53 protein-coding genes (2 of these 53 running past the window's edge) are annotated in these 56,923 nt (G+C 69.7%); 36 read left to right on the top strand and 17 right to left on the bottom strand.

All coding sequences use genetic code 11. From position 1 onward, the window contains the following. A protein-coding gene (locus ACLKM7_RS09975) for an RNA polymerase sigma factor (RefSeq protein ID WP_436447039.1) crosses the window boundary here: on the bottom strand, positions 1–448 show its 5' portion. 110 nt of this gene lie to the left of the window's left edge; the window shows 448 of its 558 coding nt (coding positions 1–448); its start codon is at positions 446–448; the stop codon falls past the left edge of the window. A 289-nt stretch (positions 449–737) separates the two neighbouring features. Between ACLKM7_RS09975 and ACLKM7_RS09980 the strand changes: the two genes are divergently transcribed. From ACLKM7_RS09980 to ACLKM7_RS10010, 7 genes are all read left to right on the top strand, one after another. Beyond that, a complete protein-coding gene (locus tag ACLKM7_RS09980; RefSeq protein ID WP_436447040.1) occupies positions 738–1,811 on the top strand; it encodes a TerC family protein in 1,074 nt (357 codons plus the stop codon). Positions 1,812–1,971: 160 nt separating this feature from the next. Continuing rightward, a complete protein-coding gene (gene leuC / locus ACLKM7_RS09985; RefSeq protein WP_436447041.1) occupies positions 1,972–3,468 on the top strand; it encodes a 3-isopropylmalate dehydratase large subunit in 1,497 nt (498 codons plus the stop codon). 1 nt (position 3,469) lies between these two features. Beyond that, positions 3,470–4,066: a 3-isopropylmalate dehydratase small subunit gene (gene leuD / locus ACLKM7_RS09990; protein ID WP_436447042.1), complete on the top strand. Its 597-nt coding sequence runs from the start codon at positions 3,470–3,472 to the stop codon at positions 4,064–4,066. 74 nt (positions 4,067–4,140) lie between these two features. Beyond that, positions 4,141–5,511 (top strand): UDP-N-acetylglucosamine 1-carboxyvinyltransferase, encoded by a 1,371-nt coding sequence (gene murA, locus ACLKM7_RS09995; protein ID WP_436447043.1) that lies wholly within the window; start codon positions 4,141–4,143, stop codon positions 5,509–5,511. Between the two features lie 9 nt (positions 5,512–5,520). After that, positions 5,521–6,282: a lysophospholipid acyltransferase family protein gene (locus ACLKM7_RS10000; protein ID WP_436447044.1), complete on the top strand. Its 762-nt coding sequence runs from the start codon at positions 5,521–5,523 to the stop codon at positions 6,280–6,282. Then, positions 6,272–7,408, top strand: coding sequence for an NAD(P)H-dependent glycerol-3-phosphate dehydrogenase (locus ACLKM7_RS10005; RefSeq protein ID WP_436447045.1), 1,137 nt, complete (start codon positions 6,272–6,274; stop codon positions 7,406–7,408). Before ACLKM7_RS10000 ends, ACLKM7_RS10005 begins: the two co-directional genes overlap by 11 nt. Next, the gene (locus ACLKM7_RS10010) at positions 7,308–8,402 is read left to right on the top strand and encodes a D-alanine--D-alanine ligase family protein (protein ID WP_436447046.1); all 1,095 of its coding nucleotides are present in this window, start codon (positions 7,308–7,310) and stop codon (positions 8,400–8,402) included. Before ACLKM7_RS10005 ends, ACLKM7_RS10010 begins: the two co-directional genes overlap by 101 nt. A gap of 15 nt (positions 8,403–8,417) precedes the next feature. Here the strand turns inward: ACLKM7_RS10010 and ACLKM7_RS10015 are convergent, their stop codons facing one another. Further along, positions 8,418–8,897, bottom strand: a complete 480-nt coding sequence (locus ACLKM7_RS10015) for a DUF3515 family protein (RefSeq protein ID WP_436447047.1) — start codon at positions 8,895–8,897, stop codon at positions 8,418–8,420. Positions 8,898–8,937: 40 nt separating this feature from the next. Between ACLKM7_RS10015 and thiL the strand changes: the two genes are divergently transcribed. Continuing rightward, positions 8,938–9,933: a thiamine-phosphate kinase gene (thiL, locus tag ACLKM7_RS10020; protein ID WP_436447048.1), complete on the top strand. Its 996-nt coding sequence runs from the start codon at positions 8,938–8,940 to the stop codon at positions 9,931–9,933. A gap of 38 nt (positions 9,934–9,971) precedes the next feature. Then, positions 9,972–11,345: a serine hydrolase domain-containing protein gene (locus ACLKM7_RS10025; protein WP_436447049.1), complete on the top strand. Its 1,374-nt coding sequence runs from the start codon at positions 9,972–9,974 to the stop codon at positions 11,343–11,345. On the opposite strand, the gene rsmD is transcribed toward ACLKM7_RS10025, so the two are convergent. Beyond that, positions 11,303–11,866 (bottom strand): 16S rRNA (guanine(966)-N(2))-methyltransferase RsmD, encoded by a 564-nt coding sequence (gene rsmD / locus ACLKM7_RS10030; RefSeq protein ID WP_436447050.1) that lies wholly within the window; start codon positions 11,864–11,866, stop codon positions 11,303–11,305. The genes ACLKM7_RS10025 and rsmD overlap by 43 nt on opposite strands. 106 nt (positions 11,867–11,972) lie before the next feature. On the opposite strand from rsmD, the gene ACLKM7_RS10035 reads away from it, so the two are divergent. From ACLKM7_RS10035 to mutM, 7 genes are all read left to right on the top strand, one after another. Continuing rightward, on the top strand, positions 11,973–12,563 hold the full coding sequence (locus ACLKM7_RS10035; RefSeq protein ID WP_436447051.1) for a hypothetical protein: 591 nt from the start codon (positions 11,973–11,975) through the stop codon (positions 12,561–12,563). Positions 12,564–12,599: 36 nt separating this feature from the next. After that, positions 12,600–14,762 carry an ATP-dependent DNA helicase RecG gene (locus ACLKM7_RS10040; RefSeq protein WP_436447052.1) on the top strand — a complete coding sequence of 721 codons (2,163 nt, stop codon included), beginning with the start codon at positions 12,600–12,602 and terminating at the stop codon, positions 14,760–14,762. A 42-nt stretch (positions 14,763–14,804) separates the two neighbouring features. Further along, positions 14,805–15,302, top strand: a complete 498-nt coding sequence (coaD, locus tag ACLKM7_RS10045; protein ID WP_436447053.1) for a pantetheine-phosphate adenylyltransferase — start codon at positions 14,805–14,807, stop codon at positions 15,300–15,302. A gap of 126 nt (positions 15,303–15,428) precedes the next feature. Next, positions 15,429–15,911 (top strand): YceD family protein, encoded by a 483-nt coding sequence (locus tag ACLKM7_RS10050; protein ID WP_436447054.1) that lies wholly within the window; start codon positions 15,429–15,431, stop codon positions 15,909–15,911. A gap of 32 nt (positions 15,912–15,943) precedes the next feature. After that, complete coding sequence (gene rpmF / locus ACLKM7_RS10055; RefSeq protein WP_127818873.1) at positions 15,944–16,153, top strand: 50S ribosomal protein L32; 210 nt, start codon at positions 15,944–15,946, stop codon at positions 16,151–16,153. Positions 16,154–16,172: 19 nt separating this feature from the next. Then, a complete protein-coding gene (gene rnc / locus ACLKM7_RS10060) occupies positions 16,173–16,874 on the top strand; it encodes a ribonuclease III (protein ID WP_436447055.1) in 702 nt (233 codons plus the stop codon). Continuing rightward, positions 16,867–17,775 (top strand): bifunctional DNA-formamidopyrimidine glycosylase/DNA-(apurinic or apyrimidinic site) lyase, encoded by a 909-nt coding sequence (gene mutM, locus ACLKM7_RS10065; protein WP_436447056.1) that lies wholly within the window; start codon positions 16,867–16,869, stop codon positions 17,773–17,775. The genes rnc and mutM overlap by 8 nt, the downstream gene beginning before the upstream one ends. Before the next feature lies 1 nt (position 17,776). Here the strand turns inward: mutM and ACLKM7_RS10070 are convergent, their stop codons facing one another. The 3 genes from ACLKM7_RS10070 to ACLKM7_RS10080 all read right to left on the bottom strand — a co-directional run bounded on the left by ACLKM7_RS10070 (position 17,777) and on the right by ACLKM7_RS10080 (position 20,309). After that, complete coding sequence (locus tag ACLKM7_RS10070; RefSeq protein ID WP_436447057.1) at positions 17,777–18,895, bottom strand: N-acetyltransferase family protein; 1,119 nt, start codon at positions 18,893–18,895, stop codon at positions 17,777–17,779. Further along, entirely contained in the window at positions 18,888–19,970 is a 1,083-nt protein-coding gene (locus ACLKM7_RS10075) for a GNAT family N-acetyltransferase (protein ID WP_436447058.1), read from the bottom strand. Before ACLKM7_RS10075 ends, ACLKM7_RS10070 begins: the two co-directional genes overlap by 8 nt. A gap of 81 nt (positions 19,971–20,051) precedes the next feature. After that, entirely contained in the window at positions 20,052–20,309 is a 258-nt protein-coding gene (locus ACLKM7_RS10080; protein ID WP_436447059.1) for a hypothetical protein, read from the bottom strand. A gap of 482 nt (positions 20,310–20,791) precedes the next feature. Between ACLKM7_RS10080 and smc the strand changes: the two genes are divergently transcribed. After that, positions 20,792–24,358: a chromosome segregation protein SMC gene (smc, locus tag ACLKM7_RS10085; RefSeq protein WP_436447060.1), complete on the top strand. Its 3,567-nt coding sequence runs from the start codon at positions 20,792–20,794 to the stop codon at positions 24,356–24,358. 7 nt (positions 24,359–24,365) lie between these two features. On the opposite strand, the gene ACLKM7_RS10090 is transcribed toward smc, so the two are convergent. Then, complete coding sequence (locus tag ACLKM7_RS10090) at positions 24,366–25,580, bottom strand: hypothetical protein (protein WP_436447061.1); 1,215 nt, start codon at positions 25,578–25,580, stop codon at positions 24,366–24,368. Between the two features lie 109 nt (positions 25,581–25,689). Here ACLKM7_RS10090 and ftsY point away from each other — a divergent pair, with 109 nt between their 5' ends. Both ftsY and ACLKM7_RS10100 read left to right on the top strand, forming a co-directional pair. Next, complete coding sequence (ftsY, locus tag ACLKM7_RS10095) at positions 25,690–26,562, top strand: signal recognition particle-docking protein FtsY (RefSeq protein WP_436447062.1); 873 nt, start codon at positions 25,690–25,692, stop codon at positions 26,560–26,562. Positions 26,563–26,640: 78 nt separating this feature from the next. Continuing rightward, positions 26,641–27,141 (top strand): DUF2004 domain-containing protein, encoded by a 501-nt coding sequence (locus ACLKM7_RS10100; RefSeq protein ID WP_436447063.1) that lies wholly within the window; start codon positions 26,641–26,643, stop codon positions 27,139–27,141. 27 nt (positions 27,142–27,168) lie between these two features. Here ACLKM7_RS10100 and lipA read toward each other — a convergent pair whose 3' ends face one another. Then, entirely contained in the window at positions 27,169–28,197 is a 1,029-nt protein-coding gene (gene lipA / locus ACLKM7_RS10105; RefSeq protein WP_436447064.1) for a lipoyl synthase, read from the bottom strand. Next, positions 28,194–28,832 (bottom strand): lipoyl(octanoyl) transferase LipB, encoded by a 639-nt coding sequence (lipB, locus tag ACLKM7_RS10110; RefSeq protein ID WP_436447226.1) that lies wholly within the window; start codon positions 28,830–28,832, stop codon positions 28,194–28,196. The genes lipA and lipB overlap by 4 nt, the downstream gene beginning before the upstream one ends. Positions 28,833–28,932: 100 nt before the next feature. On the opposite strand from lipB, the gene ACLKM7_RS10115 reads away from it, so the two are divergent. Together ACLKM7_RS10115 and ffh are read left to right on the top strand one after the other, a co-directional pair. After that, complete coding sequence (locus ACLKM7_RS10115) at positions 28,933–29,928, top strand: TetR family transcriptional regulator (RefSeq protein ID WP_436447065.1); 996 nt, start codon at positions 28,933–28,935, stop codon at positions 29,926–29,928. A gap of 29 nt (positions 29,929–29,957) precedes the next feature. Further along, entirely contained in the window at positions 29,958–31,517 is a 1,560-nt protein-coding gene (gene ffh, locus ACLKM7_RS10120) for a signal recognition particle protein (RefSeq protein ID WP_436447066.1), read from the top strand. A 108-nt stretch (positions 31,518–31,625) separates the two neighbouring features. On the opposite strand, the gene ACLKM7_RS10125 is transcribed toward ffh, so the two are convergent. Together ACLKM7_RS10125 and ACLKM7_RS10130 are read right to left on the bottom strand one after the other, a co-directional pair. Beyond that, positions 31,626–32,492: a DUF559 domain-containing protein gene (locus tag ACLKM7_RS10125; protein ID WP_436447067.1), complete on the bottom strand. Its 867-nt coding sequence runs from the start codon at positions 32,490–32,492 to the stop codon at positions 31,626–31,628. A 222-nt stretch (positions 32,493–32,714) separates the two neighbouring features. Beyond that, positions 32,715–33,878, bottom strand: coding sequence for a glutamate--cysteine ligase (locus tag ACLKM7_RS10130; RefSeq protein WP_436447068.1), 1,164 nt, complete (start codon positions 33,876–33,878; stop codon positions 32,715–32,717). A 194-nt stretch (positions 33,879–34,072) separates the two neighbouring features. Between ACLKM7_RS10130 and rpsP the strand changes: the two genes are divergently transcribed. From rpsP to ACLKM7_RS10150, 4 genes are all read left to right on the top strand, one after another. Next, on the top strand, positions 34,073–34,495 hold the full coding sequence (gene rpsP / locus ACLKM7_RS10135; RefSeq protein ID WP_168914143.1) for a 30S ribosomal protein S16: 423 nt from the start codon (positions 34,073–34,075) through the stop codon (positions 34,493–34,495). Between the two features lie 4 nt (positions 34,496–34,499). Continuing rightward, a complete protein-coding gene (locus ACLKM7_RS10140; RefSeq protein WP_168914142.1) occupies positions 34,500–34,730 on the top strand; it encodes an RNA-binding protein in 231 nt (76 codons plus the stop codon). Position 34,731: 1 nt separating this feature from the next. Next, positions 34,732–35,367 carry a ribosome maturation factor RimM gene (gene rimM / locus ACLKM7_RS10145; RefSeq protein WP_436447069.1) on the top strand — a complete coding sequence of 212 codons (636 nt, stop codon included), beginning with the start codon at positions 34,732–34,734 and terminating at the stop codon, positions 35,365–35,367. Positions 35,368–35,506: 139 nt separating this feature from the next. Next, entirely contained in the window at positions 35,507–39,640 is a 4,134-nt protein-coding gene (locus ACLKM7_RS10150; protein ID WP_436447070.1) for a molybdopterin-dependent oxidoreductase, read from the top strand. A 64-nt stretch (positions 39,641–39,704) separates the two neighbouring features. Here the strand turns inward: ACLKM7_RS10150 and ACLKM7_RS10155 are convergent, their stop codons facing one another. Beyond that, positions 39,705–41,132, bottom strand: a complete 1,428-nt coding sequence (locus tag ACLKM7_RS10155) for an MFS transporter (RefSeq protein ID WP_436447071.1) — start codon at positions 41,130–41,132, stop codon at positions 39,705–39,707. 183 nt (positions 41,133–41,315) lie between these two features. On the opposite strand from ACLKM7_RS10155, the gene trmD reads away from it, so the two are divergent. Then, complete coding sequence (gene trmD, locus ACLKM7_RS10160) at positions 41,316–41,999, top strand: tRNA (guanosine(37)-N1)-methyltransferase TrmD (protein WP_436447072.1); 684 nt, start codon at positions 41,316–41,318, stop codon at positions 41,997–41,999. A 3-nt stretch (positions 42,000–42,002) separates the two neighbouring features. Here the strand turns inward: trmD and ACLKM7_RS10165 are convergent, their stop codons facing one another. The 4 genes from ACLKM7_RS10165 to nirB are packed head-to-tail and all read right to left on the bottom strand — an operon-like array spanning position 42,003 to position 46,904. Continuing rightward, the gene (locus tag ACLKM7_RS10165; protein ID WP_436447073.1) at positions 42,003–43,175 is read right to left on the bottom strand and encodes a uroporphyrinogen-III synthase; all 1,173 of its coding nucleotides are present in this window, start codon (positions 43,173–43,175) and stop codon (positions 42,003–42,005) included. Next, complete coding sequence (cobA, locus tag ACLKM7_RS10170; protein WP_436447074.1) at positions 43,172–43,948, bottom strand: uroporphyrinogen-III C-methyltransferase; 777 nt, start codon at positions 43,946–43,948, stop codon at positions 43,172–43,174. Before cobA ends, ACLKM7_RS10165 begins: the two co-directional genes overlap by 4 nt. Beyond that, positions 43,945–44,328, bottom strand: a complete 384-nt coding sequence (nirD, locus tag ACLKM7_RS10175) for a nitrite reductase small subunit NirD (RefSeq protein WP_436447075.1) — start codon at positions 44,326–44,328, stop codon at positions 43,945–43,947. Before nirD ends, cobA begins: the two co-directional genes overlap by 4 nt. Continuing rightward, on the bottom strand, positions 44,325–46,904 hold the full coding sequence (nirB, locus tag ACLKM7_RS10180; RefSeq protein WP_436447076.1) for a nitrite reductase large subunit NirB: 2,580 nt from the start codon (positions 46,902–46,904) through the stop codon (positions 44,325–44,327). The genes nirD and nirB overlap by 4 nt, the downstream gene beginning before the upstream one ends. A gap of 284 nt (positions 46,905–47,188) precedes the next feature. Between nirB and glgX the strand changes: the two genes are divergently transcribed. Then, entirely contained in the window at positions 47,189–49,390 is a 2,202-nt protein-coding gene (glgX, locus tag ACLKM7_RS10185; protein WP_436447227.1) for a glycogen debranching protein GlgX, read from the top strand. 45 nt (positions 49,391–49,435) lie between these two features. Here the strand turns inward: glgX and map are convergent, their stop codons facing one another. Continuing rightward, positions 49,436–50,218 (bottom strand): type I methionyl aminopeptidase, encoded by a 783-nt coding sequence (gene map, locus ACLKM7_RS10190; protein WP_436447077.1) that lies wholly within the window; start codon positions 50,216–50,218, stop codon positions 49,436–49,438. A gap of 119 nt (positions 50,219–50,337) precedes the next feature. Here map and ACLKM7_RS10195 point away from each other — a divergent pair, with 119 nt between their 5' ends. From ACLKM7_RS10195 to ACLKM7_RS10235, 9 genes are all read left to right on the top strand, one after another. Beyond that, the gene (locus tag ACLKM7_RS10195; RefSeq protein ID WP_436447078.1) at positions 50,338–50,832 is read left to right on the top strand and encodes an MFS transporter permease; all 495 of its coding nucleotides are present in this window, start codon (positions 50,338–50,340) and stop codon (positions 50,830–50,832) included. Positions 50,833–51,002: 170 nt separating this feature from the next. Next, positions 51,003–51,350, top strand: a complete 348-nt coding sequence (gene rplS, locus ACLKM7_RS10200; protein WP_168914131.1) for a 50S ribosomal protein L19 — start codon at positions 51,003–51,005, stop codon at positions 51,348–51,350. A gap of 164 nt (positions 51,351–51,514) precedes the next feature. Then, positions 51,515–52,288 carry a signal peptidase I gene (gene lepB / locus ACLKM7_RS10205; protein WP_436447079.1) on the top strand — a complete coding sequence of 258 codons (774 nt, stop codon included), beginning with the start codon at positions 51,515–51,517 and terminating at the stop codon, positions 52,286–52,288. Next, positions 52,285–52,944 carry a ribonuclease HII gene (locus ACLKM7_RS10210; protein ID WP_436447080.1) on the top strand — a complete coding sequence of 220 codons (660 nt, stop codon included), beginning with the start codon at positions 52,285–52,287 and terminating at the stop codon, positions 52,942–52,944. The genes lepB and ACLKM7_RS10210 overlap by 4 nt, the downstream gene beginning before the upstream one ends. 62 nt (positions 52,945–53,006) lie before the next feature. Beyond that, entirely contained in the window at positions 53,007–53,330 is a 324-nt protein-coding gene (locus ACLKM7_RS10215; protein ID WP_168914128.1) for a DUF2469 family protein, read from the top strand. Between the two features lie 125 nt (positions 53,331–53,455). Next, positions 53,456–53,824, top strand: a complete 369-nt coding sequence (locus ACLKM7_RS10220) for a YraN family protein (RefSeq protein WP_436447081.1) — start codon at positions 53,456–53,458, stop codon at positions 53,822–53,824. Then, complete coding sequence (locus ACLKM7_RS10225; protein WP_436447082.1) at positions 53,821–55,347, top strand: YifB family Mg chelatase-like AAA ATPase; 1,527 nt, start codon at positions 53,821–53,823, stop codon at positions 55,345–55,347. Before ACLKM7_RS10220 ends, ACLKM7_RS10225 begins: the two co-directional genes overlap by 4 nt. Further along, complete coding sequence (gene dprA, locus ACLKM7_RS10230; RefSeq protein ID WP_436447083.1) at positions 55,344–56,531, top strand: DNA-processing protein DprA; 1,188 nt, start codon at positions 55,344–55,346, stop codon at positions 56,529–56,531. Before ACLKM7_RS10225 ends, dprA begins: the two co-directional genes overlap by 4 nt. 50 nt (positions 56,532–56,581) lie before the next feature. After that, a protein-coding gene (locus ACLKM7_RS10235; protein ID WP_436447084.1) for a tyrosine recombinase XerC crosses the window boundary here: on the top strand, positions 56,582–56,923 show its start. Its footprint extends 564 nt past the window's final position; the window shows 342 of its 906 coding nt (coding positions 1–342); its start codon is at positions 56,582–56,584; the stop codon falls past the right edge of the window.

Raw genomic sequence — 56,923 nt, forward strand, 5'->3', positions numbered from 1 at the left:
AGCCCTCCGCTGCGCACAGCCGGAAGATGTCGCGGTCCAGCGGGCTGAGCCCGGCCACTTCGCGCAGGATGGCGTCGGCGAGCTCGCCGTCGACGATCTGCTGCTCGACGTCGACGGTCGCAGGCAGGGTCTCGTCTGCGACGCCGGCCTGGTGCTCGCGGTCCCGGCGCTGCCGTCGCACCCGGTTCGCGGCCTGGTAGCGGCATACCGTCGCCAGCCACGGCAGGAGGGAGTCGCCGGCGAGCTTGAGGCCGGGCAGCTTTCGCCACGCGACCAGGAAGGTCTCTTGCGTCACCTCTTCGGCGTCGGCCGGATTGCCGACGAGTCCGTGGGCGAGCCAGTACACCGGCCGGACGTAGGCGCGGTACAGCGTGCGGAAGGCCAGCTCGCTCCCGCCGGCCGCCGCCGCCACGAGCGCACCGTCCCCCTGCGACTCATCGTCCGCCATGCCCGTCCTCCGGCTCCGCGTCCGGCGCCGGGCTGGCGACGTCGCGGAGCTCATTGTCTCTCACCGTGTCAGTGTCCGCATCGAGCGAAACGTCTCAACAGCGACGGATGCCGCATCGCGAGCCTGTATCCTGATGCAAGCGAGAGGGAGTATCCCGACTGCGCGCATCCGTCATCACGGGTCTCGATAGAGAGACCCCGGGTGTGCGACGCGGACCGGATCACGGGGCGCGGGGAGAGACTTTCGGCACCGACCGACCCCTCGTACATCTCCCCGCGAAAGGCCCTCAATGGACCTCGAACTCCCGCTGTGGTTCGAAATCGGATCCCTTGTGATCCTCACTCTCATCCTCCTGGGCGATCTGCTCCTCATCCTCAAGCGCCCGCACATCCCCTCCACCAGGGAGTCGACGCTCTGGGTGGTCTTCTACGTCACGCTCGCGCTCATCTTCGCCGGCCTCATGTGGCTGTTCGCCGGCGGAGAGTTCGCCGGCCAGTTCGTCGCCGGCTGGCTGACCGAGTACAGCCTGTCGATCGACAACCTCTTCGTCTTCGTGCTGATCATGACGCAGTTCGCCGTGCCGCGGCGGTATCAGCAGGAGGTGCTGATGGTGGGCATCATCATCGCCCTCGTGCTGCGCGGACTGTTCATCCTCGCCGGGGCGGCGATCATCGAGCAGTTCAGCTGGGTGTTCTACATCTTCGGCGCGTTCCTGGTGTGGACGGCGATCCGTCAGGCGTTCCCCGGCGGGGACCATGACGACGACGTCAAGCAGGAGAACTTCGTGGTCCGCCTGCTGCGCCGCACGATCGACATCAGCGAGACGTACGACGGCGCGAAGATCCGCACCGTCGTGGGCGGCAAGAAGATGTGGACGCCGATGATCATCGTCTTCGCGGCGATCGGCGTGACCGACCTGCTGTTCGCGATCGACTCGATCCCGGCGATCTTCGGGATCACGACGAGCCCGTTCATCGTGTTCACCGCGAACATCTTCGCTCTGATGGGTCTGCGCCAGCTGTACTTCCTGCTCGGCGACCTGCTCGACCGCCTGCGCTACCTGCACTACGGCATCGCGTTCATCCTGGCCTTCATCGGCGTGAAGCTCGTCTTCCACGCCATGCACGTCAACGAACTGCCCTTCATCAACGGCGGCGAGCACATCGAATGGGCGCCCGAGATCTCCACGTGGATGTCGCTCGGAGTCATCGTCGTGTCCATGGCCGTCGCCACCGTCGCGAGCCTCATCGCGTCGGCGCGTGAGAAGCGGGCGGAGTCCCCGGAGGACGCCGCCGCGGCCGTCGCGGACGAGAAGGGCACCCCGGCGACGGTCGAACCACCGCACGCCGACGACCGGCACTGACGGTCATCCCTCAGGGGAGGGGTGGTAGCCTGGGGCACGTGCGGATCGCTCGCCTTCTCCTTAGCGGCCGCGGCGAGACCTCGTTCTAGGCCTCTCTCGTCGCGGAGTTCGTCGCGGGCCCATCCCTGAGGGCGCAGCCCCCTTCCGAGGAGACAGAGCAATGAGTATTTCCACCGCACCGCGCAGTTCGGATACCCCGAGCATCCCCGATCAGCCGCGCACGCTCGCGGAGAAGGTCTGGGACGACCATGTCGTCGTCAAGGGTGAGAACGGTCAGCCCGACCTGATCTACATCGATCTGCACCTGGTCCACGAGGTGACCAGCCCGCAGGCCTTCGACGGCCTTCGCGCGGAAGGACGTCCGGTGCGACGTCTCGATCTGACGATCGCGACCGAGGACCACAACACCCCCACGCTCGACATCGACAAGCCCATCGCCGACCTCACCAGCCGCACGCAGATCGAGACGCTGCGGCGCAACGCCGAGGAGTTCGGGGTCCGCCTGCACTCCCTGGGCGACAAGGAGCAGGGCATCGTCCACGTCGTCGGCCCGCAGTTGGGGCTGACGATGCCGGGCATCACGGTGGTCTGCGGCGACTCGCACACCTCGACCCACGGCGCGTTCGGCGCGATGGCGTTCGGCATCGGCACGAGCGAGGTCGAGCACGTGCTCGCGACCCAGACGCTGCCGCTCAAGCCCTTCAAGACGATGGCGATCACGGTCGAGGGCGAGCTCAAGCCCGGAGTGACGGCGAAGGACATCATCCTCGCCGTCATCGCCAAGATCGGCACCAACGGCGGCCAGGGCTACGTGCTGGAGTTCCGCGGCAGCGCCATCCGTGCGCTGTCGATGGAGGGCCGCATGACGATGTGCAACATGTCGATCGAGGCGGGCGCCCGTGCCGGCATGGTCGCCCCCGATGAGACGACGTTCGCGTACCTCGAAGGGCGCCCGCACGCCCCCAAGGGCAAGGACTGGGAGGATGCCGTCGCCTACTGGCGCACGCTCCCCAGCGACGAGGGCGCCGTGTACGACGCCGAGGTGTTCCTCGACGCCGATGAGCTCGAGCCCTTCGTCACATGGGGCACCAACCCCGGGCAGGGCGTGTCACTCAGTGACGTGGTGCCGTCGCCCGACGACTTCACCGACCCGAACGACCGCGCCGCCGCGCAGCGCGCTCTGGAGTACATGGCGCTCGAACCCGGCACACCCCTCAAGGATGTGCCGGTCGACGCCGTCTTCATGGGCTCGTGCACCAACAGCCGCATCGAGGACCTGAGGGCGTTCGCCTCGGTCATCCAGGGCCGGAAGAAGGCCGACGGCGTGCGGGTGATGGTCGTCCCCGGCTCGGCGCGCGTTCGCCTCGAGGCCGAGGCCGAGGGTCTGGACAAGGTGTTCGAGGACTTCGGGGCGGAATGGCGCTTCGCCGGGTGCTCGATGTGCCTGGGCATGAACCCCGACCAGCTCGCCCCGGGGGAGCGTTGCGCCTCCACGAGCAACCGCAACTTCGAAGGCCGCCAGGGCAAGGGCGGGCGCACGCACCTGGTGTCGCCGCTGGTGGCAGCGGCGACCGCGGTTCGAGGAACTCTCTCGAGCCCGAGCGACCTGGAGCCGATCGCCACCGCGGTGGGCGCGACGAGCGGGGCGGAGGCCTGACATGGAGAAGTTCACCACGCACACGGGCGTCGCCGCGCCGCTGAAGCGCTCCGCGGTCGACACCGACCAGATCATCCCTGCCGTCTATCTCAAACGCGTCACCAAGACCGGCTTCGAGGACGCGCTGTTCGCGAACTGGCGGCAGGACCCGGATTTCGTGCTGAATCGTCCCGAGTACGCCGGCGCGAGCGTCCTCGTCGCAGGAGCCGACTTCGGCACGGGATCCAGCCGCGAGCACGCCGTCTGGGCATTGCGCGACTTCGGCTTCCGCGTCGTGCTCAGCCCCAAGTTCGCCGACATCTTCCGCGGCAACGCCGGCAAGCAGGGGCTGGTCACCGGAGTGATCTCCGAGGCCGATGCCGAAGCGGTGTGGGCCATCCTCGAAGAGCACCCCGGCACCTCGATGACGGTCGATCTCGAGGCCCGACGCGCGAGCGTCGCGGGCCTCGACCTCGCTTTCGAGATCGACGATTACACTAGGTGGCGGCTTCTCGAAGGGCTCGACGACATCGGGCTGACGCTGCGTGAACAGGACAAGATCACGCAGTTCGAGGCTCGCCGCGAGGCGTGGCGGCCGCGGACGCTTCCCGTTCCGTGAGTCAAGGCCGAGCGCCCCACCCGGGCGCAAGGTCTCCGCAAGCCGCCCCGAGCACACCAAGTGAGGTCCACCGGATGAAGTCGCTTCTCAATGTCGACGCTGATGCCAAGTCGGGAGTGAAAGAAGTGGCCGGTGAGATCCTCGCCATCCGAGGCGGACGCCCCCTGACGGGCCGCGTCGAGGTGAAGGGCGCCAAGAACCTCGTGACGAAGGCGATGGTGGCCGCCCTTCTCGGCGAGACCTCCAGCACTCTGCGCGATGTCCCCGACATCAGCGACGTACAGGTGGTCCGCTCGCTCCTCGAGGTGCATGGTGTGCGCGTCGAGGACGGCGAGGAGGAGGGCACGCTGCACCTCGACCCGTCCGGTGCGGTCGCGGCGCATTTCGAGGAGATCGACGCGCATGCCGGGGCATCCCGCATCCCGATCCTCTTCTGCGGGCCGCTCCTGCACCTCCTCGGCGAGGCACTCATCCCCGATCTCGGCGGCTGCCGCATCGGCGACCGCCCGATCAACTTCCACATGGACGCGCTGCGCGCGTTCGGCGCGGTCGTCGACAAGAGCTACGAGGGCATCCGGATCACCGCCCCCAACGGGCTGCACGGAGCGAACATCGAGCTGCCGTACCCGAGCGTGGGCGCCACCGAGCAGGTGCTGCTGACCGCGGTGCGGGCCAAGGGCACCACCGAGCTGCGGGGCGCCGCCATCGAGCCCGAGATCATGGACCTGATCGCGGTGCTGCAGAAGATGGGCGCGATCATCTCGTACGAGCCCAACCGCGTCATCCTCATCGAGGGCGTCGAGTCGCTGCGCGGCTACGACCACCGGGCGATCTTCGACCGCAACGAGGCCGCGTCGTGGGCGTGCGCGGCCCTGGCCACCGACGGCGACATCTTCGTCGGCGGCGCCAAGCAGCAGGAGATGCTGACCTTCCTCAACGTCTTCCGCAAGGCCGGCGGATGGTTCGACGTCCGCGAGGACGGCATCCAGTTCCGCCGCGACGGCGCGCTGAAGCCGGTGACCGTCGAGACCGACGTTCACCCCGGATTCATGACCGACTGGCAGCAGCCTCTGATCGTCGCCCTCACCCAGGCCGAAGGCCGCTCGGTCGTCCACGAGACGGTGTACGAGAACCGGCTCGGCTTCACGCATGCGCTGAACCAGATGGGCGCCGACATCGTGGTGCACCCGCACGGCATCGACGCCCCTGACCGGCGGGTCGCGCGCCGCGCACTCGAGCAGGCCGCCGTGATCAACGGACCGACCCCGCTCCACGGCGCCGACGTCGTCGTCCCCGACCTGCGCGGCGGTTACAGCTATGTCATCGCGGCGCTGGCCGCCGAGGGCGAGTCGGTGGTACGCAACATCGGGATCATCCGCCGCGGCTACGAGAAGTTCCTGACCAAGCTCGAGACTCTCGGCGCCGACTTCGACGTCGTCGGATAGCCCGCGGTGGTGGCCTCGCAACCCCGCGCCTCGCGCGAGAAGACTCGGCCGAGCGTGTTCTGGCCGCTCGCAGCGATCGTCGTCCCGCTGTTCGGACTGCTCGCCAAGGTCGAGATCGTCGACGGCGACAAGCTGCCCCGAGAAGGGGCATACGTCCTCGCGCCCAATCACATGAGCGAGATCGACCCTCTGGTCGTCGCCGTCGCCGTGTGGCGGCTCGGTCGCGCGCCCCGTTTCATGGCCAAGGAGAGCCTCTTCCGCGTGCCGGTGCTCGGGTGGGCGTTGCGGCGGACGGGAATGGTCCCGGTCTCACGTGCGTCCTCGGGAAGCGGTGCGAAGCAGACGCTCGACAGCGCTCGCGAACTCGTCCGCCTCGGGCGCGGCGTGATCGTCTACCCCGAGGGCTCGCTCACGCGCGACCCCGACCTGTGGCCGATGCGTGGCAAGACGGGCGCGGTGCGACTGGCCCTGGCCGGCAACATCCCGGTGATCCCCGTCGCGCATTGGGGCTCTCAGCAGATCCTGCCGCGCTACGGCAAGCTGCGTCTGTGGCCGCTGCGGCGGCGAGTGCGGGTCATCTTCGGGGATGCGGTCGACGTGCAGGCCATCGAAGGTGCTGCCGGGCAGCCGGTCGCCCTCGCGGCCGCCACCGACGAGATCATGTCCGAGATCGCGACGCTGCTGTCGCAGCTGCGCGGCGAGCCCGCGCCCGCAGAGCGCTGGAATCCGGCGGCGCACGGCCAGGAGGAGACGGGTCGCCTTGAGTCGTAGACAGGATGCCGCGCGTCCTCGCGTCGCCGTCATCGGCGCGGGCAGCTGGGGGACCACGTTCGGCAAGATCCTCGCCGACGGCGGTGCCGATGTGATCATGTGGGCCCGCCGGCCCGAGCACGCCACAGAGATCCAGGAGGCCAAGCGCAACAGCGAGTACCTCCCCGGGATCAACCTGCCGCGTTCGATGCACGCGACGCATCACCTCTCCGAGGCGCTCGACGGCGCGGAGCAGATCTACCTCTCCATCCCGAGCCAGGCGGTGCGGCAGAACCTCAAGGCCGTGCGTCCGCTCGTCGCCCGCACCGACGTTCCCATCGTCTCGCTCATGAAGGGCCTGGAACGGCGGACGGGCCTGCGTATGAGCCAGGTGATCGAGCAGGAACTGCACTGCGATCCCGCGCGCATCGCCGTGGCCTCGGGTCCGAACCTCGCCCTAGAGATCGCCCGCGAGCAGCCGACGGCCGCCGTCATCTCGTCGACCAGCCAGGAGACTGCCGAGGCGGTCGCCCGGCGCGCCCGCAACCGGTACTTCCGGACGTTCGTCAACACCGACGTCATCGGCACCGAGTTCGGCGGGGTCCTCAAGAACGCGATCGCGCTGGCGATCGGGATCGTGGACGGCGTCGGCTACGGCGAGAACACGAAGGCGTCGATCATCACGCGGGGCCTCGTCGAGATGACCGACTTCGCCGTCGCGTTCGGGGCGCAGCCCGAGACCCTCCAGGGTCTGGCGGGCCTGGGCGACCTCATCGCGACCTGCCAGTCTCCGCTCAGCCGCAACAACACCGCCGGGCGCCTGCTCGGCCAGGGATACCGCTACGACGACGTCGTCAAGCAGATGAACCAGACGGCCGAAGGCCTGGCGTCAGTGGCGCCGATCCTTCAGCTGGCGCGCGAGGTCGGCGTCGGGATGCCGATCGTCGAGCAGGTCAAGATGGTGCTCGACGGCACCATGAACCCGCGCGACATCGCGCCCCACCTCACGACAGACGACGACACCCCCCAGGGCGAGAGGACGCAGAATGGACAGGCCGGCGGTGGCGGTGCTCTTTGGCGGTCGCTCCAGCGAGCACTCGATCAGTTCCGCAACGGCGGGCGGGGTGCTGCAGGCGATCGACCGTGACCGCTACCGCGTGATCCCCGTCGGGATCACGCGAGACGGCGTGTTCGTCCTCGAAGACGACGATCCGGCGAAATTCGCCCTCGATGCCGCGCGACTGCCCGAGGTGGTCGACAACGGGACGCGCGTGCTGTGGCCCGAGGGGGGCGCCGATCGCGCGCTGCGGGTCCGCCGGGCGGACGGCACGGTCGACGAGCTCGGTCGCGTGGACGTCGTCCTGCCGATCCTGCATGGCGTGCATGGCGAGGACGGCACGGTGCAGGGGTTCTTCGACACGCTCGGCATCCCGTACGCGGGTGGCGGCGTGCTGGACTCCGCCCTGTGCATGGACAAGCACTTCATGAAGATCGTGCTCGCCGCCGCGGGCGTTCCGGTCTCTCCGTCGGTCACGGTGACCCGTTCCCGTTGGGAATCCGACCTGTCAGGCGTGAGAAGGGATGCCGCGGCGCTGGGCGTGCCGTCGTTCGTCAAGCCGTCCCGAGCCGGATCCAGTGTCGGCGTGTCGAAGGTCCACGACGCCTCCGAGCTGGACGCCGCTCTGGAGGTGGCGTTCGCCGAGGACGACAAGGTGCTCATCGAGACCGCGATCGTCGGTCGTGAGATCGAGGTCGCGATCCTCGAAGGGCGCGCGGGCGCAGCTCCGCGTGCGTCACTACCCGGTGAGATCGTGCTCACGACCCGTGAGTTCTACGATTTCGAGGGCAAGTACCTGGGCGGAGACGGGGCGGATGTCGTGTGCCCGGCGGATCTCACCGCAACCGAAGTCGCGGCGATCCAGGAACTCGGCATCCGGGCGTTCCAGGCCGTCGACGGACGAGGACTCGCACGCGTGGATTTCTTCCTCACCGAGCAGGGGCTCTATGTGAACGAGCTCAACACGATGCCCGGCTTCACGCCCATCTCGATGTTCCCGAAGTGCTGGATCGCGTCGGGCATGACCTACCCCGAGCTGATCACGGAGCTCGTCGACATCGCGCGGGAGCGCTCGGCGGCCTGAACGGTCTGCGCCGGCTCAGCTCTCGGGGACGAGCGTCTCGGTGAGCGTGCACTCGCTCTCGGAAAGAGTGCCCGCAGCCACGGCCCCGCCGAGATCGCCGAGGACGTCGTTGGGCGAGACGGCCTCGTTGTCGATGAAGACCTCGACCGCCGGCACACGCCCGTAGGTCGTGACGAGGTAGCGCGGCGCCTGGCTCTCGTCGACGATCCAGTCGACGCCGCCGATCGTGATGCACTTGGCCTCGGTCGGCCCTGGCGGCGTGACGCCGCATCTGAGCAGCACCGCGGACGGCTCGCCCCACGCTCCGGTCGCCTGCGCGTCGGTCCAGCGTCGCGGCTGCTCCGCGACCGTGCCCGGGAGGCGCACGCTCACTTCGGCGCACGCCGGGTCGTTCGCGCTCTCGGCGGGCTCGAGATTGACGGTCGTCGAGCAGCCGGCGAGGACGCCGGCTGCCAGCGCGAGGCAGGCCGCGGCGGCGAAGGGGGACAGGCGCACCCGTCCAGGCTAACCCGCCGTGCCCGGGTAGCGTGGAGACGTGATCGACGAGCACGCGGACCCCACGGTGGGCGACCTCAGCGAGGGCGAGATCCTGCGTCGCATCCTGGGGCGGGTGGGTCCCTCGGCCGCACTCGTCGGCCCGGGCGACGATGCCGCGGTGATCGCGGCGGCCGACGGCCGGGTGGTCGCCACCGTCGACACGCTCGTGCACGGTCCCGATTTCCGCCTGGCATGGTCGAGCGCGTTCGATCTCGGTTTCAAGGCTGCGGCCGTGAATCTGGCCGACATCGCCGCCATGGGTGCGACGCCGACCGCGCTGCTCGTCGCACTCGCCATGCCGGAGTCGACGCGCCTGTCGTTCGTGACCGGTCTGGCCGACGGGCTTCGTGCGGCGTGCCGCGAGCTCTCTCCGGGATGCGCGGTCGAAGGCGGAGACCTGACCGTCTCGGATACCCTCACCATCGCGGTGACGGCGCTGGGCGCGCTCGCGGGGCGCGATCCCGTGCTGCGATCGGGAGCGCGGCCGGGGGACGTCGTCGCCTTGGCAGGTGAGCTGGGGCGCGCGGCGCGTGGCCTCCGCGTGCTGTTCGAGCACTTCACCGACGCCGCCGGCCTTCCGGTTCCGCTCGACGAGCGCGCGCTCACCCCCGATGAGCGCGCCGACCTCGCGGCGCAGTTGCGTCCGACTCCGCCGGTGGCGCTCGGCCCCGCCGCTGCGGCCGCGGGTGCGACCGCCATGATGGACGTGTCGGACGGGCTCGTGCTCGATGCGACGCGGCTCGCCGAGGCATCCGGGGTCACCGTCGCGATCGAGACCGCGACGCTTGGTCGCGATCCGGTGAGCGCGCTCACCGGCGGTGAGGATCACGCGCTTCTCGCGACGTTCCCCGGCGATGCGGCGCTGCCTCACGGCTTCCACCGGATCGGGAGCGTCGCGGCGCGACGCGAGACGGCGGTGCTGGTCGACGGCAAGCCGCCGGCCGGGCCGGGAGGTTGGGACCCGTACCGGGACTGGGACAGCCGCAGCGGGTGAGAACGTCCTCCGGTGTCGGGGCACGTTAGCCTGACCTGATGACGACGCTGCTGCCGCGTTCGCGCCCCGAGGACCAGGGCGTGCCCTCCGCCGCTCTCGCCCGATTGGTCCACGCGCTCGATGAGATCGACCACGTCCACACCCTGACGGTCGTGCGCCATGGCCATGTGGTGGCCGAGACCACGTGGGCGCCGTACGACCGCGACCTTCCGCACGCGCTGTACTCGGTCAGCAAGAGCTTCACCGCGATCGCCGTGGGGCTGGCGGTCGACGAGGGCCGATTCGGCCTCGACGACCGGGTCATCGATCTCCTTCCCGATGCCGCGCCCGCGGTGATCAGCGACCGGCTCGCGTCCCTGCGGGTGCGCCATCTCCTCACGATGTCGACCGGCCATGCCGAAGAGCCGCGTGACTGGGGCGATGACTGGTCGGCGACACTCCTCGCGTCCGAGCTGGCATACGATCCCGGCACCCACTGGCTGTACAACACACCCGCGACCTACGCGCTGTCCGAGATCGTGCAGCGCCGGACCGGCCTGCGGCTGAGTGATTACCTCGGTCCGCGCCTGTTCGAGCCGCTGGGCTTCGGCGAGCCGTGGTGGGAGCAGAGTCCGACGGGTGCGGATGCGGGCGGCTTCGGGCTGATGCTGCGCGCGGAGGAGCTCGCGGCGTTCGGCCAGTTGCTGCTGCAGCGGGGCCGGTGGCAGGCCCGCACCCTCGTGCCTGCGGAGTGGATCGACCTCGCGACGAGCGCGCAGATCTCCAACGGCACCGGCGAAGGGGACTGGAACCGCGGCTACGGATTCCAGTTCTGGCGGTGCCGGCACGATGCCTACCGCGCCGACGGCGCGTTCGGCCAGTACGTCGTCGTCATGCCCGAGCACGACGCCGTCATCGCGATGACCGGCGGCCTGGCCGAAATGCAGGTGCCGCTCGAGGCGATCTGGCGCGAGCTGATCCCGGCGTGGGACACCGAAGAGGCGCCGACCGCGGTGCCGACGCAGCTGGCGATCTCTACGCCCCGGGGCGAGCTGCGCGAGGACGTGGCCGAGTTCCGCTACGAGGGACCGATCGCCCACGTGCGCATTGCGCGCGACACGCTCACGCTCAACGGTGCCGAGCTGACGGTCGTGCCGGACAGCTGGACGCCGGCGCACCTGGGGGACGGCCCAGGCCGACGTGGCCTCTGGTACGGAGATCGCTTCGTGATCGCGGGCGGCTGGGTCGCCGACGCCTACGTCGCGCACCTGCGCACGCTGCAGGACGCCGTCACGTTTCGGCTGGAGGTGTCATCGACGGGCCGGCTGACGATCACGCGCGACCATGGATTCACCGGCCCCGATGTGTGGGCGGGGGATCCCGTGGGCGTTCAGCCGGACGCCGCCGACCACCACAGCGTCGTGTCGCCGTAGCGCTTGTCGCGAGTCGCGACGAGCCCGGGCGGCAGCTGAGGCTGCGGTGACCGCGAGGCGCGTTCCACGACGACGCGGGCGTCTTCGGTCAGGACGGGAACGAGCAGACCGAGTGTCTCGGTGAGCTCCGCCTCGCCCACGTCGTACGGAGGGTCGAGGAACACGACGTCGTAGCGGCCGTTGGTCGTGCGGAGGAACCCGTCGGCCGAAGCGAGGTGGACCCGGATGACGGCATCCCGCCCGACAGCCTTTCCCACGCGGGCCGCGTTGCGCTCCGCCACGGTCGCCGCGCGCGCCGAGCGCTCCACGAGGTCGGCGGCGAGAGCACCGCGACTGATCGCCTCGAGGGCGAGCGCGCCGGAACCGGCATAGAGGTCGAGCACCGTCGCGCCCCGCACGAGATCCGCCGATTCGAGGGCGCCGAACAGCGACTCGCGGACCCGGTCGCTCGTGGGCCGCGTGCCGGCATCGGGAACGTCGAGGACGATCGATCCGGCTCGTCCGGCGATGATGCGGGTCACCCACTCACGATATCGGCGGATCGCACAAGTCCGCCGGTGCACGTGCGCGGGCCGAATCGACCCCTATGATCGGCGGCGGGGGAACCATCAGTCTTCGGGGGTCGAGATGATCAAGAGCGGTACCAGGTTCGTGTCCTTCGCGGTCGGCGCTGTCATCGCCGTCGCGGCGCTGTCGGGCTGCGCGAGCGAGACGCCGTCGGGTGGCGAGCCATCGGCAAGCGCGTCGACGCCGAAGCCGGAGCAATCCGTCGCCGAGCCGACGGCGACCGGCGACGCGATCCCCCCGGCGAACCTGCCGACAGACTGCCTGGCGCTCGGAACAGCCGAGACGCGCGAAGAGACCGTCGGCGACATGACGCTGCAGAGCAACGGCGAGGGCTTCGTGCGTCCGGCACCGGAAGGCGCGACGCTCGCGCTCGGGTGCGACTGGATCGTCGGCGACGCGACGGGCGTGCTGCTTCTGATCAGCACGGCATCCGCAGATGCGGTGTCGCAAGCCCTCGCCACACTGCCTGCGGAGGGGTACACCTGCCAGCCGGCCGAGGACTTCGGCGTGCAGTTCTGCGATCTTCCCGGTGATGCCGCCGATACGGAGGAGATGATCGTGGCACGCGACGACGTCTGGATCTACATGTCCACGGCCAATCGCAACGGGCGGGCCTTCCTCTCCGACATCGTTCAGGGCATCTTCGGCTGAGCAACGGGGGTCCGCCCCGGAATCTAGACTCGTCGCATGACGTCCTTCACGCTCGACTCGCGCCTGGACGGCGCGGTCGGCGGCAAGACGGCGTCGGCCCTGGAACGCGCCTTCGGCATGAAGGCGGTGGGCGACCTGCTCATGCACTATCCGCGCCGCTATGCACGGCGGGGCGAGCTCACGCCGATCTCGTCGCTGCCCGTCGGCGAGCCGGTGACGATCGTGGCCGAGGTACGCAGAGCCAACGAGCGCCGCATGAAGAACCGGAACGGCTCGCTGCTCGAAGTCGTCATCAGCGACGGCCACGGGGATCTCTCGCTGACCTTCTTCAATCAGGCCTGGCGCGTCAAGGATCTGCAGCCCGGCCGGCGCGGGATCTTCGCGGGCAAAGTGGGGGAGTACCGGGGTTCCAAGCAGCTCGCGCACCCCGACTACCAGCTGTTCGACGATGAGGAGACGGCGCGTCTGACCGCCGAGGCGACGGCGAACCTGCCGATTCCGATCTATCCCGCCACCAGCACCGTCTCGAGCTGGCAGCTGCAGAAGATCGTCGCGATCGTGCTCGACGGGCTGGGCCCCGTGCCCGATCCGCTGCCTGACGAACTGCGCGCCCGGCACGGCCTGCTCGAGGCGCGGACCGCCATCGAGCGGATCCATCGGCCGGACTCCCTCGACCAGATCGAGCCCGCTCGTGACACGCTGCGCATGCAGGAGGCGTTCGTGCTGCAGGTCGCGCTGCTGCAGCAGCGTGCATTCGTGCGCGCCCTCTCGGCGACCCGGCGTGCGCCCGGCTCGCTCCTCGAGCGTTTCGACGCCGCGCTGCCGTTCGCCCGCACTCCCGACCAGATCGATGTCGGTGCCGAGATCGAGCGCGATCTGCAGGGTGATTGGCCCATGAACCGGCTCGTGCAGGGCGAGGTCGGCTCGGGCAAGACCCTCGTTGCCCTGCGCGCGATGCTTCAGGTGGCTCAGGATGGCGGGCAGTCAGCGCTCATCGCGCCGACCGAGGTGCTCGCCGCGCAGCATGTGCGGTCGATCGCACGGATGCTCGGGCCCCAGCTGGCACCCGAACTCATGCCTACTCTGCTGACCGGGCAGCTGACGGCGGCCGAGCGCCGCAAGGCCTCGCTGCGCGCCGCGTCGGGCCAGGCGCGGATCGTGGTGGGCACCCATGCGCTGCTGAGTGAGAGCACGACGTTCGCCGATCTCGGACTCGTGGTCGTCGACGAGCAGCACCGGTTCGGCGTGGACCAGCGCGAGGCGCTGCGTGCGAAGGGGTCCTCGCCGCACGTCCTGGTGCTGACCGCGACGCCGATTCCACGCACGGTCGCGATGACGGTGTTCGGTGACCTGGACGTGTCGACGATCCGCACCATGCCGGCCGGCCGGGCCGGGATCGAGACGTTCGTGGCACCGCTCGCCGAGCGGCCGGGGTGGTTCGTCCGGGTGTGGGATCGCATCGCCGAGGAAGTGGCACAGGGACGTCAGGCCTTCGTGGTGTGCGCGGCCATCGACGCCGAAGCGCTCACCAAGGACGACACCGCCGACGAGCCGGTCCCCGAAGGCGCCGGTGAAGCGACCCGCACGCGGTGGGGCGTCGTGCAAGTGGCGGATCTGCTGTCGCGGCTCGACGCGTTCGCGTCACTGCGTGTGGCGACGCTCCACGGCAAGATGCCGTCGGACGAGAAGGATGCCGTCATGCAGGCGTTCGCCCGCGGCGACATCGACGTCCTCGTGGCCACGACGGTGGTCGAGGTGGGTGTGGATGTGCCCAACGCCTCCACGATGGCGATCCTCGAGGCGGACCGGTTCGGTGTATCGCAGCTGCATCAGCTGCGCGGACGCGTGGGCCGCGGCGGCGTGCCGGGGCTGTGCCTGCTGGTCACGGAAGCGCCGCCTGCCAGTCCTGCCCGGCAGCGGGTGGAGGCCGTCGCGGCGACGCTGGACGGCTTCGCCCTGGCCGAGGTCGACCTGGAACTGCGCGGCGAGGGGGACGTGCTGGGCGATGCCCAGTCCGGTGCGCGGTCGTCGCTGAGGCTCCTGCGGGTCGTCAAGGACGCCGACATCATCACCGAGGCACGGGTCGCGGCGGAGCTGGTGCTCGCCGAGGATCCCGCGCTGCAGCGGCACACCGGGCTGGCTGCCGCGCTCGAGCGCAGCGTCGGAATGGCGGAGCGCGCGGCACTGGCCAAGAACTGACGTGCGGCCGGCGCGGTGCCCGGGTCCCGTTAGGCTGGGCCCATGAGCAGCCGGATCGCCGTCGTCCCGGGGTCGTTCGACCCACCGACCCTCGGTCATCTCGATGTCATCCGCCGGGCGGCGATGCTGTACGACCAGCTTCACGTGCTCGTGGTGCACAACCCCGGCAAGGAGGCGATGCTGCCCATCGCACAGCGCCAGACGCTGCTGGAGCAGTCCATCGCCGAGACCGACATCGAAGGCGACGTCGTCGTCGCCTCGTGGAGCATGGGTCTTCTCGTCGACTACGCGACGGATGTCGGTGCGAGTGTGCTCGTGAAAGGCATCCGCTCACAGATCGACGTGGCATACGAGACCCCTATGGCCATCGTCAACCGCCATCTCGCGCACGTCGAAACGGTGTTCCTGCTGCCGGACCCGGCTCACGCGCTCGTGTCGAGTTCGCTCGTGCGGCAGGTGGCCGGACTCGGCGGCGATGTCACGCCGTACGTCCCGCCCGCCGTGGCCCGCTTCCTCGACACCGGCGCACGCGGCATCTGAACGCCTGGACCGCTCGGGCGCGCCCGGGGCGCGACGACGCCGGTACGATGGGGGATCGTGGCCAGAAAGCATGTGACGGGACCGTTCGTGATCCCGGTCAGAGACATCGTGCACCGCTCCGGCGAGATGCGCGAGTTCACGCTCGAGGTCCCGTCGCCTGAGAAGTGGGGCGAAGGACTCGTCGCCGTCGAACAGGGTGAGCCGGTCATCGTGGAGGTCCGGTTGGAGTCGGTCCACGAGGGGATCCTCGTCACCGGCGACATCGACACCGACTACACCGGCATCTGCAGCCGATGCCTCACCGACATCGCCGAGGCGCTCCAAGTCGAGTTTCAGGAGCTTTTCGCGTATCCTGGGGAGGAAGAAACTGACTTCGAGGTTCAAGACGACCACGTGGATCTTGAAACTCTGGTCAGGGAAGCGGTCGTCCTGGCGCTTCCGTTTCAGCCGGTGTGTCAGCCGGATTGCCCCGGCCTCGATCCGGCTACGGGCAAGCGACTGACCGAGAACACCGGGTCAGAGCAGCGTGAGCCCCTCGATCCTCGATGGGCTGCGCTCCAGGGCTTCACCACGGACCACGACGACGATTCACCGCGCTCCCGCGGCTGACCCGGCGCCGAGAACACAGAAGAGAGCAAGCTATGGCAGGCAACCCCCCGAAGCGGAAGGTCTCGCGTTCCAACACGCGCTCGCGTCGCGCGCAGTGGAAGGCCGAGGCCCCCACGCTCGTCAAGACGGTCGAGAACGGCAAGGTCGTCTACAGCCGGCCGCACCAGGCGAAGGTCGTCACCGACTCGCAGGGCACGGAGCTGTTCCTCGAGTACAAGGGCCGCAAGGTCGCCGACGTCTGATCGTCGCGCACGGCCTGACGTGACCGACGTCGCTGCCGAGCGCACGGCGCTCGCAGAACTCACGCAGAAGCTCGGAGTCGATATCGACCCCGAGCTTCTGTCGCTGGCGCTCACGCATCGATCGTGGGCGTACGAGAACGGTCAGGTGCCGCACAACGAGCGGCTCGAGTTCCTCGGTGACTCGGTGCTCGGCCTGTCGGTGACGGTGCGGCTGTTCACGGCGCACCCCGACCTCGACGAAGGCTCGCTCGCGAAGCGCCGGGCCGCCGTGGTGTCCACGGTCGCCCTCGCGCACATCGCCCGCGGCATCGGCCTGGGCGATCACATCCTCCTCGGACGTGGCGAGGACCTCACGGGCGGGCGCGACAAGGACTCGATCCTGGCCGACACGATGGAGGCGATCCTGGGCGCGGCGTATCTTTCGGCGGGACCGGGTGCTGCCACCGCCCTCGTACTGCGACTGGTCGAACCGCTCCTGGACGATCCCGAGCGCTACGGTGCGGCGATGGACCCCAAGACGAGCCTCCAAGAGCTCGCGGCGCGCGGCGGCCTGCTGCCGCCGGTCTACTCCGTGAGCTCCACGGGTCCCGATCACGACCGTCACTTCACGGCGACGGTTCTCGTGGGAGACGTGTCGGCCGACGGTACGGGCTCGAGCAAGAAGCAGGCAGAGATGGCCGCCGCGCTGAGCGCTTGGCGCGAGCTCAGCGGTCGTGCCTGAGCTTCCCGAGGTCGAGGTGGTCCGCGCCGGCCTCGCCCCCGCGGTCACCGGCGCCACCGTCCTCGGCGCCACGGTCCTCGATGAACGCGCCCTGACGCGCCACGCCGGCGACGCGGCGGGGTTCGAGGCCACGCTGACCGGCCGAGTCATCAAGGGCGCGGCGCGGCGCGGCAAGTTCCTCTGGCTCCCGCTCGCGTCGCTCGCCGCCGACGAGCCTCGCGAAGCCGTGGTCGCGCACCTCGGAATGAGCGGGCAACTGCTGCTGCGGGCACCGGGAGCGGCTCCCGAGCGCCACGAGCGCGTTCGGCTCGACATCATGCACCCCGCACACGGGGGACTCGCGGTCGTGTTCGCCGACCAGCGAACCTTCGGGTCGCTCGCGATCGACGACCTGGTGCCGACCGCCGACGGCGCAACGGGCGGCTACGGCCTGGCCGCAGCATCCGTCCCCTCCCAGGTGACGCACATTGCGCGCGATCCCCTCGATCCGGCTTTCTCGGATGCCGCCTTCCGCCGCGCGCTCGCGCGGAAGGACTCGGCGATAAAGCGTGTACTGCTCGACCAGACCGTGATCAGCGGTGTGGGCAACATCTATGCCGACGAGTCCCTGTGGGCCGCACGCATCCATCCCGAGACGCCGGCGCGCACGCTGTCGACGCGCGCCGTCAACCGCCTGCTCGTCGAGGTACGCCACGTGCTCGACAAGGCGCTGGCCGAAGGCGGCACGAGCTTCGACGCGCAGTACGTCAACGTCAACGGGCAGGCGGGCTACTTCGCGCACTCGCTCAACGCGTACGGCCGCACCGGGGAGCCCTGCCCCCGATGCGGCCGTCCGATCGTGCGCGTCTCGTTCACCAACCGCTCGAGCCACTTCTGCCCGAAGTGTCAGCGACGGGCCTGACTCAGCCGGCGAGCACCTTCTTCCACGCGCCGGCGTACGAGGCGGGCGTGAAGCCGATCCTCTCGTTGATGTCGAGCATGTGACGGTTCTCCTCCGCGTTGAACGTCGAGACCCGAGGCGACTCGGGCACCACGGTGCGCCACCGCAGCAGGTTCGCGCACTTCACGATCGTGCCGAGGCGATGGCCGCGGTGCTCCTTGAGCACCAGCGTGCCGAACTGCTGCGTCGCTCCGGTGTGATCCTCGGCGATGACCAGCTCGTTGTACGCGGCGATCGTCCCGGTCGGCTCGTGCACGACGGCCGCGACAGACACCGTGAGCCCCTGTGCCTGCTGGCGGGCGTCACGTCGCTGCACACGGGCGGCGTCCCAGCGCTGCTCCTCGATGACGAGGCCTCCCGCAGGAACGTCCGTCGACATGCGTGAAAGGGCGTAGGCATACCCCTCGGCGTACTCCGGCGGCGTGGGCGATGTCCACGACACCTGCCGGTAGTCGGGTCCTGCGGCTTCGACCGCGTCAGCGAGCATGCGCTCGATCTGCGCGGGGTCCGCGGTCAGATCGAACACACTGTTGCGCTCGACCTGCTCCAGGGTGAACCCGTTCTGTCGTGAGAACGTCGTCTGAGGATCGTCGGCGGGGATCGAGCCCCACCCCGTCGACGGCTCGAGCCGGGCGCCGCCGAGCGACGGTCGATGCAGCGTCCAGGTCTGGATCACGGTGATGCCGCGCTCGCGAGCCTCGCGCTCGACCTCGGTGAGCAGGAGCTCCTCGACGCCGCGACCCCGGTGCCCAGGGTCGACCATGAGGTCGAACTCGAGCGCCGTCGTGTGCGGCTCGGTCGAGATCATGAGCTTCACCGCGCCGAGCACGTCGCCGCCGTGCATGACCGTGAAGCCGAGCTGCGTCCAGTCGGTCTGGTCCTGCCAGAGGCCCAGCATCTCCTCAGGCTCTTCGCGAAGGTAATCGTGCCCGGCGTCGTGCCGGCACACGGCGTTGGCGATGCGCACCATCTCGAGGAACACGCGCGCATCCGGAGCCTCGAGCATGTCGGGAACAACGATGCGCTCCACTGTCAGCGCCTGGTTCTCGACGAGGTCGGGGTTCTCGGCCAGGTCAGTCATCGAGCACCTTCTTCCATGCGCCGGTGTACGCGATCGGTGCGAATCCGATCGCCTCGTTGATGTCGAGCATCGGGCGGTTCTCCTCCGCGTTGTAGGTGATGATGCGAGGGGACCGGGGTGCCACCTCACGCCAGGAGATGAGCCCCGCGCACTTGACGAGCGTCCCGAGCTTGTGACCGCGGTGCTCCTTCAGCACGAGCGTGTCTTCCTGGTGGCTCGCCTCGGTGCGGTCCTTGCCCACGACGAGTTCGTTGAACGCGCAGAGCGCACCCGTCGCGATGTGCTGCGCCGCCGTGACCTGCAGCGTTCGTCCGCTGCCGGTGTACTTCGCGTCGTGCTCGGCGATGCGCGCCGCATCCCACGCCTCCTCGTCGAACTCCAGCGCCGCGGCGGGCGCGTCGGTCGACATGCGGGACTTCATCCACGCGTAGCCGTCGGCGAACTCCGGCGGGGTCGGGGCGAACCACTGCACGACGCGATAGCCGCTCGCCGCGGCCCTGGCCTCGTCCAGGAGGCGCTCGACCTCGGTGAAGGATCCGGTCAGGTCGAACGCGCTGGCGCGCTCGACCTGCTCCAGCGTGTAGCCGTGACGCACGAAGAAGCGCGCGACGTGGTCTTCGGGGATGTCGCCGAAGCCCGTGGGTGGCGAGAGCCGGGGGCCGTCGGCCGCGGGATGCTCGGCCCACGACTGCAGCACGGTGCGGTTGTTCTCCCGCGCCACGCGTTCGACGAGGTCGTAGGCGGCGGAGCCGATTCCGCGGGCCCACTTCGCGCGCAGCAGCTCGATGAGCCAGAACGCCACCTTGGATCCCTCCTCTTTCGGGAGGTCGACGCCGATGCGGCCGATGACGGCCCCGTCGTCGACGACGATCCACGCGCGGCGTTCCTGGTAGCGGCTCGGCCGGTAGTGGGGGAGCAGCTCGTCAGGCGCGATGCTCTCGTCATCGTGACCCGAGATCTCGCGGTAGATGACGTTGCGGACGCGCACCATCTCGACGAAGTCGGCGGCGTCGGGTGAGTCGATGGAGTCCGGAACGACCAACGGCCGGAACTCGATGTCGGTCAGGGTTGTCATGTCAGGGCGTCCTTGTGTCCGAAGTGCGGGGTGCGGGGTGGGTCCGTCGCCCGGAGGGCCGGGCGACGGACCCGATGGCCGTCATGCGCGCGGAGCGAGGAGAAGAGCCTCGCGGTGATGAGCCCGCTCGCGCTGGGCGGTGGTCTCCTGCCGGCGGAACGCGGCGGTGTGCCGGTGACGATCGTCGGTCAGCCGGCCGGTGCGCGTGCTCCACAGAAGCAGATGCAGGCCGACCCGCAGGGCCAGACGGTCCAGGAGGGTGATGTGGGTGTGGCGGCTGGGAAGCCGCAGCGTATCGGGGACGCCCGATGGGCGCTGCGGCGCAAGCAGAGTGTTCATGTGAACTCTTTCGATGAGAGGGATGCTCCGGACGATCGCCCGGCGCGAGGAATGCCGTGCCGCAGCACGACGGGGGGACGGCGGAGGGGGAGCGCGGTCAGGACCCGGATACCGGGCCGACGCGCAGGAAGGTCGCCCGGAAGCGGGCAGACCTGTCCCCTGCGGAGGTCAGATGGCGGCGGGGAATCGCCGCTTCAGCGTTGCGCCCGAGGAGACGGCCCCCGGTGCGAACGCAGTGGCGTATCCGCCCGCAGGGGCGGCGATACGAGTCTTGTTCATGTGCATCATCGGGGACCTCCTTTCTCGACTTCAGACGCGAAGAGTGACAGTAGCGCGATTCTGAGACCGGCGTCAAGCGTTCTCGCAGATTCGGTGGACGACGGGCGTGTCGCGAATCGTCGTCGTGCGGCTCGCCTGACGTGGGTGGGGCCCGTCCTCGGGTAGCGTATGCGGGTAATCGACCGGGCTGGAGGGCGCATCGCATGCACCTGAAGAGCGTGACGCTCAAAGGGTTCAAGTCGTTCGCTCAGCCGACGACATTCGCCTTCGAACCCGGTGTGACGTGCATCGTCGGCCCGAACGGATCCGGCAAGTCCAACGTCGTCGACGCGCTCGCCTGGGTCATGGGCGAGCAGGGCGCCAAGACCCTCCGCGGCGGCAAGATGGAGGACGTCATCTTCGCCGGCACTGCCACGCGCGGCCCGCTGGGGCGAGCCGAGGTGCAGCTGACGATCGACAACAGCGACGGAGCGCTGCCGATCGAATACAGCGAGGTGACCATCAGTCGCACGCTCTTCCGCAACGGCGCGAGCGAGTACGCGATCAACGGCGAGACCTGCCGTCTGCTGGACGTGCAGGAGCTGCTCAGCGACTCGGGTCTCGGCCGCGAAATGCACGTGATCGTCGGTCAGGGGCGGCTCGACAGCGTGCTCCAGGCCACGCCGGAGGACCGTCGCGGCTTCATCGAAGAGGCCGCCGGCATCCTCAAGCACCGCCGCCGCAAGGAGAAGACCCTCCGCAAGCTGGAGGCGATGGAGGCGAATCTCACGCGCCTGAGCGATCTGGCGGGTGAACTGCGTCGGCAGCTCAAGCCGCTGGGCCGGCAGGCCGAGATCGCCCGCGAAGCCGCGACCATCGCCGCGGTGGTCCGTGACGCGAAGGCCCGCCTGCTCGCCGACGAGCTCGTCGGCCTGCGCGAAGAGCTCGCCTCGCACGCACGCAGCGAACAGGAGCGTCACGCCGAGCGGATGCTGCTGCAGGAGCGCCTCGACAACGCGCGCGTGCGGATCGAGCAGCTCGAGACCGATCAGCGTTCGGAGTCGGTGGATCGTGCACGGCGCGTCGTCCACGGTCTCGAACGGGTGCAGGAACGGCTGCGCAGCCTCTACGCCCTCGCGGGGCAGCGCCTCGCGCTGCTGGGCGACGCCGAAGACGAGGAGCGCATCGAGCTGACGACGGTCTCGCAGGCCATGATCGACGAGGCGCGCGCCGAGATCGACGCCGTCGGCGACGGGCTGGGTGCGGCGCAGGATGCCGCCGCAGAGGCGGGCCGTGACGTCGTACGGGCACGCGCCGAGCTCGATGCTCTGGACGTGGACATCGCGGCGCAGAGCGCCCTGGTGTCCGAGCACGACATGCGGATCACCGCGCTGCGCGGATCAGCCGAGGCCGCCGCGTCCGCATTGGCCGCGGTGCGCACCGCCGTGGATCGTCAGCAGAAGGCGCTGGACGCGGCACTGGCGCGACGGGCGGAGGCCGAAGAACTGCTGGCAGGGCTGGACCCGCACCTGGTGCCCGAGACGACGGCCGCGGATCACGCCGCCGCGTATGAGCGCGCGCAGCGCGAGGCGAACGATGTCGAGGCCAACGTGGCGTCGCTGCGTGAGCGACTGCATGCGGCGGAGCGCGAGAAGGACGCGCTCACGGCGCAGACGACCGCGCTCGGCCGGGCGCTCGACGTCGAGAACGGCGCCTCGGCGTTGATCGCGCAGGGCCACACCGGCGTGCGGGGCCTCGTGAGTGACTCCGTCCAGGTCGAGCCCGGCTTCGAAGCCGCGATCGCGGCAGTGCTCGGACCCATGGCGGAAGGGGTCCTCGTCGACGATCGCGACGACGCGTTCGCCCTCGCGCAGCTCGCTCGCACCGCGAACGCGGGCGTTGTGGACATCGTGATCGCGTCATCGTCGAGGACCGCGATGACCGGAGCGCCGGCGCTCGCCGAGGCGCCCGGCGTCGTGAGAGCCACCACTGTCGTGACCGCTCCCGCAGGCGTGCTCGCGCTGCTGTCGCACGTCCTGGTGGCCGATGATCTGGAATCGGCACGCGGTACCGTCGCCGGCCTCACGGACGCACGCGAGCTGGTGACCGTGGTGACCCGCGCGGGCGAGGTCTACACGGCGCACTCGCTGCGGGCAGGGGCAGGGGCATCCCGCTCACGTCTGGAGCTGGTCGCCGAGCGCGATGCGGCCGCCGACCGCCGTGACGAGATCACTGTCATCGCGGATTCGCTCCGCGAGGCGCTGGCCGACGCCACTCGGGAGCTCGAGACGGCACGCCAGCGCACGAAGACGGCGCTGACGACCCTGCGTGAGCACGACGCGGCTCTGGCCGCCCATGCCGAGCAGGTCAACCGTGCGACCGTACGCCATGAGGCGGCCGTCGCCGAGTGCGAGCGGCTGGCGTCGGGACTCGCCCAGGCGACCGCCGCTGTCGAGGATGCTGAGGCCTCCGCACGGTCGGCGGGCGACCAGCTCAACACTGCGCTCGAGGCGCCCCGCCCGATGCTCGACGCGTCGGCGCGTGACGGCATGCTGGCGGCGCTCGAGGCGGCGCGTGACGGCGAGATGCGGGCGCGACTGGAGGTCGAGACGCTGCGGGAGCGCATCCGGGCCGGCGAGGCACGCGTGGTGGCTCTGGAGCGGCAGCGTGAACGCGAGAAGGAAGCCGCCGCGGAGGCGGCGCGTCGCGCTGTCGTGCGCCGCGCGCAGCGAGAGGTCGCCGCGGGTGTGGCCGGTCAGCTTCCGGCCGTCATCGATTCGGTCGATCGTTCCCTTGCCCAGGCACGCGCCGAGCTGGCCGCGGCGGAGTCCGAGCGCACGGTGCTGACGGCTGAGCTGGCGGAGCTGCGCTCCCAGGAGGCCGCCGTACGCGAGCGACTGAACGGGCTCACCGAGAGTGTGCACAGCCTCGAGCTGCAGATTCACGAGAAGCGCCTGCACGTGAACGGCCTGCTCGAGCGGGTGCAATCGGAGCTCGGCCTCGACGAGGACATTCTCGTTTCGGAATATGGTCCCGACCAGCCCATCCCCGTCGAATCGGTGCCTGATGCGGGGCCGGAGACACCCGAGGGTGCGACCGATCCGGATGCGCCTGCCACGGTCCCGTTCGACCGTGCGCAGCAGCGCCGGCGCCTCCAGGAGGCGGAGCGCAAGCTCGGGCAGCTGGGGCGGGTGAATCCGCTCGCGCTCGAGGAGTTCGAAGCGCTCGAACAGCGCCACAAGTTCATGACCGAGCAGCTCGCCGATCTGACGCAGACTCGGAAGGATCTGCTGACGATCATCGAGGAGCTCGACGAGCGGATGCAGACGATCTTCCTCGCGGCATTCGAAGACACCAGGATCGCTTTCGGCGAGGTCTTCCCGATCCTGTTCCCCGGAGGCACCGGCAGCATCTCGCTCACCGACCCCGACTCGCCGCTGACCACCGGGATCGAGGTGGCGGTGCGTCCGGTCGGCAAGAAGATCGAGCGCTTGTCACTGCTCTCGGGCGGTGAGCGGTCGCTGGCCGCCGTCGCCCTCCTGACCGCCATCTTCAAGGCGCGCCCGAGCCCGTTCTACATCCTCGACGAGGTCGAGGCGGCACTGGATGACGCCAACCTCGGCCGGCTGCTGGGCGTCTTCGAGCAGCTCCGTGCCTCGAGCCAGCTGATCGTGATCACCCACCAGAAGCGCACCATGGAGATCGCCGACGCGCTCTACGGCGTCTCGATGCGGCAGGACGGCGTCTCAGCCGTCGTCGGCCAGCGGATCGCCGAGCGCGTCGCGAGCTGAGCGGGAATCATCCCGCCCCGAGCACGATCGAGCCGCGCAGGAAGGGCGGCAGATGCCAGCCGTGCGTCACGGAGCACGTGCGCGCCGTCTGGATCGCCTCGAATCCAGTCAAGTGCCCCCCTGCGAAGAACTCCTGCTGAGGGGTCAGATCCAGCGGTGGCGGCACGAGCGAATGCGGAATGAGGGCCGCCAGCGCGTTCCAGCGCTGCGGGGGCATGTAGTGCGAAAGGAAGGTCGTCACGAAGTCCGCGGCGAGCGGTCTCATGAGACTGCACGGACCGCGGAACGCGCGACCGCACGTGGTCGACCCCTCACGGAAGTAGTCGAAGTGCTCGCCGTCGCGGAAGACGACGTGGTGCACAGCACCGCGGGGCTGCGCGAGGATGCCCGTCGCCGGTCCGCTCAGCTGCGAGAAGAGATCACTCGACCCGGTACCCCACGCGAACAGCGTCGCGAAGTCGAGATCCAGCGGCCGGGGCGGGTTGGGCGGCCATTCCAGCCAGCCGCCGCTCAGCGACGCGAATGCCGAGATCGCCCCCTGGGATTGCAGGTGCTCAGCCACGACGCCGCCCAGCAGAGCGCCCCACGAGTGACCGACGACGCCCGTCATCGGCCGGGGCATCAGCTCGGCGCGATGCTCCCATTGCGTTCGCAACCAGGTCAGGGCCGACGTTGCGGCGGCGAAGTCGGCGCCGGCCGCACCCCCGAACGGCGGGGCGCTCGAGAGTTTCGGGACGACGACGACATAGCCGCTGCGAGCGAGTTGCATCGGGACCAGATCCCACTTCAGGTAGTGCTCCGGCTCGGCGCATTGTCCGTGGAGGAACAGCACGACCGGGTAGCGGCCCACACCCGTGAGCATCTGCGCATCCTGCGGCGACCCGTCGACGGACGGATAGAAGACGCGCACCGGCCCTGGCAGTCCGTCCGTCGTGCCGTGGTCGGTGTGTCCGTAGAACACGGGCGCGAGCACGCTCGGCTGCCACTGCGGAGACTCCCCGGGATCCAGGACTCCTGTCACCGGCGCCCGCACGTCGCGCAACGCGGCCAGGATCCGTTCGATGCGTGCCCGCGGATCGCCGTCGAAGCCGAGCTCGCCCAGGGCAGCCCCGGCACCTTCGGGACGGCGCGCAAGGCCGCGGGCGAGACGGAGGAGCTCGAGCACATCGGCCTGCGTGCGCGGATCGTCCGTGCCGCCTCGGACCTCCAGGTCGTCGTCCATCGGTTCTCCTCTGCTCAGGGGCGAGGTGGCTGTGCCTTCGCGGGGGAGAGGCCGCGTGGCGCCGGGGTGATACGTCGGCCCGCGTCGCCCGGAACCGTAGGCTGGTCGCATGGCTGAGAGTTCCTGGTCGCTCGGGCGCGCGCTGCGCGGGATGTTCGTCAAACCCACCATCGACGAGACGACGTGGGAAGACCTCGAGACGGCCCTGCTCACGGCCGACTTCGGCCCCGACATCACCGAGCGCATCGTCGACGAGCTGCGCGAGAAGGTCGAGCGGTTCCGCACGACCGACCCGCGGGATCTGCAGCGCATGCTCAAAGAGACCCTCGAGGAGCACTTCGCCAAGTTCGACACGACGCTGCGGCTCACCGAGCGACCGGCCGTCGTGCTCGTGGTGGGCGTGAACGGCGTCGGCAAGACGACCACGATCGGCAAGTTCGCGAAATTCCTGCAGCGCTACGGGCGCTCCGTCGTGGTCGGCGCGGCCGACACGTTCCGCGCCGCGGCCGTCGACCAGCTCGCGACGTGGGCCGAACGCGGCGGGGCCGCGATCGTCCGGCCGCAGCAGGAAGGCCAGGACCCGGCATCCGTCGCCTTCCAGACCATCGACTACGCCAAGCGGACCGGCACCGAGATCGTGCTGGTCGACACCGCAGGGCGTTTGCACACCAAGGGCGGGCTCATGGACGAGCTCAGCAAGATCCGCCGTGTGATCGAGAAGCAGGCGCCCATCAGCGAGGTGCTGCTGGTGCTCGATGCCACCACCGGGCAGAACGGCGTCATGCAGGCACAGGCCTTCCTCGAGCACGCCGGTGTGACCGGGCTCGTGCTGACCAAGCTCGACGGGTCGGCGAAGGGCGGGTTCGTGCTCGCGGTGCAGGAGCGCACCGGCATCCCCGTCAAGCTCCTCGGGCAGGGCGAGGGGATCGGCGACCTCACCGGATTCACGCCGCACGTCTTCGCGGCATCACTCGTCGATTGAGGGGTGCGGCGCGACCGCTTCGGCTCCACACGCGGCGCGGGGTATCGCGTGTGCGCCCGGGTGAGGTTTCATAGGAGCATGGCGATCGAGCACGACTACTTCGGACTCCTCGAGTCGGGACCGGACGGATCGATCTTCTGGTCCGAGAACGTCGAACTGGGGGATCAGTCGGTGACGGTGGATCTCACCGCGCCCGACCAGGACGACGTGTCCGAGGCGGCCCTGGATGTCGCGGCCGGTCTGATCTCCTCGCTCGAGGCCATCGACCGCAGCGCTCGCAATGCCATGGTCAACGAGCTGAACGACCGCACCAGCGAGGTGACCGAGTACATCCTGCAGCAGCAGGAGTCGTTCGGCGAAGCGCTCGATGACGTGCTCGTCGACATCTCGGGCGACGTCCAGATCGACGTCATCCGCTCACTGCAGCTGATGAGCATGACGATCCTCGCCGACGAGCACGGTGGATCGGACCCGTTCGCCGTGCTGGAGTACGCGCTCGATCCCGACGCCACCGATGACGTGCTGCTGGTGAACCTCGGTTCCGACGGTGACGTGCTGTCGGTGACCAGCGCCGACTGACGACGGCGGCGGTCACCCTGCCGGCCGTCACACGGCCTGCGCGAAGCCCCGCTCGACGTGGACGTCCTCGGCGATGTGTGCGAGGTGCGCGGGGATCTCGCGTCCCTTCGACAGCATCGACTGCGCCCACAGGCGCCCGGCGCGATACGACGAGCGCACGAGCGGACCGGCGAGCACGCCGAGGAAGCCGATGCGCTCAGCCTCGTCCTTGAACTCGACGAACTCCTGCGGCTTCACCCAGCGCGCGACCGGCAGATGCCGCGGCGTCGGCCGCAGGTACTGCGTGATCGTGATGATGTCGGTCCCGGCGTCGTGCAGGTCCTGCAATGCCTGCACGACCTCCTCGGGCTCTTCGCCCATGCCCAGGATGAGGTTGGACTTCGTGATGAGGCCCGCGTCTCGCGCCTGCGTGAGAACGTCGAGCGAGCGCTCGTAGCGGAACGCGGGACGGATGCGCTTGAAGATGCGGGGCACTGTCTCGACGTTGTGGGCGAAGACCTCGGGACGGGAGTCGAAGACCTCCCGCAGCAGTGCCGGGTCGCCGTTGAAGTCCGTCGCGAGGATCTCCACCCCGGTGTTCGGGTTCTGCGCGTGGATCTGGCGCACCGTCTCGGCGTGCAGCCATGCGCCGCCGTCGGCCAGATCGTCGCGTGCGACGCCGGTGACGGTGGCATACCGCAGGTTCATGCGCACGACGCTCTCGGCGACACGGCGCGGCTCGTCGACGTCGTAGTCGGCCGGCTTGCCGGTGTCGATCTGGCAGAAGTCGCACCGCCGCGTGCACTGCGAGCCTCCGATGAGGAAGGTGGCCTCACGGTCCTCCCAGCACTCGTAGATGTTCGGGCAGCCCGCCTCCTGGCAGACGGTGTGCAGCTCCTCGGTCTTCACCAGCGAGTGAAGGGCCTGGTACTCCGGGCCCATCTTCGCCTTCGTCTTGATCCATTCCGGCTTGCGTTCGATCGGCGTCTGGGCATTTCGCACCTCGAGGCGCAGCAGCTTGCGGCCCTCGGGGCCGCCCGCCGGCGCCGCGGCCGGGCCCGTTCCGCACGCGCTCATGCCGGCACCGCCGCGTAGTCGGCGTCGAAGACCCGCGAGACGGTGTCGACGACGTCGCACGGGGCGACATCCGCTCCGACGATCTCGCTGATCGTCGTGACCCCGGCATCCGTGATCCCGCACGGGATGATGCCGCGGAAGCCGGCGAGCGTGTTGTCGCAGTTGATGGCGAAGCCGTGCATCGTGACGCCCTTCTCGACGCGCACGCCGATCGCGGCGACCTTGTCTTCCGACAGGGGCCGCCGGACCCAGACGCCGCTGCGGCCTTCGACCTGGTAGCCGTCGACACCGTGCACGCGCAGCGCCTCGATGAGCAGTCGCTCGAGGCGGCGAACATGCGCCACGACGTCCACGGGCTCGATCAGGCGGACGATCGGGTACCCGACGAGCTGACCGGGCCCGTGCCATGTGATCTTGCCGCCGCGGTCGACGTCGATCACGGGCGTCCCGTCCGTTGGCCGTTCGTGGGCCTCCGTGCGCTTGCCGGCCGTGTACACCGCCTCGTGCTCGAGGAGGAGCAGGGTGTCGGGCCGCTCGCCCGCGACGACACCGGCATGGACCTGGCGCTGCAGGTCCCACCCGTCGCGGTAGGGAACGAGGTCGGGCGAGAGGCCGACCGTCTGGATCTCGAGCATCATGCTCCTTCGCTCGTGGCGATTGGTGGATCGCGTCCAACAATACCCCTGACGGACGGGAACGGATGCTGCGGCGCAGGTCGCCCGGTAGCGTGGCGACGTGACAAGCAGCGGACGAGTGGGACGGCCCAAGGCCTCGTCGAGAGAGATGCTCGCCGAGGCCGCGTGCGAGCTGTTCCTGGAACAGGGCTTCGAGGCCACCTCGATCGTCGACATCACCAGCCGGGCCGGTGTCAGCCGCTCCAGCTTCTTCAATTACTTCTCGTCGAAGTCGGACATCCTGTGGGCCGGGCTCGACGATCGCATCGGCGCGTTCGAGCGGAGGCTCGCCGACGAGCGCGGGGACCGCACGGCGGTCGGAGTCCGCACTCACGTGCTCGCCATGGCCGAGGACTTCGCGCCCGACAGTCTGGCGCTCGGCATCGTGAACGCCGCCGCCATGGGCCTCACGGCCGAGCTCGAGCGGGAGGCATCCGTCCGGCGTTCCCGGATCCTGCGGGCCGTGACGGAGCATCTCGTGCGCGGGGGCGCCGACCGGCTGCACGCCGAAGTGGCCGGGGCGGCGTGGGGCGGGGCCGTGCTGGCTGCGATCGAAGCCTGGGCGCACGACGGCGCGGGGGTGACCTCGCTCGAGCGATTCCTCGCGCGCGCGGCGGACGCGGCCGCATCGGTCACCGTGCCCCCGGCCGGGGGAGCCGTGCACCAGCTTCGCGTCGTCGTCCGCGCCCCCGACTTCGAGGACGCGCTGGCGTTCTATCGCGACGTCGTCGGCATGCCGCAGAGCGAGGCGTACGAGGCGGACGGCGGCGCCCGCGTCGTGATCCTCGACGCGGGGCGGGCGACGCTCGAACTGTCCAACCCGGCGCAGGTCGACTTCATCGACCGCGTCGAGACCGACGGGGATGCCCCGAGCGAGCGCATCCGACTCGCGCTCGAGGTCGACGACACCGCTGCCGCCGCGCGAAGGCTGACCGGCGCGGGAGCGCAGCTCGAGGCATCCGCCCGCGAGACGCCGTGGCACTCGATCAACGCGCGCCTTCGCGGCCCGGCCGGGTTGCAGCTCACGCTGTTCCAGGAGCTGGGACCGGCGGACTGACCGTTCCGCTCGCGTAGAATCGGGGGATCATGGCGACTTTCGGCACTCTCTCCGACCGGCTCACCGAGACCTTCCGCAACCTCCGCAAGAAGGGGCAGCTCACGCCCGCGGACGTCGACGGCACGGTCCGCGAGATCCGGCGCGCGCTTCTGGACGCCGACGTGGCGCTTCCCGTGGTCAAGGAATTCACCGCCAAGGTGCGCGAGCGAGCCCTCGGCGACGAGGTCAACCGCGCACTCAACCCGGCGCAGCAGGTGGTGCAGATCGTCAACGAGGAGCTCGTGGCGATCCTCGGCGGACAGCAGCGTCGCCTGCAGCTCGCGAAGAACCCGCCGACGGTGATCATGCTCGCGGGCCTCCAGGGATCCGGAAAGACGACGTTCGCCGGCAAGCTCGCCCATCAGCTCGAGAAGGACGGCCACACGCCGCTCCTGGTCGCCGCCGACCTGCAGCGTCCCAACGCGGTGAACCAGCTGCAGGTCGTGGCCGAGCGTGCCGGAGCCGCGATCTATGCCCCCGAGCCCGGCAACGGCGTCGGAGACCCGGTGCGCGTCGCCCGCGACGGCGTCGAGGTCGCTCGTCGCCAGCAGCACGACGTCGTGATCATCGACACCGCCGGCCGCCTCGGCGTGGACGCCGAGCTGATGAAGCAGGCCGCCGACATCCGCAAGGCCACCGACCCGGACGAGGTGCTGTTCGTCATCGACGCGATGATCGGACAGGATGCCGTCAACACGGCGAAGGCGTTCCAGGACGGCGTCGACTTCACCGGCGTGGTGCTCTCCAAGCTCGACGGCGACGCCCGTGGAGGCGCCGCGCTGTCGGTCGCCTCGGTCACCGGCCGCCCCATCATCTACGCCTCGACCGGCGAGGGCCTCGACGACATCGAGGCGTTCCACCCCGACCGCATGGCGTCGCGCATCCTCGACCTCGGCGACATCCTGACCCTCATCGAGCAGGCACAGCAGGCCTTCGACGAGGAAGAGGCGATCAAGGTCGCCGAGAAGCTCGCGAGCGAGACCTTCACGCTCGAGGACTTCCTCGAGCAGATGCAGCAGATGAAGAAGATGGGCTCCATGAAGAAGATGCTCGGGATGCTCCCGGGCATGGGGTCGATGAAGGACCAGCTCGAGAACTTCGACGAGCGCGAGATCGATCGCACCGAGGCCATCATCCGGTCCATGACTCCGGGGGAGCGGCGCAACCCGAAGGTGCTCAACGGGTCGCGGCGCCTGCGCATCGCCCGCGGCTCGGGCATGACGGTGACCGACGTCAACCAGCTGGTGCAGCGCTTCGAGCAGGCGGCGAAGATGATGAAGACGGTCGCGCGCGGGGGCGTGCCGAACATCCCGGGCATGGGGCCAGTGCCGGGCGCCGGTCGCCCTGGCGCCTCGTCCAAGCGAGGCAAGCAGCAGAAGGCGAAGGGATCGCGGTCGGGCAACCCCGCCAAGCGCGCCGCCGAGAACGCCGGCATGGCGCAGGCCCCGCAGACTCCCACCGGTTCGGGCTTCGGCCTCGGGGGCGCGTCCCAGGCCGCACCGAGCGAGGCCGACCTCGCCGAGCTGCAGAAGCTCCTCGGCCGCGGCTGACGCCGCTTGGCCCTCGCCCCGGGCACTGCTTCGCGACTCGCCGTCGCGAGATCAGGTGATTCGATGAGGGTAGGAAGATTCTGTCCGTATCGTCCTACGCCGGTGAAATCACCTGGTCTCGCGACGGTGTAGATCCTGCGCGATCGCCATGAGGACCGTCTCAACGACGTAGTCCCACCGGAAGAACACCTGGAAGTAGTCGAAGCGCAGGACGGTGTATCCCCGCAGAGCGAGTCGTGCGTCGGCCTCCAGGTCGCGCCGGCGATCGGCCGCCGAACCGTGGTGCGCGAAGCCGTCGAGCTGCACGACGAGCGTCTCGCCGATAAGGCCGTCCACCTGGTGACCGTCGATCCTCGCCTGCTGGCGGATCGTGACGCCGATCTGTCTCATTCCGTGTACGAAGCGGGTTTCCAGTCCGGAGTCCGACAACTCGCCCGCGACCTTCGCGATCTGGCCCGCGGCGGTGCTGCGCCACGCGACGCGTGACAATGTGTCGGCGCGCACCTTCTTCTTGCGGATCGCGGATTCCCATACGGCCACTGCCTCGTGCGCAGCGGTGCAGCGTGCGATGTGGAAGAGGACGTTGAGGATCGGCTCCTCCGTCATCGTGCGGCTGACGGGAGCGGGCGCAGATGCCCAGTGCAGGCGGACCCCGTCGATGGAATTGCGGGATGCGGTCGCTTGAACTGCGACGTGCACCTCCGAGTGGTCGGGTACCCAGAGCCCCAGCATTCCGGCAGCGGTGAGACACGTCGCTCGCCCTCCGACCTCGGCCGCGGCGGCGCGACGCGGATCTGCCGTCGGACGGAGCAGCCACGACCGACGCACACGGCGTAGATCGCCCCGTTTCACTGCGTCAGCGGTCTCTCGCTGGGTGTAGCCCGCGAGGCGGAGCTGCGAGCTGTGGGCGACGCCGTGGCGCCCATCCATCCACTCCAGCATCGTCAAGCTCGTCCTGCCGCGCGTCGACTCCATATGGCCAGCGTCGCGTCTCGCCGCTCATCCCCGTACGAGCGACGGTGATCTGGGGACAAGGTGGCGAGCGGCACGGCTGGGGAGGAGTCTGTGTGCCGTCGATGCCCGGGGCGAGGCCGCCGCACACGCGTGGGCGGATCAGGTGATTCGGCCGAAGTAGGCCGTTTCGCGGTGGATCGTCCTACGCCGGTCGAATCACCTGAGCTCAGGACGCGCGCGCCCTCAGGGTGTCGTCGAGGCGAGGTGGTCGCGAAGTGTGGGGCCTGAGCGGAACTCGCCCACGAGGTGACGGACCACCGCCCGCAGGTCTCCGTCGGCGGCGTCGGCCACGGCGAGCTGGCGTGCGTAGCTCGCACCCTCGGTCAGGATCGTCTCGATGCCGGCCAGCTCGCGCGCGCACTTGAGCTCGACGGCGATGTCGGCGACCTGTTCCAGGGTGTCGCGCAGATGCTCGACGACGGGTCGCTGCGTGCCTTCGTGGTCGACGATGACTCGCGCATCCAGGCCGTACCGGGCCGCACGCCACTTGTTCTCGCGGATGAACCACGGCTGTATGGTCTCCAGCGGCAGCCCTTCGTCGAGCCTGCGCGAGAACATCTCGACGAGAACCTGCACGAGGGCCGCGACCGCGGCGAGCTCGGGCAGCGTCGACATGCCGTCGCACGCGCGCACCTCGATCGTCCCCCAGCGCGGCGCCGGGCGGATGTCCCACCGCACCTCGGTGACGTCGTCGATGACCCCGGTGCCGACCATGTCGTCCAGATATCCCTCGAACTGCGACCAGTCCTGGAGGGGCCAGGGCAGGCCAGCGGTCGGCAGCTGCTGGAACACGAGCGCACGGTTGGACGCGTAGCCGGTGCGATCCCCGGCCCAGAACGGGCTGGATGCCGAGAGCGCCTGCAGGTGCGGCAGATACACCGCGAGGGCGTTGATGATGGGGAACACCTTGTTGACGTCGTCGACGCCGACGTGCACATGGATGCCCCAGATCATCATGTTCCGCCCCCACCACTGGGTGCGCTCGATCAGCTTGTGGTAGCGGGTCTTGTCGGTCACCTGTTGGTCGTACCACTGCGCGAACGGGTGGCTGCCGGCGCACAGCAGGTCGATGCCGTGCGAATCGGTGAAGGTGCGGACCGCGGCGATGGCGTCTGCGATGTCGTCCACCGCGGCCGCGACGGTGTCGCCCACGCCGCTGGTGACCTCCACGGTGTTGGTGAGGAGCTCGCCGGTCACCGTGTAGCGCTCCAGCGCGGATGCCTCTTCGACGGTCGCGAGGATCTCCGGCGCCCGCGGCGCCAGATCCCCTGTGTCGACATCGGCGAGCATGATCTCCCACTCCAGCCCGACCGAGGAGCGGGCGGATCTCGCGAAGGGCACCGTCATCCGCACATTGTGGCACGCGAGCGTATCGGCGCCGGGTGGTTCGCGGCAGGGTTCGTCATCTGGCAGAATAAAGGGTCGGATCGGCCGCTCGACCCTCTATCCAGCGTGCTGATCCTCCTCAGAGCTTCCGCCGGGTGTGCACCCCACGCTCCAGGCGACCAGTTCGTTTCACTTTCCACACATTCAGGAGAATCGTGGCTGTCAAGATCCGTCTCAAGCGCCTGGGCAAGATCCGTGCGCCCTACTACCGCATCGTCGTCGCCGACTCGCGCACCAAGCGCGATGGTCGTGTCATCGAGGAGATCGGCAAGTACCACCCCACCGAGGAGCCCTCGCTGATCGAGGTCGACTCGGAGCGCGCGCAGTACTGGCTCGGCGTCGGCGCCCAGCCGACCGAGCAGGTTCGCGCCCTCCTCAAGCTCACGGGCGACTGGGGTCGCTTCAAGGGCGACGCGAACGCGGTCTCGACCGTGAAGACCGCCGAGGCCAAGCCGGCGTTCGAGATCGACTCCGCCAAGAAGTCGGTCGTCAAGCCCAAGGCCGAGAAGAAGACCGAGGAGCCCGCTGCGGCTCCCGCCGACGACGCGGCCGACGCCGCCGAGTCGACCGAGGCGTAGTCCGTTGCTCGCCGCCGCGCTCGAGCACGTCGTCAAGGGGATCGTTGATCACCCGGACGCCGTGCGCATCGACTCCTCCACGTCGCCGCGAGGCGACGTCCTCGAGGTGCACGTCCACCCCGATGACCGGGGTCGCGTGATCGGGCGCGGCGGCCGCACGGCCAAAGCCCTCCGGACCCTCATCGGCTCGCTCGCTGACGGACGCCGAGTCCGCGTCGACGTCGCGGACGACTGAGGTGTCTGACGAAGAGGCCCAGACGCAGCCCGACGCTGCATCGAAGGCCGCCAAGAGCACGCCGCCCGCCGGCAAGACGCAGCTCCGCGTCGGCCGGCTCGTCAAGGCCCACGGCCTCAAGGGCGCGATCAAGCTCGAGCTCTACACCGACGATCCCGACGGGCGCTTCGTCCCGGGCGCCACGTTCACGCTCCAGGTGCCCGAGTCCTCGCCGTGGCACGGCAAGAAGCTCACCGTCCGTGAGTTCAAGTGGATGAACAGCCACCCGGTCGCGTTCTTCGAGGGCGTCGAGGACCGCAGCGGCGCCGAGGATCTCATCCGCGCGATCCTCTGGGTGGATGAGGACGCCGAAGCCGTTCCCACCGAAGACGACGCGTGGTTCGATCACCAGCTGGTCGGACTCGACGTCGTCCGTGACGGCGTCTCGGTCGGCCGCGTCGTCCGTGTGGACCACTTCCCGGCTCAGGACCTTCTGATCATTCGCCGCTCCGGCGCTTCCGCCGCATCCGACGACGAGGTTCTCGTGCCGTTCGTCAAGGCGATCGTTCCCGAAGTCGACGTGGCCGGCGGTCGCGTGGTCGTCACTCCGCCCCCGGGACTGTTCGAAGAACTCGCATCCGACGGCGAGGACGAGTAGTCCGAGCGTTCCGCCGAGAACTCGTCCGACGAGGGCTGACCCGGCTCACTTCCCCTCCCGCGAGCACGTGCAGCAGATGTGATCTGCGGGAAACACGACGGGAAACGTCCCGGAACCTCGGTGACGGATCATCGGAGGCATGGGCGCAGCCACACGTCTCCCGGGCATTCCGGTCACCGGGCCGGCGGAAGAGTCGAGCCCAGCGTCCGTCCGTACCGTGTGCTCGTACTGCGGCGTCGGCTGCGGTATCACCGTCACGACCGCGGGCGCCGGGCAGGGGCATCCGCTCGCCATCGCGAAGGTCGCCGGCGACGTCGCTCACCCCACCAACCATGGTCGCCTCTGCACGAAGGGCGCCACGCACGCGGATCTGATGCGCGCGCCCGGACGGATGACGACGGCGCACATCAGGCCGGCTCGTGGGGAGGACGCCGTTCCCGTCGCACTGGACGAGGCAGTGACGGATGCCGGCCGCCGGCTCCGCGCGATCGTCGACGAGCACGGCCCCGACGCCATCGCGCTCTACGTGTCGGGCCAGATGAGCATGGAGGCCCAGTACCTCGCGAACAAGCTCGTCAAGGGATACGTCCGGGGCATCCACATCGAGTCGAACTCGCGGCTGTGCATGGCGTCGGCGGGTACCGGCTACAAGCAGTCGCTCGGGGCAGACGGCCCGCCGGGCTCGTACGAGGACCTCGACCGGGCCGATCTCTTCTTCGTGATCGGCTCCAACGCCGCCGACTGCCATCCGATCGTGTTCCTGCGAATGGCCGACCGGCTGAAGCAGGGTGCGCGGCTGATCGTGGTCGACCCGAGGCGCACGGCCACCGCCGACCGCGCCGATCTGTTCCTGCAGATCGCTCCCGGCACCGACCTCGCGCTCCTCAACGGCCTGCTGCACCTGCTCGTCGAGGCCGGCGACATCGACGAGGACTTCATCGCCGCTCACACCGAGGGCTGGCATCAGATGCCCGCGTTCCTCGCCGACTACCCGCCGGCGCACGTGGCGGAGCTCACCGGTCTTGCCGAGGACGACATCCGCACCGCCGCCCGCTGGATCGGCGAAGCGGGGGAGTGGATGACCCTGTGGACGATGGGGCTCAACCAGTCCACGCACGGCACGTGGAGCACGAACGCGATCTGCAACCTGCACCTGGCGACCGGTGCGATCTGCCGGCCCGGCAGCGGACCGTTCTCGCTGACGGGGCAGCCCAACGCGATGGGCGGACGCGAGATGGGCTATATGGGTCCAGGACTGCCCGGGCAGCGCGCCGTCTTCAGCCCCGACGATCGCGCCTTCGTCGAGGAGGTGTGGGGGCTCGAGTCCGGCGCCATCCGCGCCGAAGCGGGCAACGGCACGATCGATCTGTACCGGCGCATGGCCGCAGGTGACATCAAGGCCGCCTGGATCATCTGCACCAACCCGGTCGCGTCGGTCGCGAACCGCAAGACCGTCATCGAGGCGCTGGAGTCCGCGGAGCTCGTCATCGCGCAGGACGTCTACACCGAGACCGCCACCAACTCCTACGCCGACATCCTGCTGCCCGCGACGCTGTGGGTGGAGTCGGACGGCGTCACCGTCAGCAGCGATCGCACCATGACGCTCGTCCAGGAGGTCGTGCCCGCGCCCGGCGACGCGCAGCCGGACTGGCTGCTGATCTGCCGGGTGGCGCGCGCCATGGGGTACTCGGAGGGCTTCGACTTCGCATCGAGCGAGGAGGTCTTCGAAGAGATCCGTCGTTTCTGGAACCCGCAGACCGGATGGGACGTGCGTGGGGTCACATACGAGCGGCTGCGTCAGACGCCGCTGCAGTGGCCGGCGCCGCCCGACGACGATGCCACGAGGCATCCGGTCCGCTATCTCAACGACGGCGTGAGCCAGACGCTGCGCGTCGAGTCCGACGGCTCCGTTCCCGGCCTCGCGTTCGCCACGCCGTCGCGGCGGGCGCAGTTCCTGCCGCGCCCGCACATGGACCCCGCCGAGATGCCCGACGACGACTTCCCGTGGGTGCTGAACACGGGGCGGCTCCCGCACCAGTGGCACACCATGACCAAGACCGGCAAGGTCGCCAAGCTCACCAAGCTCAATCCGGGACCCTTCGTCGAGCTGCATCCCGACGACGCGCGCACACAGGGGATCGCGGAGGGCGACCTGGTCGAGGTGTCGTCGCGCCGTGGCCGGTTCGTCGTGCCCGCGGTCGTCAGCGAGCGCGTGCGCCGTGGCGACCTCTTCGCCCCCTTCCACTGGAACGACGAGCACGGCGAGTACGTCACCGTCAACGCCGTGACCAGCGACGCCGTCGACGCGGATTCCGCCCAGCCGGAGCTCAAGTTCGCGGCGGTGACGCTCCGGCGTATCGGGCCGGCAGCCGCGCCTGCGGGCGAGGAGACCTCGTCGGGCGATGTCACGGCTGCTGAGGAGGCGCTGGCGCGCGCCGGAGTGGGCCTCGGGATGGTTCCCACGCTCTCCGACCGCGAGAGCGCGTACATCGCCGGGTTCCTCTCGACGCTGCGGTCGCGCACGCTCGCGCCCGGTGAGGTGCCCGTCCTGCCGGCGGAATCGCCGCTCGGGAGGATCGCCGAAGCCTGGTTTGACGGCGTCCTCGCCGGCGCGTACTCCCGGACCACGATCGGCTCCGGCGAGGCGGCCGCGACCGCCACCGACGAGGTGGTCGTGCTGTGGGGGTCGCAGACCGGCAACGCCGAGGAATTCGCGGCGAATGCGGCCGGTGCGCTTGCGGCCCGCGGCATCCCCGCGCGCACGCGCAGCATGTCCGAGGTGAAGGCCGCCGAGCTGGCGACGGTGCGGCGGCTGCTCGTGGTCACGTCGACGTTCGGCGACGGCGGGCCGCCTGACAACGGCGCGGACCTGTGGCGCGAGCTGAGCGCCGACGGTGCACCGGCGCTCAGCGGACTGCAGTACGCCGTGCTCGCGATCGGAGACTCGAACTACGACGACTTCTGCGGGCACGGCAGGCGCATCGACGACCGCCTCGGCGAGCTCGGCGCGACGGCCCTGCTGGAGCGCGTCGATCTCGAGCCCGACTTCGAGCAGCCAGCGGCGGCGTGGCTCGCACAGGTCGTCGAGCTGCTCGCGGCGGGGACGGATGCTGCCACCGCCGCGCCGGCATCCGTTGCGGTCGCGCCGATGCGGCGCCTGTTCACGCGGTCCAACCCGGTGCGCGCGACGCTCGTGCGCGACGAGCTGCTCAGCGGCCCTGGGTCGAACAAGGAGGTGCGCCGGATCGCGTTCGACCTGTCGGACTCGGGCGCGGCATACGAGGCCGGCGACTCCCTCGGAGTGGTGTGCTCGAACAGCCCGGGCGTGGTGGCGGAGTGGCTCGAGGCCACCGGCATCGCCGCGGCGACCATCGTCGAGATCGACGGCGAGGAGCGCACGTTCGGCGAGACGCTGCGCACGCGGCTCGACATCACGAAGACTCCGACCGACCTCGTACGCTTCATCGCCGAGCGCAGCGACGACACCACGCTCGCGGCCCTGCTGCGTCGCGAGAACAAGGGGCGGCTCGAGCAGTTCCTGTGGAGCCAGCAGGCCGTCGATCTCGTGCGCGATCATCCTGTGCAGGCCACCGCCGCCGAGTGGGTGGAGGTGCTCAAGCGGCTCCAGCCCCGCCAGTACTCGATCTCGTCGAGCCCCAAGACCGACCCCGACACCGTCGAGCTCACCGTGTCGGTGGTGCGCTTCGAGACCGAGGCGGGCCGCGCGCGCGGTGGTGTCTGCTCGACGTTCCTCGCCGGCGGCGTGGGCGCGTCCGCCCCGGTGTACCTGCAGCGGACCCCGGGCTTCCGGCCGCCGGCATCGCCGGATGCGCCGATGATCATGGTCGGTCCGGGCACCGGCATCGCACCGTTCCGTGGATTCCTGCGCGATCGCCGCGCGGACGGCCACACCGGCCGCAACTGGCTCTTCTTCGGTGAGCAGCACGAGGAGAGCGACTTCTACTACCGCGACGAACTGCTCGAGATGCGCGAGGACGGGTTCCTCACTCGCCTCGACCTGGCCTTCTCGCGCGACCAGCGCCAGAAGATCTACGTGCAGGACCGCATGATCGAGCACGGCGCCCAGGTGTGGCGCTGGATCGAGGAGGGCGCACACGTGTACGTGTGCGGCGATGCCGCGCGCATGGCCCGAGACGTCGACGCGACGCTCGTCACGATCGCCCAGCAGCACGGCGGGCTCTCGGAGGACGACGCCCTGGATTACAAGCAGCGGCTCGCCGCCGACGGTCGCTACGCCCGCGACGTCTACTGAACGCACGCAGACAAGAGCGGATGCCTCGAACCGAGGCATCCGCTCTTGTCTTCATCCCGATCGTTCAGATGCGCTGCTTCGCAAGTGAGGCACGCGGGATGACGTAGACCAGCACGGTCATCACCAGCAGGGCGACGTAGCCCGCGACGAAGCCGATGAAGGCCGCGGTGTAGCCGCCGGTCGCCAGCTGGGATGCGTTCAGCACCTGGGGGATGAGGAAGCCGCCGTACGCGCCGATCGCAGAGATGAGTCCGAGCGCGGCCGCCGCCTTGCGCTGCACCCCGAGCGCCTCCGGCGTGCCCGGCACGACGCCCTTCGCGATGCCGCGGGCGGCGAAGATGCTCGGGATCATGCGGTACGTCGAGCCGTTGCCCATGCCGGTGGCGGCGAACAGGACGAGGAAGCACGCGAGGAAGACCCAGAAGCTCTGCAGCGGCAGGGTCCAGATGAGCCCGAGTGCGCCGAGGGCCATGACCGCGAAAGCGCCGACGGTGACCCGGGCGCCGCCGAAGCGGTCCGCGAGTCGTCCGCCGTAGGGTCGGGCGAGCGAGCCGATGAGCGCGCCGAGGAACGCCAGCGAGATCGCCGCCTGTCCGATCTGGAACGTGGAGAAGTCAGGGAACTGGTCGGCGATCAGCTTGGGGAACACGCTCGCGAAACCGATGAAGGAGCCGAACGTGCCGATGTACAGCAGCGCCATGAGCCACAGGTGAGGTTCGCGCAGCGCCGCCGCCGAGCCGGCGAAGTCGGCCTTGGCCGAGGACAGGTTGTCCATGTACCGCCACGCGCCCCACATCGCCACCAGGATGAGGGGGATCCACATCCAGCCGGCCAGCGCGATGTTCAGGGTCGCGGCCGCGCCGACGGTCACCGCGATGGGGACGGCGAACTGGGCGACCGACGTACCGAGGTTGCCGCCTGCCGCGTTGAGCCCGAGCGCCCAGCCCTTCTCCTTCTGCGGGAAGAAGTAGGTGATGTTGGCCATCGAGCTGGCGAAGTTGCCGCCGCCCACCCCGCCGAGGGCCGCGACCAGCAGAAGCACGCCGAACGGAGTCTCAGGGTTGGACACCACGATCCCGAGCAGCACCGCCGGGATCAGCAGCAGACCGGCCGACACGATCGTCCAGTTGCGGCCGCCGAAGACGGCGACCATGAACGTGTACGGAAAGCGTAGCGTTGCTCCCACGAGGCTCGGCAGTGAGATGAGCCAGAAGGCCTCCGAGCTGGTCAGCTGGAAGCCGGCGGCGGGCAGCATCACCACGACGATGCTCCACAGCTGCCAGATGATGAACCCGAGGAACTCGGCGAAGATCGACCATCCGAGGTTGCGGCGCGCGATCGCGCGGCCCTCTGCCTTCCAGAATGCGGAGTCCTCCGGATTCCACCCGTCGATCCAGCGACCCGGGCGGCGTGTGAGCTCGACGACGGCGGTGCCGGTGCCGGTGGTGCGGTGCGGAGCATCCGTCGTGGACGGAGTGACGGTCGTGGTCATGACGCCTCCTCGTTGGTGAGTATGACCTCACGCTATGAAGGGGGTGTTTCGGGCCGATGCCGGGTCCGGTTACTTCTCGGTCACTTCTCCATCACGGGCGGCGGCACGCCTCGGTTGACACCGCGACACACGTCGGAAACACGACGACGGATGCCTCGATCCGGCGGTTGTAGTGTCGATGGCATGCGCGTCGACATCGTCACGATCTTCCCGACGTTCTTCGACGTACTGGGCGTCTCGCTCATCGGCAAGGCTCGTGACCGCGGAATTCTCGACATGCACGTGCACGACCTGCGGGAGTGGACCCACGATCGCCACCGCACGGTCGACGACACGCCATACGGCGGCGGCGCCGGCATGGTCATGAAGCCCGAGCCGTGGGGCGAAGCCCTGGACGCCGTGCTCAGCGAAGATGCCGTGCTGCTCGTCCCGTCTCCCGCCGGAGAGGTCTTCTCACAGTCCATGGCGCGCGAGCTGGCGCAAGAGAAACACCTCGTGTTCGCATGCGGTCGATACGAGGGGATCGACCAGCGGGTCGTCGACCATTACGCGGCCCGGGGGCGGGTCCGGCTCGTGAGCCTCGGTGACTATGTGCTCAACGGGGGAGAGGTGGCGGCGATGGCCGTCATCGAAGCGGTATCGCGCCTGATCCCCGGCGTCGTGGGCAATCCCGAGAGCCTCGTGGAGGAATCGCACGAGCTCGGACTGCTGGAGTACCCGAGCTACACGAAGCCCGCCCAGTGGCGCGGACTGGAGGTGCCTCCGGTCCTGCTCAGCGGCAACCACGGCGCGATCGCCGCGTGGCGACGCGAGCAGAGCATCGCGCGCACGCGAACACATCGCCCTGATCTGCTGGCCGAGGACTGAGCCTCACGCGGACGCCTCGGCGGGATCGAGCACGTTGAGCCGGTACCCGCGCTTGACAACCGTCTTGATCAGGTCGGGCACTCCGAGCGCTTCGCGCAGGCGGGCGACGGCCATCTCCACCGCGTGGGTGTTCTCGCCCGAACGCGGGAGCGCGCTCTGCAGCCGCTGACGGGAGACCACGCCGCCGCCGGCGTCGAACAGCGTCGCGAAGATCTCGATTCCCGTGCGCGAGAGCGGCATGTGACGTCCGTCCAGGACGACCCCGCCGCTGCGCAGCTCGAGACGCCCACCGACGGTGGGGAGGGACGCCACGTGTCCGCCGCCGAAGTGCGTCACCACCGCGCGCACGAGCGAGCCCAGCCGTCCGCGTTCGGCGACGAGCGGATCGATCCCGATATCCCGCAGGGGTCCCGCCGTGATCGGCCCGACGGCGGCCATGAGCAGGCGTCCGCGCCCGGCCAGATCGACGACGGCATCCTGGGCGCCTTCGCGCGCGGCTGCTGCGAGCCACTCGGCGGCACCGGGGGCGGAGGTGAACAGCACGGCGTCCACCTCTCCCTGCGCACAAGCCACGACGGAGCGCGACACGGCCGCGGCATCCGGGGGCGGGCCCCATCGATACACCGTGAGACTGACCACATCTGCACCGTGGTGCTCGAACAGGTCATCGAGCCCGTCGGCCCCGGAACCATGGTGCTGCACCGCCACGCGGCGGCCCGCGACGCCCTCGGCCAGGAGGTACTCGCCCAGTTCGGTCGAGGTCTCGGACTCGGCGACCCAGTCGGCTGTCAGCCCGGCCTGCTGGATCGCGCCGCGCGCCTTGGGTCCGCGGGCGACGATCTGCGCCCCGGAGAGCGCCGCGTGCAGAGCGTCCAGGAGCCCGGCCTCGTCGGCGGCCTCCATCCAGCCGCGGAAGCCGACGCCGGTGGTGGCCACGACGACGTCCGGGGGATGCGCGATGAGCGCACGGGTCGCCGCGACGAGCGCGTCGTCGTCGATGTGCGGGATGATCGTCAGCGCCGGCGCGTGACGCACCTGCGCGCCGTGCCTCTCGAGCGCGGCGGCCAGTTCGAGCGAGCGTCGATCGACAGCGATCACGATGACGCAGCCGTCGAGCGCAGCCGACAGGACGGGACGGGCCGGGTCCGGCGATGCGGTACCGGGTGGAGCGTTCACAGCGATGTGCCGCCTGACCTCGAACCGGCGGCGAGCAGGTCGGGAAGGAGCATTCCGGTGCGTGCCACCTCACCCACGACGATGACGGCGGGGTTGCGCACGCCGATGCGGCCGGCCTCGAGTACCACGGCGCCGAGGCTCGTCCGCGTGGTGCGCTGGTCGGTGTGATGCCCGCGCTCGACGATCGCGACCGGCCGATCGGCGGGGACGCCCGCACGCAGCGCGTCCGAGACCAGGCGGGGCAGTGCGCCGACGCCCATGAGGATGACAGTGGTCACGCCGTCGTCGCCCAGCGCCGTCAGGGTGGCGGGCGTCATCTCGGACTGGCCGTTGACGATGTGGACCGCGGATGCCACGCCCCGGTGCGTCACGGGGATCCCGGCCGCCTCCGGCACGGCGACGGCACTCGTGATGCCGGGTACGACGTCGACAGGGATGCCCGCGGCCACGCACGCCGTCAGCTCCTCGCCGCCGCGCCCGAAGACGAAGGGGTCGCCGCCCTTCAGACGCACCACGCGCTTGCCGGCCCTGGCCCGGTCGACGAGGATCGCGTTGATCTCCTCCTGCGGGACCGGGTGGTGGCCCGGGAGCTTGCCGACGTCGATCACTTCCACACTCGCAGCGAGGTGCGCTCGCACGTCCGTGGGGCCGAGCCGATCCATCACGACCACGTCCGCACGCATGAGCAGCCGCCACGCGCGCAGCGTCATGAGGTCGATCGGGCCGGGGCCGCCACCGACCAGGTCCACACGTCCGATCGCCGCCGGGTTCACCGGTCGCCCTCCCAACGCACCAGGACGTTCCCGTCCTCCAGCGCGACGGGCCACACATGGAGTGCCATCGGCTCCTTGCCCTGCGTGTCCAGGCACGCGCCGGTGCGAAGGTCGAAGACCTGCTTGAACATCGGCGAGGCCACGGTCGGGGCATCCTGCCTGGTCCCGACGATGCCGCGCGAGATCACGTTCGCGCGGCTGTAGGGGTCGAAGTTCGACACGGCGTGCACGCGGCCGCTCGCGAGCAGGAAGAGGGCGATCTGCGTACCGCCGAGGAGGGCGGCGCGCCCTCGCTCGACCTCGAGATCCCCGATCGCACACACCCGGACCCAGCCGGGTGGCGTCACGGTCTCGTCCGTCTGCGGGTCGACGAGCGTCATCTGCGCACCTCCAGGGTCGTGCCGGCGATGAGGACTCCGGCATCCGCACGTTCCTGCTCTGTGGCGGGGCGGGGCTGTCCTCGCTCCGCGGTGTAGGCGAGGGAAGGATCGGGCGTCCGCGGCGCATTGACGAAGGACGCGAACCGGCGGAGCTTCTCGGGATCCTCCAGCGTCGCCTTCCACTCGTCCTGGTACGCGTCGACATGACCGGCCATGGCGGCATCGAGGTCGGCGCAGATCCCCAGACTGTCGTCGAAGATGACCGCGCGCAGACCCTCGATCCCGCCGTCGAGATCTTCGAACCACGGCGCTGTGCGCTGCAGCCTGTCCGCGGTGAAGATGTAGTACATCAGGAACCGGTCGATCGCGGTGAGGAGCTCGGCGTCGCTCAGCCCCTCGGCGAGCAGCACGGCGTGGCGCGGCGTGAAGCCGCCGTTGCCGCCGACGTACATGTTCCAGCCGGCCTCCGTGGCGATGACGCCGACGTCCTTTCCGCGTGCTTCGGCGCATTCGCGCGCACAGCCCGAGACGCCCAGCTTGATCTTGTGCGGCGAGCGCAGGCCCCGGTAGCGCAGCTCGAGCTGAACCGCCATGCCCACGGAGTCCTGCACGCCGTAGCGGCACCATGTCGATCCGACACACGACTTCACCGTGCGCAGCGACTTGCCGTACGCGTGTCCCGACTCGAATCCGGCGTCGACGAGCTGCTTCCAGATCTCGGGCAGCTGCTCCAGGCGTGCGCCGAACATGTCGATGCGCTGGCCGCCGGTGATCTTCGTGTACAGGCCGAAGTCCTTGGCCACCTGGCCGATGACGAGCAGTCCCTCCGGGGTGATCTCGCCGCCCGGGATGCGCGGGACCACCGAATAGCTGCCGTCCTTCTGCAGGTTGGCCATGACGTGGTCGTTGGTGTCCTGGAGCGTCGCGTTCTCACCGTCGAGCACGTGCCGGCCGACGAGCGTCGCGAGGATGCTGGCCAGCGCCGGCTTGCAGATGTCGCAGCCGCGCCCCGTGCCGAAGCGCTCGATCACGCTGCTGAAGGTCGAGAGGCCTGAGACCCGGACCGCGTCGAACAGCTGGCGTCGTGACATGTCGAAGTGCTCGCACAGCGCGTTGCTGAGCGCCGCCCCGGACTTCGCGAGCTCGCTTCCGACGATCTTCTTCACCATCATCACGCACGAGCCGCAGGCGGCGCCCGCCTTCGTGCAGGCCTTGACGGACGCGACGTCCGTGCAGCCTTCTTCATGCACGGCGTGGCGGATCGTTCCCGCGGTGACGCTGTTGCACGAGCAGACGAGGGCTTCATCGGGCAGTTCGCCGCTCGGCGCGGCGACGCCGCCCTCGGGCATCAGGTACGCCGCGGGGTCCCCCCCGAGCGCGCCGCCGACGAGCGGCCGCAGCGATCCGTACGCCGACGCGTCGCCCACGAGGATGCCCCCGAGCAGGGTCTTCGCGTCGTCCGAGAGGACGAGCTTCTTGTACACGCCTGCCACAGGGTCGGCGTAGGTGACATCGAGGGCGCCGGGGGTCTCGGCGAAAGCGTCGCCGAAGCTCGCCACGTCGACGCCCGAGAGCTTGAGCTTCGTCGACAGGTCATAGCCGGGGAACGCGGCGTCCCCGCCGAGCAGGCGCGTGGCGGCGACTTCTGCCATCGCATACCCGGGAGCCACGAGGCCGACGCACATGCCGTCGTAGTTGGCGACCTCGCCGATCGCGAGCACGCGTGGATCCGATGTCTGGCACCCTTCGTCGATGAGCACGCCGCCGCGCGGATGGACATCCAGTTCGGCGGCGCGAGCGAGTTCGTCGCGCGGGCGCACTCCGACTGTGAAGACGACGACATCGGTGCGCGCGTAGCTGCCGTCGCGGAACTCCAGGCCCGTCACCTGCCCCGACTGGTCGGGGTCGAGCCGCGTGGTGATGGTCTCGGTCTTGACCGTGATGCCGCGCGACTCGATCAGCCTGCGCAGCGCGTTTCCTCCGGCCAGGTCGAGCTGCGCCGACATGAGCCGATCGGAGGACTGCACGACGGTGCACTCGACGTCGAGTCCCTGCAGCGCGCCGGCGGCCTCCAGGCCGAGAAGCCCGGCACCGATGACGGTGCCCGTGAGCGGCCGCCCGAGTTCGGCCGACCGGCGTTCCACGAAAGCTTCGAGCTTCTCGACATCGTCCAGGGTGCGATAGACGAAGCAGCCCTCGAGCCCGAACCCGTCGACCGCCAGGCGAGCGGCGTAGGAGCCCGTGGCGAGGACGAGCCGGTCGTACGACAGACTCACGCCGCTGCGGGTCGTGACCCGCCGAGCCGCTCGGTCGATGCGCGCGACGGCGTCGCCGCGGAGGAACCGCAGGCGCTCGTCGTCGAGAACGTCACGGTCGAGCGTCAGATCGTCGGTCGAGGCGCCGGCGAAGAAGCTCGTGAGGCCCACGCGATCGTAGGGGTGCCGGTCCTCCTCGCCGATGAGGGTCACGCGCCATTGCTCATCCGCCCGGCTGAGCAGGCTCTCGACGAAGCGGTGCGCGACCATGCCCGCGCCCACCACCACGACGTGCGTGCCGAGGGCAGGGGTGGAGCGCATGCCGTCACGGTACGCCGGGGATGTTGCCGGGGCGTCAGCACCATGTTTCCGGCTCTTGACGCGGTCGGGGTGGTCCATGGCATCTCCTGATCGACGGGGGTCTCTCGGTGACAGCGACGTTAGGGGTCGGGTGTTTCCTCACCCGGCGGACTGCGGTTACCTCGAGCGAACGTTTCGCTCACAGCGCCGAGTAACCGGATGTGAGGACGGATGCCGCAGCTGGGGCAGTCCGCGTCGGTAGGGTTGCGGACAGGAAAGACGCGCACCAGACACGGGGGATGGCGATGCAGACCTGGCCAGGATCGGCCTACCCGCTGGGGGCCACATTCGACGGAAGCGGCACCAACTTCGCCCTGTTCAGCGAGGGTGCTGAGCGCGTGGAGCTGTGTCTCTTCGACGAGCAAGGCATCGAGACCCGGATCGACGTCGTCGAGGTCGACGCGTTCGTCTGGCACGCGTACGTGCCGAACATCCAGCCCGGCCAGCGCTACGGATACCGCGTCCACGGACCCTTCGATCCCGCGAACGGGCTGCGGTTCAATCCGGCCAAACTGCTGCTCGACCCGTATGCGAAGGCGGTGGAGGGTCGGATCGCGTGGGGCCAGCCGGTCTACGGCTACACGTTCGGCGAGCCCGACTCCCGCAACGACGAGGATTCGGCGGCCGACATGATGAAGGGGGTCGTGGTCAATCCGTACTTCGACTGGGCGGGCGACCGCAGACCCGACACCCCGTACTCCGAGACGCTGATCTACGAAGCCCACGTGCGCGGCCTCACGCAACGGCATCCCGCGATTCCCGATGACATGCGCGGGACGTACAGCGCCCTCGCCCACCCCGCGATCATCGACCACCTCCTCACGGTGGGGGTGACGGCGATCGAGCTGATGCCGGTCCATCAGTTCGTCGACGACGCGGTCTTGGCAGAGAAGGGCCTGTCCAACTACTGGGGCTACAACACGATCTCGTTCTTCGCACCGCACAACCGGTACGCCGCCACCGGAGAACGCGGGCAGCAGGTGCAGGAGTTCAAGGGCATGGTCCGGGCCCTGCACGCCGCGGGGATCGAGGTGATCCTCGATGTCGTCTACAACCACACCGCCGAAGGCAACCACCTCGGTCCGACGCTGTCGATGCGCGGCATCGACAACGCGGCGTACTACAAGCTCGACGAGGACGACCGGCGCTTCTACACCGACTACACGGGCACGGGGAACAGCCTCAACGTGCGCAACCCGCACTCGCTGCAGCTGATCATGGACTCGCTGCGCTACTGGGTGCTCGACATGCACGTGGACGGCTTCCGGTTCGACCTGGCCTCCGCGCTGGCGCGCGAGTTCTACGACGTGGATCGCCTGTCGGCGTTCTTCGAGCTCGTGCAGCAGGATCCGGTGGTCTCGCAGGTCAAGCTCATCGCCGAACCGTGGGATGTCGGTCCCGGCGGCTACCAGGTCGGCAACTTCCCTCCGCAATGGACCGAGTGGAACGGCAAGTACCGCGACACGGTCCGTGACTTCTGGCGGGGCGAGCCTCAAGCGCTCGGCGAGTTCGCCTCGCGGCTGACGGGGTCGGCCGACCTGTACGAGCACTCCGGACGCCGGCCGGTGGCATCCGTCAACTTCGTCACCGCCCATGACGGCTTCACCCTGCGCGACCTCGTTTCGCACAACGACAAGCACAACGACGCGAACGGGGAGGAGGGCAGAGACGGCGCGGACGACAACCGGTCGTACAACTTCGGTGTCGAAGGATCGACGGACGACCCGGCCGTGCTCACGCTGCGCGCCCGCCAGCAGCGCAACTTCCTCACCACTCTGCTGCTGTCTCAGGGCGTGCCCATGCTCCTGCACGGAGACGAGATCGGCCGCACGCAGGGCGGGAACAACAACGGCTACGCGCAGGACAACGAGACGACGTGGATGGATTGGGATGCCGCCGATCGTCCACTGCTGGAGTTCACGGCCGCGCTGGCCCGACTGCGGCGCGACCACCCGACGTTCCGCCGCCGCCGGTTCTTCGAGGGCCGGCCGGTGCGCGAGACGGGGGACGCCCTGCCCGACATCGCGTGGCTGCGCCCTGACGGCACGCTGATGCGGCCGGAGGACTGGGACTCGGGTTTCGGGAGGGCGATCGGCGTCTTCCTCAACGGCGCGGGGATCAGCGAACGCGATCGGCGAGGCGAGGCCATCCGCGACCGCCATTTCATCGTGCTGTTCAACGCGGGCGACGACATCATCGATTTCCACATCCCGGTGGTGGAGCACAGCCCCGATTGGGAGGTCGTGGTCGACACGTCCGGTGAGCGCGCGGACTCGCAGCCCGTCAAGCCGGGCGACGTGGTGCGGCTCGAGGCGAAGTCCACCATCGTGCTGAGCGAGCATCCGCGCCGGGCGGCCGAACCCGACCACTCGGTCGCGGCGTCCCTCGCCGCACTTGCGGCGCAGCGCGCGCCGGCGCACGCCCCCTCGGCTCAGGTGCGGACCTGACAGCGGGCTACGCAGACCGCGCGTCGCGCAGGGGCCTCGCTCGGCTCAGTCCACGCCGAGCCACGACCGGTCAGTCAGCACGATCGGTCCGTCGTCGGTCACGGCGACGGTGTGCTCGGAGTGAGCTCCCCGTGAACCATCGGCTGAGCGCAGGGTCCACCCGTCCGGATCGGTGATGAGCTCGTCCGTCGTCCGCAGGAACCACGGCTCGAGGGCGACCACGAGTCCCGCGCGCAGCGGATATCCGCGCCCTGGCTTGCCGTCGTTGGGCACGTGCGGATCCCCGTGCATCACGCGCCCGACGCCGTGGCCGCCGAAGTCGGTGTTGATCGAGTAGCCGTCGGCGTGGGCGACCTCGGCGATCGCCGCCGAGATGTCGCCGATGCGGTGGGTGGTCGTCGCGGTCGCGATCGCGGCATCCAGCGCCCGCTGGGTGGTGTCGATGAGCGCGAGATCCTCGTCGCGCGCAGTTCCGACGACGAACGAGACCGCCGAGTCGGCGACCCAGCCGTCGATCGAGACCGCGAAGTCGAGCGTCACGAGATCGCCGTCGCGCAGTGCGTAGTCGAAGGGCAGCCCGTGGAGCACGGCGTCGTTGATGGAGGTGCAGATGACCTTGCCGAACGGCCGGGCGCCGAAGGACGGGTGATAGTCGATGTAGCACGACTCCGCACCGGCGCGGCGGATCAGCTCATGCGCGCGCCGGTCGATCGCGAGCAGGTTCGTGCCCACCTTCGTCTCGTCGCGCAGCGTCGCGAGCGTCTCGGCGACGAACCGCCCCGCGGGGCGCATGGCCTCGATCTCGGCAGGCGTGCGCAACTCGATCATCGGGGGAGTCCTCTCGGTCCCCTCTATTCTGTCGGACGAGAGGACGGCGGGCTGTGAGGATGCTCCGCGCCGCCTCCGCACGGACGCCCGAGCGGCGCGACAGGCGTACGATCAAGGGCATGTGGGTGCGTCGTGCGTTCTTCGGCTGGCTCATTCCCGCCGCCTTCGTTCTGCCGCTGTGGCTGCTCGTGGGGTGGGCGATCTTCAACGCCGGCGGCTGGGCGTTCCTGTGGGTGCTCTTCCTCGCCATCCCCGGCGTCTTCGTATGGCAGCTCCTGCTGACGCTTCTGGTACGTGCCCGCGGCACGGTGCGCGCCCATCGAGCGGTGTCGTGGTGGGACGTGCTGGGGTTCACCGTGTGGCACGCCCTGGTCATCTCCCTCGGCTTCTTCGCCCAGAACTGGTGGGCTCCGGTGATGGTGGTCGCGATCCTCGTCGGAGTGGCGCTGTTCTGGCTCGCTCTGTGGCAGCTGTGGAGCGAGGCCCGCCCGTCGCGGCTGGTGATGCACACATCCACGGGCGCCGCCTTCCTCCCGCCGCCGGCCGAGCAGGCCGAGCCGGCCGAACGGGACGTGTACATCGTCACCGAGAGGCAGTCGCCACCGACGCCCTGACCATGTTTTGGCCGGGTGCGCCATCCATGGCAGAATAGATCTTTGTGCCCTGACAGGCTCTGCCTCAGGGGAACCAGTCCATCCGCCTCTGCGTGGATGGCATCGGGCACACGACATCCTTTTTCCTTCATCCCGCGGTCGACCTGTGGCGGCCGCAGAGAGAGACGATCATGCAGATCCTCGACGCCGTCGATGCGGCTTCGCTCCGCTCCGACATCCCCAAGTTCGGTCCCGGCGACACCGTGAAGGTGCACGTCAACATCACCGAAGGCAACCGTTCGCGTATCCAGGTGTTCCAGGGCGTCGTCCTCGGCCGCTCGGGCGACGGTGTGCGCGAGACCTTCACGGTCCGCAAGATCAGCTTCCAGGTCGGCGTGGAGCGCACCTTCCCGGTGCACTCTCCGGTCATCGACCACATCGAGGTCGTCACGCGCGGTGACGTGCGCCGCGCGAAGCTCTACTACCTCCGCAACCTTCGCGGCAAGAAGGCCAAGATCAAGGAGAAGCGCGACAACTGACGCACTTCCCGCGAAGCCCCGGACCCTGAGGTCCGGGGCTTCGTCGTTTCCGCCGTCACCCGATCGCTCCCGTCGTGCGTCGTCGCGGGCGTCGCGCGGGCCGGGAATGTGCGACCCTTGTTTCAGGCTCGTCGACCCACGGCGCGCCCGGTGAAGGAACCTGCATGACCACCGAGAAGTCGGCCCCCGCCGAACCGGCGCCCGTTCCGGGACAGGGAGCGCAGGCGACGACCCAGCCCCGCCGGCGAGGGTGGATCGTCTTCCTCCGGGACGTCATCGTGATCATCCTGATCGCGGTCCTGGTGTCGTTCCTGGTCAAGACCTTCCTGGTGCGCTCGTTCTACATCCCGTCCGGCTCGATGGAAGAGACGCTGCACGTCGACGACCGGATCCTCGTCGACGAGATCACACCCCGGTTCGGCGCCTACGAGCGCGGCGACATCGTCGTCTTCCAGGATCCGGGCGGCTGGCTCCCGCCGAGCACCGAGGCAGCTCGCCCGCCCGTCGTCGAAGCAGTGGAATGGGTGTTGTCGTTGGTCGGTCTCGCGGCTCCCGACAGCGACGACCACCTCGTGAAGCGCATCATCGGGATGCCGGGCGATCACGTCGTGTGCTGCAACGCCATCGGCCAGATCACGGTCAACGGCGTGCCGATCGACGAGAGCGCCTACATCCAGGTCCCCTCCGGTGAATCGGCCGCGTCCCGCGACCCCTTCGACGTCGTCGTGCCGGAGGAGAGCCTGTGGGTGCTGGGCGACAACCGCTACAGCTCCAAGGACTCCCGCTACAACACCGATCAGCCCGGCAAGGGCTTCGTGCCGATGGAGAACGTGGTGGGCCGGGCGTTCCTCGTGACGTGGCCCCTCGACAGGTTCGGCCTGCTCGATTTCCACCACGACGTCTTCTCCGGTGTGCCCCAGGAGGAGACCGCGCCATGACCGTGGCCGAGCCGCGACTCACGCTCGAGCGCAGGCTCCTGCGCGAGCATGCGCTCGTCATCGCGTGCGACGAGGTCGGCCGCGGCGCGCTGGCTGGCCCGGTCGCCGTCGGCGCCGCGGTGATCGACGCGCCGCGCTCCCGCAAGCGGGTCCCACAGGGGCTGCGGGACTCCAAGCTCGTTCCCGAGATGCGGCGGGCGGATGTCGCGGCCCGCGCCGCGTCGTGGGTGAGTGCGAGCGCCGTCGGCTGGGCCAGTTCTGCCGAGATCGACGAGATCGGCATCATGCGGGCGCTGGGCCTGGCCTCGCTTCGTGCGCTGGCCGACCTTCGGGCGCACGGCGTGGTGCCGCAGGATGCGATCGTCATCCTCGACGGCAATTACGACTACATCACTCCCGCCGGCGGCTGGGATCTCAACGTGAGGCCGGTGATCAAGGCCGACCGCGACTGCGCCTCGGCCGCGGCAGCATCCGTCATCGCCAAGGTCGCGCGCGACGCCCTCATGACCGAGCTGCACGACCAACTGCCCGCCTACAACTGGGCGCGCAACAAGGGATACGCCTCTCCCGACCATCGTCAAGCGATCCGCGAGCACGGCATCAGCGCCCATCACCGCGCCTCGTGGTCGATCGCGGACGCGCCGACGCTGTTCTGACCGTTCGCCAGGCGCGGACCCGGGGGTCGCGGGGCCGTCCGCGCCCATAGGATGGAACCACCATGGATGACGACGTCTTCGAAGACTACGACCGTGAGCTCGAGCTCGCGCTGTACCGCGAGTACCGCGACGTCGTCTCGCAGTTCCAGTACGTGATCGAGACCGAGCGGCGGTTCTACCTCGCGAACGAGGTCAACGTCGTGCGCCGCGACACCGAGCACGACTTCTACTTCGAGATCTCGATGTCCGATGTGTGGGTGTGGGACATCTACCGCGCAGACCGCTTCGTGAAGTCCGTGCGGGTGCTCACGTTCAAGGACGTCAACGTCGAAGAGCTGACGCGTCGCGACTTCCACCTCCCCGAAGAGCTCTCGCTCGACACCTGAGCCCGGTGCGGGCCGGGTCGCCGGTTCCTCCACAGGCGCGCGGTTCGGCGGCGTCTTCGCGAAGAGTGAACGGATCCCGCCTTCCGTCGTCCGGGCGCGTACCCTGACGCGCGACGCTTCGTGTCATGGCAGACAAGGACGTGCTCGGGCGTGCGGGCGAGGATCGTGCCGCGCGCTACCTCGAGGAGCTGGGTTTCGAGATCCTCGACCGCAACTGGCGGTGCCCGGCGGGCGAGATCGACGTCGTGGCGGCGGATGCCTCCACCGTGGTCGTCGTCGAGGTCAAGACGCGGCGGGACGAGGCGTACGGTCACCCGTTCGAGGCGCTCGACGCCAGGAAGCGGGCACGACTTTGGCGGCTGGCCGTCGCATGGGCCGTGGCGCACCGCGATCAGGTCCAGGGCCGCCGGCTCCGCATCGACGCCGTCGGCCTGATCGGCGCTGAGCCGGCGAACGCACGCCTGGAGCACCTCGTCGACGTGGAGGTGCCGTGAGCGTCGCACGCACGTGGGCGGTCGCCCTGGTGGGTGCCGAAGGAGAGTGCGTCGAGGTCGAGGCGGATCTGTCGAACCAGCAACCCGACTTCCGGATCATCGGGCTGCCCGACAAGGCGCTCAACGAGGCCGTCCAGCGCGTACACAACGCGTGCGCGAACAGCGCGACGCCGCTGCCGCGCCGCCGGCTGACCGTGAACCTCTCGCCCGCGAGCCTGCCCAAGCAGGGGTCCGGCTTCGACGTCGCGATCGCGGTGGCTTCGCTCGCGACAGAGACGCCGATGGATGCCGCGTCCGTGGCCTCGACCGTTCACCTGGGCGAGCTGGGCCTGGACGGGCGGCTGCGCCCGGTCCCCGGCGTCCTGCCCGCCGTGGTCGCGGCGCGGCGTGACGGTCATCGTCGCGTCGTGGTGCCGCATGCCAACGGTCCTGAGGCTCGCCTCGTCGACGACATCGAGGTGCTCGCCGCGACCAACCTGGGGGAGGTCGTCGCGTGGCACGGCGGTGACGTCGACGTACGCGACGAGGCGCCCGTGGCCCTGCCCGACGACGACGCGCCGCCGGCGGAGCAGCTGGACCTCGCCGACGTGATCGGCCAGCCCGACGCCGTCGAGGCGCTCGTCGTCGCGGCCGCCGGAGGCCATCACCTCCTCATGTGCGGACCACCCGGCGCGGGCAAGACCATGCTGGCCAGCCGGCTGCCCGGCATCCTGCCCGAACTGGATGACCGAGCCGCGCTGATGAGCGCGTCGATCCGCAGCCTCACCGGCGCGCGCGTCGTCGAGCTCTCTCGAACGCCGCCGTTCGAGGCGCCGCACCACAGCGCCAGCGTGGCAGCGCTGGTGGGTGGCGGCTCGAGGGTGCTGCGACCGGGTGCGATCGCGCGGGCATCGGAGGGCGTGCTGTTCCTCGACGAGGCAGGCGAGTTCCAGGCCAGCGCGCTGGACGCGCTGCGTCAGCCTCTCGAGACCGGGGCGATCACGATCCACCGCTCCGGCACGAGCGCCCGGTATCCGGCCCGATTCCAGCTCGTCCTCGCGACCAATCCATGCCCGTGCGGGGACTACGGCATCCGAGGCGGAACGTGCACGTGTCCGCCCGCGGCGATCCGTCGTTACCTCGGCAGGCTGTCGGGTCCGCTGCTGGACCGCATGGACATCGAACTCACCCTCTCGCGCGTGTCGGTCGCCCATCGATCCGCCCCTTCGTCGCAAGTCTCCACGGCTGCGGCGCGCCATCGCGTCGCCGAAGCGCGGGAACGGGCCGCCGCGCGATTGGCGGGCACGCCCTGGCGGGTGAACGCGGAGGTACCGGGCACATGGCTTCGGGAAGGGCCGGCCGCGCCGTCTCCCACCGTCCGGCGGCCGCTCGACGCGGCGCTGCACCGCGGCGCCCTGACGCTGCGCGGATTCGATCGCGTTCTCCGCGTCGCCTGGTCGCTCGCCGATCTCGAGGGCCGCGCGCAGCTCGGGGTGGACCACATCGGACGCGCTCTCTACCTCAAGAAGGGAATCGCCCTGTGACCACGTTCGACTGCTCCCCGGAAGCGGCGCGGAGCGCGCTGTCGTTGTTCGAGGAGCCTCCGGGCGACGCCACCACCGCTGCCGATCGCTATGCCACGGTGGTCTGGTGCCACCTGACCGAGCCCGGTGATTCCGTCGCGCACCGTGTGGTCACCGCCCGGGGTGCCGCGGCGGCCCTGCGCGCGATGGTCGAGGACGCGCCCCTGCCGGAGCTGACCGAGCGTGAGCGCACCGACGCGCGCAAGCGCTGGCTCCCGCGTCTGTCCGCCCGGGACGTCGCCGACGCGCTGCGCGTCGCGTCCGCGCGCGGCGTCTCGCTCGTGACGGCCCGTGATGCGACCTGGCCGACGCAGCTGGACGATCTCGATGTCCATGCGCCGCTGTGCCTGTGGGTGCGGGGCGATGCGGCCGCCCTGACGCGGCTGCGCCCGTCGGTCGCGCTGGTGGGCGCGCGAGCCGCGTCATCCTACGGCGATCACGTTGCGATGGAGCTCGCTGCCGATCTCGCCGGCGGGGGCATACCCGTCGTCTCGGGAGGGGCGTACGGCATCGATGGCGCGGCGCACCGCGCCGCGCTGGCAGTGGGCGGGCTGACCATCGCTCTGCTCGCGGGCGGCGCGGAGCGCGCATACCCCGCGGGTCACACGCGCCTCATCGACGATGTCGCGGCGACAGGCGCCGTGCTGAGCGAAGTCCCGTGCGGATCGGCGCCGACCAAATGGCGGTTCCTGCAGCGCAACCGTCTCATCGCAGCGGTCGCCGATGCGACCGTCGTCGTCGAGGCGGGCTGGCGCAGCGGCTCACTGAACACCGCCGGTCATGCCGCCGCGCTCTGCCGGCAGCTCGGCGCGGTGCCCGGTCCGATCACGTCCGCGACGTCGGCCGGAACGCACCGCCTGCTGCGCGAGTTCGGCGCGGCGTGCATCACGAGTGCGCAGGACGTGCGCGAGATGCTCGGATTCACAGCGGGCGCGGCCGTACCCGACGACGGCCGACGTGCGACCGACGCCGCCACGCGCGTGCACGATGCGCTGAGCAGCCGAACCTGGCGTGCGGCGACCGATGTGGCCAGGCGTGCCGGGCTGGCGGTGGAGGATACCGAGGCGCTGCTCGGGCTGCTGCAGCTCGAGGGTGCCGCCACGCGGTCGGCGGAGGGCTGGCGAACGGCCGTCCGCACGAATTGACGCGGAGAGTCGCCGCGGGCAGAGCGTGCCGGCAGAGCAAGCTGGGTGACATGAGGATCGACGAGGCCGCCACCGCCTACACGCGGCACCTTGCCGACGTCCGTCGCCTGTCGCCTGCGACTGTCCGCGCGTACGGCTCCGATCTCACGAGCTTGATCTCGATCTGCGGTCCCGTCGACGTCGGCGAGGTCACCCTCGAGGACCTGCGCGAGTGGCTGTGGCAAGCGGTGCAGGCCGGCGATGCGCGCGCGACCATCGCCAGGCGAACGGCTGCCGTGCGCGGGTTCTTCGCGTGGGCCCTCGACAGCGGCGTCATCGCAGAGGACCCCAGCCTGCGTCTGGTTGCACCGAAGCGCGGCCGGACGCTGCCGAGAGTCGCGACGGCCGACGCC

This window comes from Microbacterium sp. I2 (assembly GCF_051364985.1).
Lineage (GTDB): Bacteria > Actinomycetota > Actinomycetes > Actinomycetales > Microbacteriaceae > Microbacterium.

Bases quoted from the DNA above. Each gene is read 5' to 3' on its own strand.
- ACLKM7_RS09980 (WP_436447040.1), top strand. From the start codon at position 738: ATGGACCTCGAACTCCCGCTGTGGTTCGAAATCGGATCCCTTGTGATC.
- leuC (WP_436447041.1), top strand. From the start codon at position 1,972: ATGAGTATTTCCACCGCACCGCGCAGTTCGGATACCCCGAGCATCCCC.
- leuD (WP_436447042.1), top strand. From the start codon at position 3,470: ATGGAGAAGTTCACCACGCACACGGGCGTCGCCGCGCCGCTGAAGCGC.
- murA (WP_436447043.1), top strand. From the start codon at position 4,141: ATGAAGTCGCTTCTCAATGTCGACGCTGATGCCAAGTCGGGAGTGAAA.
- ACLKM7_RS10010 (WP_436447046.1), top strand. From the start codon at position 7,308: ATGGACAGGCCGGCGGTGGCGGTGCTCTTTGGCGGTCGCTCCAGCGAG.
- ACLKM7_RS10025 (WP_436447049.1), top strand. From the start codon at position 9,972: ATGACGACGCTGCTGCCGCGTTCGCGCCCCGAGGACCAGGGCGTGCCC.
- ACLKM7_RS10035 (WP_436447051.1), top strand. From the start codon at position 11,973: ATGATCAAGAGCGGTACCAGGTTCGTGTCCTTCGCGGTCGGCGCTGTC.
- ACLKM7_RS10040 (WP_436447052.1), top strand. From the start codon at position 12,600: ATGACGTCCTTCACGCTCGACTCGCGCCTGGACGGCGCGGTCGGCGGC.
- coaD (WP_436447053.1), top strand. From the start codon at position 14,805: ATGAGCAGCCGGATCGCCGTCGTCCCGGGGTCGTTCGACCCACCGACC.
- ACLKM7_RS10050 (WP_436447054.1), top strand. From the start codon at position 15,429: ATGCGCGAGTTCACGCTCGAGGTCCCGTCGCCTGAGAAGTGGGGCGAA.
- rpmF (WP_127818873.1), top strand. From the start codon at position 15,944: ATGGCAGGCAACCCCCCGAAGCGGAAGGTCTCGCGTTCCAACACGCGC.
- ACLKM7_RS10070 (WP_436447057.1), bottom strand. From the start codon at position 18,895: ATGACTGACCTGGCCGAGAACCCCGACCTCGTCGAGAACCAGGCGCTG.
- ACLKM7_RS10075 (WP_436447058.1), bottom strand. From the start codon at position 19,970: ATGACAACCCTGACCGACATCGAGTTCCGGCCGTTGGTCGTTCCGGAC.
- ACLKM7_RS10080 (WP_436447059.1), bottom strand. From the start codon at position 20,309: ATGAACACTCTGCTTGCGCCGCAGCGCCCATCGGGCGTCCCCGATACG.
- smc (WP_436447060.1), top strand. From the start codon at position 20,792: ATGCACCTGAAGAGCGTGACGCTCAAAGGGTTCAAGTCGTTCGCTCAG.
- ACLKM7_RS10090 (WP_436447061.1), bottom strand. From the start codon at position 25,580: ATGGACGACGACCTGGAGGTCCGAGGCGGCACGGACGATCCGCGCACG.
- ftsY (WP_436447062.1), top strand. From the start codon at position 25,690: ATGGCTGAGAGTTCCTGGTCGCTCGGGCGCGCGCTGCGCGGGATGTTC.
- ACLKM7_RS10100 (WP_436447063.1), top strand. From the start codon at position 26,641: ATGGCGATCGAGCACGACTACTTCGGACTCCTCGAGTCGGGACCGGAC.
- lipA (WP_436447064.1), bottom strand. From the start codon at position 28,197: ATGAGCGCGTGCGGAACGGGCCCGGCCGCGGCGCCGGCGGGCGGCCCC.
- lipB (WP_436447226.1), bottom strand. From the start codon at position 28,832: ATGCTCGAGATCCAGACGGTCGGCCTCTCGCCCGACCTCGTTCCCTAC.
- ffh (WP_436447066.1), top strand. From the start codon at position 29,958: ATGGCGACTTTCGGCACTCTCTCCGACCGGCTCACCGAGACCTTCCGC.
- ACLKM7_RS10125 (WP_436447067.1), bottom strand. From the start codon at position 32,492: ATGGAGTCGACGCGCGGCAGGACGAGCTTGACGATGCTGGAGTGGATG.
- ACLKM7_RS10130 (WP_436447068.1), bottom strand. From the start codon at position 33,878: ATGACGGTGCCCTTCGCGAGATCCGCCCGCTCCTCGGTCGGGCTGGAG.
- ACLKM7_RS10150 (WP_436447070.1), top strand. From the start codon at position 35,507: ATGGGCGCAGCCACACGTCTCCCGGGCATTCCGGTCACCGGGCCGGCG.
- ACLKM7_RS10155 (WP_436447071.1), bottom strand. From the start codon at position 41,132: ATGACCACGACCGTCACTCCGTCCACGACGGATGCTCCGCACCGCACC.
- trmD (WP_436447072.1), top strand. From the start codon at position 41,316: ATGCGCGTCGACATCGTCACGATCTTCCCGACGTTCTTCGACGTACTG.
- nirD (WP_436447075.1), bottom strand. From the start codon at position 44,328: ATGACGCTCGTCGACCCGCAGACGGACGAGACCGTGACGCCACCCGGC.
- nirB (WP_436447076.1), bottom strand. From the start codon at position 46,904: ATGCGCTCCACCCCTGCCCTCGGCACGCACGTCGTGGTGGTGGGCGCG.
- glgX (WP_436447227.1), top strand. From the start codon at position 47,189: ATGCAGACCTGGCCAGGATCGGCCTACCCGCTGGGGGCCACATTCGAC.
- map (WP_436447077.1), bottom strand. From the start codon at position 50,218: ATGATCGAGTTGCGCACGCCTGCCGAGATCGAGGCCATGCGCCCCGCG.
- ACLKM7_RS10195 (WP_436447078.1), top strand. From the start codon at position 50,338: ATGTGGGTGCGTCGTGCGTTCTTCGGCTGGCTCATTCCCGCCGCCTTC.
- rplS (WP_168914131.1), top strand. From the start codon at position 51,003: ATGCAGATCCTCGACGCCGTCGATGCGGCTTCGCTCCGCTCCGACATC.
- lepB (WP_436447079.1), top strand. From the start codon at position 51,515: ATGACCACCGAGAAGTCGGCCCCCGCCGAACCGGCGCCCGTTCCGGGA.
- ACLKM7_RS10210 (WP_436447080.1), top strand. From the start codon at position 52,285: ATGACCGTGGCCGAGCCGCGACTCACGCTCGAGCGCAGGCTCCTGCGC.
- ACLKM7_RS10215 (WP_168914128.1), top strand. From the start codon at position 53,007: ATGGATGACGACGTCTTCGAAGACTACGACCGTGAGCTCGAGCTCGCG.
- ACLKM7_RS10220 (WP_436447081.1), top strand. From the start codon at position 53,456: ATGGCAGACAAGGACGTGCTCGGGCGTGCGGGCGAGGATCGTGCCGCG.